Source organism: Rugamonas brunnea, assembly GCF_014042345.1.
Lineage (GTDB): Bacteria > Pseudomonadota > Gammaproteobacteria > Burkholderiales > Burkholderiaceae_D > Rugamonas > Rugamonas brunnea.
This window is the reverse complement of sequence record NZ_JACEZT010000002.1, coordinates 1-56,508: the sequence shown is the minus strand read 5'-3', so window position 1 is coordinate 56,508 and position 56,508 is coordinate 1. Positions and strand designations below refer to the sequence as shown.

The window sequence follows — 56,508 nt, the reverse complement described above, 5'->3', positions numbered from 1 at the left end:
GGCCCTGGGTGGCCTTGCGGATGTGGGCGATGACGTTCTTGGATTTGATCGGGTAGCGTTTGATCAGCTCGGCCACGGGCGAGGCGACGGCAGCCTGGTGGTCGACGAAATGGCGCACGCCGGCGCCCTCGAAAAAGGCGATGCCCCAGCCGTCGTGGTGGGTATCGGTGTGGCCGCCGCGCATGGCGAAGCCGGTGAAGCTGAACACGATGTCCGTCGGGACATTGCAGTTCATTGCGAGAAGTTGGCACATGGTTCGGTGAGGGGAAGGCGGCGTAAAGCCCCAACCATACCATGCGCCGGAGGCGGCGTCGCCGGAATCCGGCGCGCGCCCCCGTCGTCCGTCCGGGACGCGCTTAATGCAACAGGACGGGTTGACTCATGAGCGAATCGTAATTGCCGAGGAATTCATCGATCTCGGCCATGGTGGGTTCCCCGGCGATCAACTGGTTGACGTCGCGCCGGAACGACTGGGCCAGGACGCCGGCGATAAAGATTTCGCGCTTGCCGCCCTTGTCAACAATTTCATAGCCGCCGAAACGCAGGGCTTCCAGATCCCGGTCGGCGCCGAATTCGACCACACTATACTGCTCGCTATTGTAGATGAGGTTCATTTTGCATCCTTCACGCTAAGGGGCGGAACGCTGGCGATCCGCCTTCAGCACCCACTTGGGGCTGGCGGCGGACGTTTTCAAGGGACCTCAGGACGGCCCGGGAGGCAAGCGGCGCTCAGGCCGCGATGTCGGCTTGCAATGCCAGCAAGGAACCATAGGGCGCCTCGGACAGCCAATCGCGCAGCTGGTCGAGGTGGCTGGCCGTTGCCATGCTGATGTAGAGCCGCGCGGGGGCATGGCGCAGCACACGGTTCAATGTTACGCGCAAAACGAGATTCCCGCTGCAATGCAGGCAGCCAGGGGCAATACGCAACAGTTGCAAGGCCGGGGGCGCGGGCTGCCCGGGGGCCGGGTTGGCCGGGTTGGCCAGGTCGGCCAGAGCGGAGTTGCCATCCGACAATCCCTCAAGGATGACGGTGGTGGCCAGCCCCGGCTGCAGGTGGGCGGCGATGGCGGCCTCGCGCGCGCCGGGCGTGGCGCCCGTGACCAGCCAGGTGGCAACGGGGGCACGCGGCGCGGGGCCGCCCGCCTGCCCCTGCGCCGTCATGCGTTTTTCTTGGCCAGCTTGCCCGGTTCCACGCCCAGTTGCTTGAGCTTGCGGTACAGGTGGGTGCGCTCCAGGCCCGTCTTCTCGGCCACGCGCGTCATGCTGCCGCCTTCGCGGCCCAGGTGGTGCTCGAAATACATGCGCTCGAACGCGTCGCGCGCTTCGCGCAGCGGCAGGTCGAACGACAGGTTGAACAGGTGGTTATCGCCGCCGGCCACGGCGGCGCCGGGACGGGCCGCGGCCGCCTGCGGGGCCTGGGCGCCAAAGCCGGCGCCGGCGCTTTCCTCAGCCTGGGCCTGCTGGGCGGGACGGGCCGCCAGCGTCGGCGCGCGCACGGTTTCCTGGGCCCGGGTCAGCCCCTGCTGCACGGCCTTGAGCAGCTTTTGCAGCGCGATCGGCTTTTCCAGGAAGTTCAGGGCGCCGATGCGGGTCGCTTCCACGGCCGTGTCGATGGTGGCATGGCCCGACATCATGATCACGGGCATGGTCAGCAAGCCGTCGCGCTGCCATTCCTTGAGCAGGGTGACGCCATCGGTGTCCGGCATCCAGATATCGAGCAGCACCAGGTCCGGCGCCCCGCCCGCGCGAGCCTCGCGCGCCTGTTGCGCGTTCTCGGCCAGCTGAATTGCATGTCCTTCATCGCTGAGGATTTCCGAGAGCAACTCACGGATCCCCATTTCATCATCCACTACCAGTATGTTTGCCATCTATCCCTGCCCTTCCTCATTTCGCCGCTTTATTCGGCAATGATTTTTGTGGTCATTGCAACGTTAGGTATTTTGCGTCGCCGGCGCTAACTTTAACAGCAAAATCAGCACGGACGCACCACTTCTATCGACATGGTTCTGGATATCGATCCTGCCGCCATGTTCGTCGATAATTTTTTTCACCATCGCCAGGCCCAGACCGGTGCCGCGCGCCTTGGACGTGACGTACGGTTCGAACGCCCTGGCCAGGATCTTGGGCGCGAAACCGGGGCCATTGTCGGTGATGGCCAGCCGCACGGCCGTGCGCGTGCTGCCGTCCGCGCCCTGATAATGAATGGCTTCCGTGACGACGTCAATCCGCGGCGTCACGCCGCCCCCGGGCTGCTCGGCCATGGCGTCCTGGGCGTTCTGCAGCAGGTTGTGGATCACCTGGCGCAGCTGGGTGGCGTCGCCCATCACCAGCGGCAGGCCGGGGGCCAGCTGGGGATGGATGATGTCGTCGCCCTCGCCGCTCACGTACAGGTGCAGGATCTCGTCCACCAGCGCGTTCAGGTCCAGCGGCTCCAGCACGGCCGGCGGGGTTTTGGCGTAGTCGCGGAAGTCGTCCACCATGCGCTTCATGGCCGCCACCTGGTTCACGATGGTGGTCGTGCCCCGGTTCAGCAGCTCCGCCTCGGGCGGGGCCAGCTTGTCCTCCAGTTTCATCTGCAGCCGCTCGGCCGACAGCTGGATCGGCGTGAGCGGGTTCTTGATCTCGTGCGCCAGGCGGCGCGCCACCTCGCCCCAGGCCACCGAGCGCTGGGCCGAGATCACGTCCGAAATATCGTCGAATACGACGATGTAGCCGCTGCCGCTCTCGACCGGCAGGCGCGAGCCGCGCGTGAGCAGCGTCAGTTCGCTGTCCTCGCCGCCGCCGGGACGGCGCGGCACTTCGATCTGGCGCTGCCAGTGCAGGCGGCCGGCGCTGCGGCCGGCGGCCGACTGCGCGTTTTGCGCCGCGAAGGCGTTGACGATGGCGGCGCCGAATTCCTGCAGGCCGTCCACGTCCGTCAGGCGGCGCCCGATCAGGGCCGGGCCCGGCTGCTGCAGGATGCGCTCGGCCGAGTCGTTGCAGCTGACCAGGTGGAATTCGCCGTCGAGCACCACCACCCCGGCCGACATATTGGCCAGCACCGATTCCAGGTGGGCCTTGGCGTTCTGCAGCGCAGCGCGGTTGCGCTCGACGGCGCTGCGCGCCTCCGACAGCTGGCGCGTCATGGTGTTGAACGACTGGGTCAGCGTGCCCAGCTCGTCGGAGGTGGCCACGATGGGGCGCGGCGACAAGTCGCCCTCGGCCACGGCGCGCGTGCCCTCGGCCAAGAGCAGCAGCGGCTGGGCCAGGTCGCTGGCGATCAGGAAGGCGCTGGCGATGGCGCCGAACACGGCCAGCAGCAGGGTCAGCGTCAGCGTTTCGATGTACATCTTGCGCAGGCCGACGCGGGCCACGAAGCGCTCCTTGTACTCGCTGTAGGCGCTGCGGATGGTTTCGCCGTTGCTGGCCAGCTGGGCCGGCGCCAGCTGGATCAGCTGCAGAAAGCGCGGCGCCAGGTGGGTGCCGTTCGGCTGCACATGGTCGGGGATGGCCATCAGCACGCGCAGGCGCAGCTTGCTGCTGGCTTCGGGCAGTTCGCGCGGGGCCGTGATCATGTCGCTGCGCAGCTCGCTGCCGCCCTCGGCCGCGCCGTACGAGGCGTCCGTCTTGGCCTTCTCCATCATCTCGGTGGTAGGCAGGTCGGCGCTCAGATTGCCGCTGTTGTTGGCGCGGGCGCTGACGATCAGGCCGCCCTCGGCGTCGACGATGATGGCGTTCTGCATGCCCGGCTGCAGCTTGACCAGGCGCGCCAGCATGGCCGGCTCGCTGCCGTAGGGGTTGTCGGCCAGTTGCTGCACTGTCTTGCGCGCCGTGCTGTCGAGTTCGGCCAGTACCGTGTCCAGCCCGGCCCGGCCCAGGTTGATGCCCGACTCCAGCGCCTCTTCCACGTGCACGTTGAACCACGATTCGATCGAGTGCGACACGAACTGCACCGAGACGAGGAAGATCACCAGCCCCGGCAACACGCCGATGGCGGCGAACAGCAGCACCAGCCGCGTCATCAGGCGCGAGCCGAACTTGCCGCTCTTGAAGCGCGCGTACAGCCGGAACAGCGACACGGCCACCAGCACCAGCAGCGCAACGGCCATGGCCGCGTTCAGGCCCAGCAGCCAGGAATAATAGCGGTCGAAGAAGCCGGAATTGTCGGAGGCGGTGGCCAGCAGGAACAACAGGATACTGACGATGGCGCCGCCAACGACGAACAGATACCGCAGGGCCTTGGTCACTTACTCCGCCCTGTACTGGAAGGTTTTCTTGTCTGACGCCAGGCGCCATTCACTGTTGTTGAAGGCGTTGACCTGGATCGGCTTGGGCAGGTAGTCGCGGTCCATGCCCATGCGCAGCGTCACGTTGTAGGTCTCGCCCACCTTGAGCGCGCCGCGCGGCGCCACCACCCAGCGGCTGGGCCGGCGGATCAGGAACAGCGCATCCTCCAGCGAGGAGAAGCTCTGCTGCACGCTGCCGATCACGGACACGTGGTACTGGCGCGTGAGCACGTTGTAGGAGATGCGGGCCGTCTGGTGGGCCACGATGGCCTTCTCGTCGAACCAGTACCAGCGCGGCCGCGTGAATTCGATCTCGGTGGTGAAGTACAGCTGCACGCCATGCTGGATGGCGTCTTCCAGGCCGTGGTTGAGATCAAAGGAATAATTGGCGGCCAGCCGGTAGCCCTCGTCGGCGGCCTCGATGTAGGCGCGCTTGATCTCCACCCCCTCGGCCGCCCGCGCCGCCGGGGCCAGCACGCAGGCCACCATCAGCAGCAATTGCCAGGCGATGAGTCGAAGGATGCGTCGTGTCACGAGTGGGCCGGTGCTCAGTAGATCCGTCGGAAAATGGCGGGCAAAACGGTCACGCATTTTTCTGGAACAGCGCGTAAAACAATCCATCGTGATCGTGCTCCGGGCCACCCACCGGCAGCAGCTGACCGGGCGCGTCCAGCCGCGTCGCCCCGTGACGGACGGCGAATGCGGCCGCTTGCGCCTCCGATTCCTGCGGCCACAAGGAGCATGTCACGAACAGCAATTTACCACCCGGTGCAAGCATCTGCCAAAGGTTGTCGAGGATTTTGGCCGAAAGTGTTGCAAGTTGGAGCGTGTCGCCCTTGCGCCGCAGCCAGCGGATATCGGGGTGGCGGCGCACGATGCCGGAGGCCGTGCACGGCACGTCGGCCAGGATGCGGTCGAACGGGCGGCCATCCCACCAGCCGGCCGACTGGGCCTCGGCCGCCTGCAGCGTCGCCTTCAATCCGAGCCGCTCCAGGTTCTCGCCCACGCGCGCCAGGCGCTTGGGGTCGGCGTCCAGCGCCGTCAGCTCGGCGGCGGCCAGTTCCAGGACGTGGCAAGTCTTGCCGCCGGGCGCGGCGCAGGCGTCCAGCACGCGCATGCCGTCGGCCACGTCCAGCAGCGGCGCGGCCAGCTGGGCGCCGGCGTCCTGCACCGACACCACGCCCTCGGCGAAGCCGGGGATCTGGGCCACGGCCACCGGCTTGGCCAGCCGCACGGCGTAGGGGCCGATCTGGCTGGCGGCCATGCCGGCCGCCTCCAGCGTGGCCAGGTACTGGGCCACCGTGGCCTTGCGGGCGTTCACGCGCAAGGTCAGCGGCGGCGCCGTGTCGCCGGCCGCCAGGATGGCCTGCCATTGCTGCGGCCAGGCCGTCTTGACGGCGTCCAGCCACCATTGCGGGTAATTCCACCTGGCCAGCGGCTGCAGCCGGGCCGTGTCCAGCAGGGCCTGGCGCTCGCGCAGGAAGCGGCGCAACACGGCGTTGACCATGCCTTTGGCGCGCGCCGTATCGGGATGGGCGTCGGCCGCCGTCACGGTCTGGTCGACCACGGTGAACGGTTCGTAGGGGGCCACGGCGTCGGGCGCCGTCAGCAGGGCCAGCGCGCAGGCCAGCAGGGCCGCCACCAGCGGCTCGGGCGCCTTGGGCGCCATCAGGCCGATCAGGGTCTCGCTCTGGCCCAGCTGGCGCATGCAGCGGTAGGCGATGTCCTGCATGGCGCCGCGCGCCTGCGGCGGCGCGTCCTGTTTGGCGAACACGGTGGCCAGCGCCTGCGGCAAGGCGGTGCCGGTGCGCACCTGGGCCACCGCGTGGGCCGCGCCCAGCAGGCTGAAGGCCAGCGCGTCGGGCTTGAGCGCGGTCTGGAAACCGGTCTGCAGGGCCGGTTTCAGGGCGCGCGCGTGGCTGGCCCGCAGCTTGGGCGCCGCCGGGGCGGAGGACTTCAGGGTGAGCGTCGGACGCTTGTTCATATGCTAATTCCAGGTGGGTTCCGCGCGCGATCCAGGGCGGGCCGGCAGCCGCGATCGCGCAGTATACAGCAGTGCCCGCAAGATGGGCCATGCGCGCGGCCCTGGCGGCGGGTTTGCACCGATGTTTTTACCGATAGTAGCAGGCCGCGGCTCCGGGCCCCGCTCCGCAGGCCCGGCACCGGCCGGCGCCCCGTCCGCGCGGTGACCCGGCAGCGGCAAACCAGTATAATTACCGCTGTTTGGCCGGTGCCCGTGCGCCGGCCGTTTTCGCTTACGGACGTTTTTTTAGCGCGGCCAAGCCGCCATTTCGCACATGCTCGCCCAACAAAAACAAGACCTCACCGCCCTGTTCCAGGCCGCCCTCGCTCCCCTGCTCGACGGTACCGGCATCGCCGCCAACGTGGTACTGGAGCGCCCGCGCGACCCGTCGCACGGTGACGTCGCCTGCAACGTCGCCATGCAGCTGGCCAAACAGCTCAAGATGAACCCGCGCGAACTGGCCACCAAGGTGGTCGCCGCGCTGCTGGAGAACCCGGCCGGCAAGGGCCTGGTGGAATCGGCCGACATCGCCGGCCCCGGCTTCATCAATCTGCGCGTGACGGCCGCCTCCAAGCAGGCCGTGGTCAAGACCGTGATCGAGCAGGGCGCCAACTATGGCATGAGCGCGGCCGGCACCGGCAAGCATGTGATCATCGAATTCGTCTCGGCCAACCCGACCGGCCCGCTGCACGTGGGCCACGGCCGCCAGGCGGCGCTGGGCGACGCACTGTCGTCGCTGTTCATCTCGCAGGGCTACCAGGTCACCCGCGAGTTCTATTACAACGACGCCGGCGTGCAGATCCAGACCCTGGCCACCTCGGTGCAGGCGCGCGCGCGCGGCTTCAAGCCCGGCGACGCCGAATGGCCGGAATCGGCCTACAACGGCGACTACATCCAGGACATCGCCAACGACTTCCTGGCCAAGAAAACGGTGTCGGCCTCGGACGGCGCGCCCGTCACCGGCTCGGGCGACGTCAACGACATCGAATCGATCCGCGCCTTCGCCGTGACCTACCTGCGCAACGAGCAGGACATCGACCTGCAGGCCTTCGGCGTCAAGTTCGACAACTACTACCTCGAATCGTCGCTCTACAAGGACGGCAAGGTGAACGCCGCCGTGGAATCGCTGGTCAAGTCCGGCAAAACCTATGAGCAGGAAGGCGCGCTGTGGCTGCGCACCACCGAGTACGGCGACGACAAGGACCGCGTGATGCGCAAGTCCGACGGCACCTACACCTACTTCGTGCCGGACGTGGCCTACCACATCGTCAAGTTCCAGCGCGGCTTCACCCAGGCCATCAACGTCCAGGGTTCGGACCACCACGGCACCATCGCGCGCGTGCGCGCCGGCCTGCAGGCGGTCGGCATGGGCATCCCGCAGGGCTACCCCGACTACGTGCTGCACAAGATGGTCACCGTGATGAAGGGCGGCGAGGAAGTGAAGATCTCCAAGCGCGCCGGTTCCTACGTGACCGTGCGCGACCTGATCGAATGGTCGGGCGGCGGCGACATCGGCAAGGGCCGTGACGCCGTTCGCTTCTTCCTGATCTCGCGCAAGGCCGACACCGAGTTCGTGTTCGATGTGGACGTAGCGCTCAAGACCTCGGACGAGAATCCCGTGTATTACGTGCAGTACGCCCACGCGCGCATCTGCCGCATGCTGGAGCAGTGGACCGGCGACGAGGCCGCGTTGGCCGGCGTCGACCTTGCGCCGCTGACGGCGCCATCGGAGGCGGCCCTGCTGGCCACGCTGGCGGCCTACCCCGAGGTGCTGGCGCGCGCCCAGGCCGAACTGGGCCCGCACCAGATCGCGTTCTACCTGCGCGACCTGGCCGCCAACCTGCACAGCTTCTACTTCGCCGAGCGCGTGCTGGTGGACGACGAGGCCCTCAAGCTGGCGCGCCTGGCGCTGATGGTGGCCACCCGCCAGGTGCTGCGCAACGGCCTGGCGCTGATCGGCGTCTCGGCTCCCGACAAAATGTAATTGCGAAGGATATTGCGCACAATGAATCACCGCTCCGGTTTTATCCCGCGTCAGCGCCAGCAAGGCAATTTCCTGATCGGCTTTATCAGCGGCCTGGTGGTCGGCCTGGCGATCGCCGTCGTGGTCGCCCTGATGATCACCAAGGGCGCCACGCCGTTCACCGACAAGGGCAAGACCGGCAAGGCGGCCGAGCCGACGGCCGGCCAGGTGGCCGATCCGAACAAGCCGATGTACGGCAACAAGGACGCGGCCCGCGAGGCGGCCAAGGACTTCGCGCGCGAGCCGAAACCGCCGGCGGCCGATCCGCTGCAACAGGCCGTCGACAAAATCCAGGCCGCCAGCGATGCTGCACCGGCACCGGTGCCCCGTGCGCCAGCTGCCGCACCGGCGCCGGCGCCTGCCGCACCCGCCGTGGTCGACAAGAGCAAACCCGCCCTGCCCGCGGCAGCCACTGCGCCGACGGCCCCCGCCGCTGCCGCCGCCGGCGAAGACAAGTACATCTACTACCTGCAAGCGGGCGCGTTCCGCGAGCTGGCCGACGCCGAGAGCGCGCGCGCCAAGCTGGCCCTGCTCGGCTTTGAAGCCAACGTGTCCGACCGCAGCACCGACACCGGCGTGCTGCACCGCGTGCGCCTGGGCCCTTACACCCAGGTCGAGGCGATGAACCGGGTACGCAGCAAATTGTCCGAAAATGGCGTCGACGTGGCCGTCGTGCGCAATCAAAAATAAACCACAGGAGGTGCAATGCGATTTCTGAAGCTGATTTTGGGTGCGCTGACCTTGAGCGCCTTCGCCGTGACTGCCGCCGCTTCGCCTGCCGATCCCAAGGCCGGTGTGGAGTACCAGGTGCTGACCACGCCGCAGCCGACCGACACCGGCAAGAAGGTGGAAGTGCTGGAGTTCTTCGCCTACTACTGCCCCCATTGCTACGCCTTCGAACCATCGCTGGAAGCATGGATCAAAAAGCAGGGCGACAACATCGTGTTCAAGCGCGTGCACGTGTCGGGCGGTGATGCCGTTTCGCCGCAGCAGAAGCTGTACCTGACGCTGGACGCGATGGGCCTGATGAACGACCAGATGCACAACAAGATCTTCAACGAGATGCATGTGGCGCGCAACCGCCTGAACCGCGACGAGCTGGTGTTCGACTTCGTGGCCAAGCAGGGCATCGACCGCCAGAAGTTCATGGACGCCTACCGTTCGTTCGGCATCGGCGGCCGCATCCGCCACGTCAACGCGCTGATGGAAGCCTACCACGTGGACTCGTGGCCGATGGTGGCCATCGACGGCCGATTCGTCACCTCGCCGTCGCTGGCCGACGCGGGCAGCAAGTCCGCCAATTCGGAAACCCAGCTGCACGCGGAAGCGCTGCAGGTGATGGATGCGCTGGTGGCCAAGGCCAAAGCGGAAAAGAAATAACGATGGCGGCGACCGGCGCACGCGCATTAGCAGCATGACGCCGCAGCGCGTCTTCATTACCGGCGCCTCGAGCGGCATCGGCGCGGCGCTGGCCGCGCGCTACGCCGCCGACGGCGCCACGCTGGGATTGCTGGCGCGCCGCAAGGACGCGCTGGACCAGCTGATCGCCACCCTGCCCCATCCCGAACGCCACCGCGCCTACGCGGCCGACGTGCGCGACCACGCCGCCATCGCCGCCGCCGCGCAAGCATTCCTCGCGCACGCGGGCGGGTGCGACGTGGTGATCGCCAACGCCGGCATCTCAGCCGGCACCCTGACCGAACACGCGGAAGACCTGGCCGCGTTTGAAGCCATCATCGCCACCAACGTGGTGGCCACGGCCGCGACCTTCGCCCCCTTCATCGCCACCATGCGCGCGCAGTCCACGCCGGCGCGGCTGGTGGGCATCGGCAGCGTGGCCGGCATCCGCGGCCTGCCCGGTGCGGAGGCGTACAGCGCCTCCAAGGCGGCCGTGATCAGCTACTGCGAATCGCTGCGGCTGGAACTGAAGCCCTACGGCATCCGCGTGGTGACCATCTGCCCCGGCTACATCGATACGCCGATGACGCGCCACAATCCCTACACGATGCCATTCCTGATGCCGGTGGAACGCTTCGCCGCCGCCGCCGTGCGCACCATCGCGGCCGGCCGCAGCTACGCCGTGATCCCGTGGCAGATGGGCATCGTCGCCAAGCTGCTGCGCCTGCTGCCGAACGCGCTGTACGATCTGGCCTTCAGCAAGGCGCCGCACAAGCCGCGCCAGCCGGCCAAAGTCCTGTAACGCCATGAACCACACCGCATCGTCCCTGCTCTCGTCCCCTGCCATCACGGAGCGCTGCGCCGCCAGCGCCAGCCATGTCGCCATCGAAGTGGTGGCCGAGACGGGTTCCACCAACGCCGACCTGATGGCGCGCCTGGGCCAGTTGCGCGGCCCCGTGCTGCGCATCGCCGAACGCCAGACGGCGGGACGGGGCCGGGCCGGACGCCCGTGGCTGTCCGCGCCCGGCGCCACGCTGACGTTCTCGCTGGCCTGGCAATTCAAGGGCGGCTTGCACACCATGGCAGGCCTGCCGCTGGCCGTGGGCGTGGCGCTGGCCGAGACACTGGGTTCGCTCGGTGTGCCGGTCCAGCTCAAATGGCCCAACGACGTGCTGCGCGACGGGAAAAAACTGGCCGGCATCCTGGTCGAAGCCCAACAGGACGCCAACGGCGGCTACTGGGCCGTGATCGGCGTGGGCCTGAACCTGATCATGCCGGACGAACTGGAAGCGCAAATCGGACGCGACGTGGCGGGCGCCCCGTGGCTGGCGCAAATGGACCGCAACGAACTGATGGCCACCCTGCTCAGCCGCCTGGCCGCCGTGCTGGCCGAATTCGACGACACCGGCTTCGCCCCGTTCTGCGAACGCTGGAACGCGCTGCACGCATGGCAGGGCCAGGACGTGACCATCATGGATGGCGGCCAGGTGCTGCAGCAGGGCCGCGCGGCTGGCGTGGACCACAGCGGCCGCCTGCTGCTGGACACGGCCCAAGGGCGGACCGAAGTGCTGTCGGGCGACGTCTCGCTGCGGCTGGTGCAAGCATGATCCTGCTGATCGACGCCGGCAACACCCGCGTCAAATGGGCGCTGGTCGCCGCCGATGCGCCGCTGGGCGCCTGGCTGGCCACGGGCGCGGTGCTGCACGCGGAGCTGGAACAACTGCCAGCCGCCTGGCTGCGGGCGCTGGCCAACCGCAGCGTCAGCCGCGCGCTGCTGGCCAACGTGGCCGGCGCCGCGCTGCGCGCACGGCTGGAACAGATCCTGCCGGCCGGACTGGCTGAGGTGGCGTGGTTCGCGTCGCTGCCGGAACTGGCCGGGGTACGCAACGGCTACCGCAATCCGGCACAGCTGGGCTGCGACCGTTTCGCCGCCGCCATCGGCGCGCACGCGCTGGCGCCGGGCCGTGACGTGATCGTGGCCACCTGCGGCACGGCCACCACCATCGACGCCGTCACGGCCGACGGCGCCTTCCTGGGCGGGATGATCCTGCCCGGCCTGGGCCTGATGGCCAGCGCACTGGCGCGCAACACGGCGCAGTTGCCGCAGATCGCGCAAGACGGTAAGCTGCCCGCTGGATTTGCCGACAACACGGACGACGCCATCCTCAGCGGCTGCCTGGCGGCCCAGAGCGGCGCCATCGAACATGCGTGCACGCTGCATGGCGCCAGCCTGTGCCTGATCTCGGGCGGCGCCGCGCCGTTCGTGGCGCCCATGCTGAAAGTGCCGTACCGCGTGGTCGACAACATCGTGCTGACCGGCCTGCACGCGGCGTGCGGCGCCGAACCCGTAACCACCCTGGATAGCCCGTGCTGAAATTTATCTTCTGGTCCCTGCTGGCCGTCAACGGTGCGCTGTTCGCGTATGGACAGGGCTACCTGGGCCACTTCAGCGGCAATGAACGCGAGCCGGCGCGACTCAAGAACCAGCTCAACGCCGACAAGCTGGCCGTGATCCCGGCCGAGAAAGCGGCGGCCGCCGCCTCCGCATCCGCCAACGCGTCGGCGTCGGCAGCGGCCAAGGCCGGGCCGCAAGCGCTGGCCTGCGTCGAAGTCGGCAACTTCGTGCTGGCCGAAGCGCGCCGCTTTGAAAAGCTGGTGGAACCGCTGGACCTGGGCGACCGCCAGTCACGCCGCAATTTGCCGGGCACGGAAGCGTCGAGCTACATCGTGTTCATCCCGCCGCAAGGCAGCAAGGAAGCGGCCGACAAGAAAGCGGGCGAACTGCGCGCGCTGGGCGTGACCAATTACTTCGTGATGTCCGATTCGCAAACCATGCGCTGGGCCATTTCGCTGGGTGTGTTCAAGACCGAGGGCGCGGCCCAGAACCAGCTGGCGGCGCTGGTCAAGCAAGGCGTGCACAGCGCCCGCGTCGCACCGCGCATGAGCGGCGGCAAACTGCTGGTCTTCCAGTTCCGCGACATCGATACCGACATCAAGGCCCGCATCGACGACTTGCGGTCCGGCTTCCCGAACACGGAAACGCGCAGCTGCAAATAAAGCGTCCGGTGTTGCCGCCGCCGCTCAGCGCTGAATGACGATTGGTTTCAACGCCAGCGCCACCGGCAAGGCTTGCGCGGCCTGCAATGCGGCCTGGCGGGTGGCGAACGGGCCGCTGAACAGGCGGTGCACGGTGCCGCCCTGCACCACTTCCAGCGATCCCAGGTTGCCGATCAGGCGCGCCAGCCGGCTGCGCACGGCTTCCGCATTTTCAGCGCGGGCGAACGCGCCCAGTTGCAGGTAAAAGCCGCCCTTGTCTGCGCTGTTCGCGCCGCCGGCCGTGGCGCCGGTCTGGCCCGCCCCCTGCACCAGGGTTTCGAATTCCGGCGATCCCGCCGCCGCCGTCGTGCCCGTGGTCGCCGCCGTCACCGGCTTGGGCGACAGCACCAGCGGCGCGGTGGCCGGTTGGCCGGCCGCGCGCGCGGCCAGCATGCGGTCGATCTCGGCCGGCAGGATGCGCTCGATCTGCAGTTCATGGCTGCCCTTGCCCAGCAAGCCCAGTTTCAACGCGGCCGTGTACGACACGTCGATCGCGCGGTTGGAGTGGAACGGTCCCCGGTCATTGATGCGGACGATCACCTGCGCGCCCGTGGCCAGGTTGGTCAGCCGTGCGTAGGACGGGATAGGGAGCGTGGGATGGGCGGCCGTCATCTTGTACATGTCGTACAGCTCACCCGACGAGGTGCGCTGGCCGTGGAACTTCTTGCCATACCAGCTGCCGATCCCCTTCTGCACGTAGGGCTGATCGTCCGTGATCGGCGTGTAGGTCTTGCCGAAGACGACGTAGGGCCGGTTGGAGCGCGGCAGCAGCGGATCGTTGCGCACTTCCGCATCCGGCACCTCGGCCAGGTTGGGCGGCGGATTGTCGCCCGGTCCGTCGTCCTGATAGTAACCGCCACGGCCGGAGCCGGCCGGCGGCAGGGCCGGCACACCCGGCTCGGGGCGGCCCGGCGTCTTGGCCACGCCGCCCGCCGGTTTGGGCACAGTGGCGGACGGCGTGCCTTGCTGCGGCACCGTGCCGCAGGCAGCCAGCGCCAGCATCGCCGCCAGGCCCGCCGCTTTCAAGTAACCGTTTTTGTACATAACCATCTTGCCATCCTTGTTATTTTTACCCGGGCGGCAGACCGCCCGGCCGGCGGCGCATGCGCCGCCAACCGTGCATTATCGCTCAAACAGCAAAGCGACCGCGCCACACTGGTTTTTTAGCGACGCAGACCACGCTGCGCCGCGAAGGAAGGATTCAGGAAGAAATCAGGTCTGTACCAGCTTGCGGTGGCGCTGGATGCTCATCAGGATACCGCCGCCCAGGCCCAGCGTGAGCAGCGCCGTGCCGCCGTAGCTCATGAACGGCAGCGGCACGCCCACCACCGGCAGGATGCCACTGACCATGCCCATGTTGACGAAGGCGTAGGTGAAGTAAATCATGGTGATGGCGCCGGCCAGCAGGCGGGTGAAGAAGTTCGGCGCATTGGCCGCGATCATCAGGCCGCGCCCGATCAGCAGCAGGTAGAGCACCATCAGGATCAGGTTACCGGTCAGCCCGAACTCCTCCGAGAACACGGCGAAGATGAAGTCCGTGGTGCGCTCGGGGATGAACTCCAGGTGGGCCTGGGTGCCATGGGTCCAGCCCTTGCCCGTCAGGCCGCCGGAACCGACGGCGATGGTGGACTGGATGATGTGGAAGCCCTTGCCCAACGGGTCGGAGGTGGGATCGATCAGCGTCATCACGCGCTCGCGCTGGTAGTCGTGCATCACGGACCAGATCACGGGCAGGCTGGCCGCGCCCATCACGAACAGGGCCACCAGCGCCTTCCACGACAGGCCCGCCAGGAAGATCACGCAAAAGCCGGCCGCCACCACCAGCAGCGCCGTGCCCAGGTCGGGCTGCTTGGCGATCAGGCCCACGGGGATGGCCAGCAGGATGGCCGCGATCAGGTAGGAATGCCAGCGCAGCTGCCCGGCGCGCTGCTGGAAGAACCAGGCCAGCATCAGCGGCATGGCGATCTTCATGAATTCGGACGGCTGGATATCGACGCCCACGTGCAGCCAGCGCCGCGCGCCCAGCTTGACGGTGCCGAACAGCGCCACCGCCAGCAGCAGCGCCACCGCCACCACGTAGGCGGGAACGGCGATGCGCATCATCATCTGCGGCGTGATATTGGCCACCATCCACATCACGAGGAAGGCCATGAAGATGTTGCGCAGCTGGTCCTCGACCTTGCCGGGGATGCCGATGCTGGCCGAGTACAGCGTCACCAGCCCGGTGCACAGCAGCATCAGGATGATGATGGCCAGCGGGCCGTCGAACACGGTGAAATAGGGGCGCATGCGGCGCCACAGCGAGCGCCTTTCGTTGATCGGCATGATGGCTTCCTTATTCGGTATTGCCGGGCGTTTCGGCGCCGGGCTTGGGTTCGCCGCTCACGCCCTGCTCGGCCTTGATGTCTTCCACGGAACGCAGCTCGGCGTCCTCCTTGGGCACCTTGGTGGTCTCCTTCTCCTGCGGGCGCTTGCCCAGCAGGTAGAAGTCGAGCGCCTTGCGCACGATGGGCGCGGCCACGCCGGCGCCGAAGCCGCCGTTCTCCACCACCACGGCGATGGCGATGCGCGGCTTGTCGGCCGGGGCGAAGGCCGTGTACAACGCGTTGTCGCGCAGGCGCTCGGCGATCAGGTTGGCGTTGTACTTCTCGTTCTTCTTGATGGCGATCAGCTGCGCCGTGCCGGTCTTGCCGCCCGAGGTGTAGCCGGCGCCCGCGAAGGCCTTGGCCGCCGTGCCGCCCAGCGTCACACCCACCATGGCGTTCTTGATGATGTCGATGTTTTCCTGCTTGAGCGGGATGCGGTAGCTCTCCTTGGGCACGGTCAGCTTGCGCGCGCGCGTCACGCCGTCCTCGATGATCTTGACCAGGTGCGGCTTCATCACCACGCCGTTGTTGGCGAGGTTGGCGATCGCGTGGGCCATCTGCAGCGGCGTGTAGCTGTTAAAGCCGTTGCCGATTGAAACCGAGATGGTGTCGCCGCCCACCCACTTCTGCGCGGCCGGATTTTTCTTGAAGCGAGCCCGCTTCCATTCCTTCGATGGCAGGATGCCGGCCTTCTCGTGTTCCAGGTCGATGCCGGTCAACTCGCCGAAGCCGAACGGCTTCATGAAGTCGTGGATGGCGTCGATGCCCATGTCGTTGCCGAGCATGTAGTAGTAGGTGTCGCACGATTCGACGATGGACTTGTACATGTCCACCGTGCCGTGGCCGCCCGGTTTATCGTCGCGGAACTTGTGGCCGCCCAGCGTAAACGAACCGGGGTCGAAGATGGTCTGGCCCGGCGTGCGCTTGCCCAGCTCCAGCGCGGCCAGCGCCATGAAGGGCTTAAAGGTGGACCCGGGCGGATAGGTGCCCGACAGCGGACGGTTCACCATCGGCTTGTCGAGCGAGGTATTGAGGTCAGACCAGCTTTGCGAATCGATGCCGTCGACGAACAGGTTGGGGTCGTAGCCGGGGCGCGACACGTAGGCCAGGATGTCGCCCGTCTCCGGCTCGATCGCCACCAGCGCGCCGCGCCATTCGCCGAACGCTTCCTCGATCACCTTCTGCAGTTCGATGTCGATCGACAGGATCAGGTTGTTGCCGGGCGCGGCCGGGGTGCGCGACAGCGTGCGGATGGCGCGCCCGCCGGCCGACACTTCCACTTCCTCGTAGCCGGTGGTGCCGTGCAACTGGCGCTCGTAGCTCTTTTCCAGGCCTTCCTTGCCGATATGGTCGGTGCCGTTGTAGTTGGCCGCGTCGTCCGTGTCCTCGATGGCCTTGGCCTCGGCCTGGTTGATGCGGCCGATGTAGCCGATCACGTGCGAGGCCAGCTCGCCGAGCGGATACTGGCGGAACAAACGGGCCTGGATTTCCACGCCGGGGAAGCGGAAACGCTGGGCCGAAAAGCGCGCCACTTCCTCGTCCGTCAGGCGGGAACGCAGCGGCACGCTCTCGAAGTTCTTCGATTCCTCCAGCAGCTTCTTGAAGCGCTTGCGGTCCTTGGCCTCGATCTGGACCAGCTTGGCCAGTTCGTCGATGGTCTCATCGAGCGTCATGCGCAGCTTGGACGGCGTCACCTCCAGCGTGTAGGCCGAGTAGTTGCGGGCCAGGACCACGCCGTTGCGGTCCAGGATCAGGCCGCGGTTCGGCTCGATCGGCACCACGGCGATGCGGTTCTCCTCGGCTTGCGCGGCGTAGTCGCTGTGCTTGACCACCTGCAGCCAGATGAAGCGCGCCAGCAGCAGGCCAAAGCAGACGAACACCAGCAAGCCCAGTGCCGTCAGGCGCAGGCGGAACAGGTGTAGTTCGCGTTCCGTGTTCTTCAGTTCAGTCATGCGGGTAAATCAGGTGCGTCAAGTGGGGAATCAGATCGGCCGCGTGTGATCGCGGTCGACGGCGCGCCGCTGGGGCGCCAGCAGCAGCCATGTGGCCAGCGGCCACAGGGCGACGGCCACCGCGCTTTCCAGGAAATAGAACCAGCCGGGGAATTTACCGGACACCATGAAGCGTATGCCCAGTTGCACCGACTGCGCCATCAGCAGCAGCGGGAACACGTGCATGGCCTGCGTCATCAGCGGGAACCACAGCACGCGCCGGTGAAGCATGATGGCGAAATAGGACAGCAGCGTGTAGGCCAGCGCATTCTCGCCCAGCAGCGTGGAATCGTGCACATCCATCAGCAGGCCGAGGAAGAAGGCGGTGCCGATGCCCACCTTGCGCGGCTGATGCACACCCCAGAACACCAGCACCAGCGCCACGAAGTCGGGCGTGCCGATGAAATTCCCCCAGGGCAGAAGGTTGAGCAGGAAGGCGCAGAACAGGCTGAACGCGATGAACAGCGGGCTGACGGGCAGCAGGATATAGTGGGGACGGCTCACTGCGCGGCCTCCTTCGGTTTGGGCTGGGCTGGCGCGGCGGCCGGCGTGGCGGCGGGTGCTGCGGCCTTGGTCGCGGCCGGCGCGGCGGGCTTGGTCGCGGCCGGCACGGCGGCACCAGGGATGGTCGCTGGTGCGGCGCCCGCCGGGGTGGCGCCCGGCGTTGCCCCCACGATCGCGCCCGTCTCCTTGACGGGCCCCATCTTGCCCACGTGTTTCTTCGGCTGACGCACTTCCTCCTCCGGTGGCCGGGGCGGCATGTCCGGTGGCGTCATCAGGATCAGCAACTGGGTATGGTTGGAAATGCCGGCCAGCGGCTGGCAGACGACGCCGCCGAACGAACCGCCGGCGCTGTTTTCCACCTGCGTCACGCGGGCCACGGCCAGGCCGGCCGGGTACACACCGTCGAGGCCGGATGTGACCACCACATCGTTGACCTGGATATCGGCGTTGGGCGCAGTGAAGCGCAGTTCCAGCATGCCGGACTTGCCGCGGCCATAGGCCACGCTGCGCAAGCCGGTGCGCAGCAGTTCAACGGGGATCGCTTGTTCCTTGTCGGTCAGCAGCGTGACCTCGGCGGTGAACGGGAACACGCGCGTGACCTGGCCAACCACACCCATGTTGTCGATCACGGGCAGGCCGAGCGAGACGCCTTGCTGGGTGCCCCGGTCCAGCACGATCTTGCGGCTATTGGGGTCGCGCGCATCGTACAGCACCTCGGCCAGCATGGACTTGACGGGCAGGCGCTGGCGCGCATCCATCAACTTGCGCAACTGGGTGTTCTCGGCGGACTGGAACTGGGCCTGCTGCAAGGCCTGGGCGCTGGCGATCTGCTGGCGTTTGAGTTCGCGCACCTGCTTTTCCAGCGACGACAAGGTGGAGAAATAATCGCCCACGCCGTAGATGGCGTCGCGCGGCAGCAAGGCCGCCATTTGCAGCGGATACAGCACGGTGCCGGCCACCTGGCGCACCGTGGCCAGGGTATGCATGCGCGAATCGACCAGCAGCAGCGCGATCGAAATGCACGCGAACACCGTCATCTTGACGCGGGCCGGGGCGCCTTGTTTGAATAGTGGCGGAGGACTGTATTCCATGACTTCCAATTATCCGGCGCTCGCGCGCCAACCAACTAACGGCCTATGCTCTTTCATCAGCCCGGCGCCACCGGCGGCGCCGGGCCGGGGTCATCATTCGTAGGAGAAGATCGAGCCCAGTTGGTCCATCCGCTCCAGCGCCATGCCGGAACCGCGCACCACGCAGGTGAGCGGATCTTCGGCCACCAGCACGGGCAGGCCCGTCTCTTCCATCAGCAGGCGGTCCAGGTCGCGCAGCAGCGCGCCGCCGCCGGTCAGCATCATGCCTTTTTCGGCGATGTCGGCGCCCAGTTCCGGCGGGGTCTGTTCCAGCGCGTTCTTGACGGCCGAGACGATGTTGTTGAGCGGGTCGGTCAGCGCTTCCAGGATCTCGTTGGACGAGATGGTGAACGAACGCGGGATGCCTTCAGACAGGTTGCGGCCCTTGACTTCCATTTCCTTCACTTCCGAGCCGGGGAAGGCCGAACCGATGGCCTTCTTGATGGCTTCAGCCGTCTGTTCGCCGATCAGCATGCCGTAGTTGCGGCGGATGTAGTTGACGATGGCTTCATCGAACTTGTCGCCGCCCACGCGCACGGAACCCTTGTACACCATGCCGCCCAGCGAGATGATGCCCACTTCCGTGGTGCCGCCGCCGATGTCGACCACCATCGAGCCGGTGGCGTCGGACACGGGCAGGCCGGCGCCGATGGCCGCTGCCATCGGTTCCTCGATCAGGTACACCTGCGAGGCGCCGGCGCCCAGCGCCGATTCGCGGATCGCGCGGCGTTCCACCTGGGTCGAGCCGCACGGCACGCAGATGATGATGCGCGGCGATGGCCGGAAGAACTTGGAGTCGTGCACCATGCGGATGAACTGCTTGAGCATCTGTTCGGTGACGGTGAAGTCGGCGATCACGCCATCCTTCATCGGGCGGATCGCCTCGATGTTGCCCGGCACTTTACCCAGCATCTGCTTGGCTTCCTTACCGACAGCCTGGATGGTTTTCTTGCCGTTCGGGCCACCTTCCTGGCGGATGGCGACGACCGATGGTTCGTCCAGGACGATGCCCTGGCCGCGTACATAAATCAGGGTGTTGGCCGTGCCCAAGTCAATGGCCAGATCGGTGGAAATATACCTGCGTAAAAAACCAAACATGAGTATCCTGTGGCGCCTCTACAGTGCGCATAAGCCGTTATAGGGAGTATCGGCGCGCCCGCCCGGGGGGCGCTGCGCGATCAGTTCCGACGCGGCGGCAGCTTCATTCGGCGCCGGCAACGCATCAACCCGCCATTCTACCTTATAATTTGAATGCGATTTGCCGAAAATCCAGTCAAAAGTGTATCCCTTCAGGCCACGAATTAAGCGGCTTTCATGAACTTTTGGCGGCTGATTGCCGTAAATTCCAGATTTTTATCAATAATACAATTAAACGCGCGGCCCGGCCGCGCCTATCGCCATGTCCCTGACCCTATCTGACGTAAAACGCATCGCCCACCTGGCCCAGCTCGAAATGAGCGAAACGCAGTCCGCCACGGCGCTGGGCCAACTGAACGGCATCTTCGCGCTGGCCGAACAGATGCAGGCGGTCGACACCGACGGCGTCGCCCCGCTCAGCCATCCGCTGGCGGCCCACATGCACAATATCGCGCTGCGCCTGCGCGAAGACGTGGCCACCGAACCGAATCGCCGCGACGCCTACCAGGCGGTCGCCCCCAAAACCGAGGACGGCCTCTACCTGGTGCCGAAAGTGATCGAATAAGCGCGCCCCGCCCCACTGCGCACCGAACGCCCGAACCACCGCCGCACCGTCATTCCCGCGCAGGCGGGAATCCATACCAGGCATGGGTCCCCGCCGACGCGCGGACGACGTGCCCTGAATTGACTGAAACGCCATGCACACCAAAACCATTAAAGAGCTGTCCGCCCTGCTGCAAAGCAAAGCGATTTCCGCCACCGACCTGGCCAAGCACTTCCTCGACCGCATCGAAGCGAGCGACCTGAACGCCTTCCTGCACGTGGACCGCGCCCTCACGCTGGCGCAGGCGGCCGAAGCGGATGCCCGCATCGCGGCCGGCACGGCCACGCCGCTGACGGGCGTGCCTATCGCCCACAAGGATATCTTCGTCACCCAGGGCTGGCGCTCGACGGCCGGTTCGAAAATGCTGGCCAATTACGTCAGCCCGTTCAACGCCACCGTGGTGGAAAAACTCAACGCGGCCGGCATGGTCACGCTGGGCAAGCTCAATTGCGACGAATTCGCCATGGGCTCGGCCAATGAGAACTCGGCCTTCGGCGCCGTGAAGAACCCGTGGGACAAGACGGCCGTACCGGGCGGCTCCTCGGGCGGTTCGGCCGCCGCCGTGGCCGCGCGCCTGGCGCCCGGCGTGACCGGCACCGACACGGGCGGCTCGATCCGCCAGCCAGCTTCGTTCTGCGGCATCACCGGTATCAAGCCCACCTACGGCCGCGTGTCGCGCTTCGGCATGATCGCGTTCGCGTCCTCGCTCGACCAGGGCGGCCCGATGGCGCAGACGGCCGAGGATTGCGCGCTACTGCTGTCGGCCATGGCCGGCTTCGACGAGCGCGACTCGACCAGCCTGACGCCGGAACAGGGCGGCGTGGCGGAAGACTTCACGCGCGCGCTGAACCAGCCGCTGACGGGCCTGCGCATCGGCGTGCCCAAGGAATACTTCGGCGAAGGCCTGGCGGCCGACGTCGAGCAGGCCGTGCGCGCCGCGCTGGAACAGTTCGTGAAGCTGGGCGCCACGCTGGTCGACATCTCGCTGCCCAACACGGCGCTGTCGATCCCGGCCTACTACATGATCGCGCCGGCCGAAGCCTCGTCCAACCTGTCGCGCTTTGACGGCGTGCGCTACGGCCACCGCGCCGCCGAGTACAAGGACCTGCAGGACATGTACAAGAAGACCCGCGCCGAAGGCTTCGGCGCCGAGGTCAAGCGCCGCATCATGGTCGGCACCTACGTGCTGTGCCACGGCTACTACGACGCCTACTACCTGAAGGCACAGAAAATCCGCCGCCTGATCGCGCAGGATTTCGAAGCCGTGCTCAATGGCCCCAACGCTGTCTGCGACGTGATCATGGGCCCCGTGGCCCCCACCGTGGCCTGGGACCTGGGCGACAAGTCGGACGATCCGGTGGCCGCCTACCTGGCCGACATCTTCACGCTGTCGACCAGCCTGGCCGGCCTGCCCGGCATGTCCATCCCCTGCGGTTTCGGCCAGGGCGAGAAGAACAGCAAGCGCCCCGTGGGCCTGCAGATCATCGGCAATTACTTCGGCGAGGCCAAGCTGCTGAACGTGGCGCACCAGTTCCAGCAAGCCACCGACTGGCACCTGCGCGCGCCGGCCGGCATCTAAGCCCCCTACAACGAATACATCAGCGAGAACACCAATATGGAATGGGAAGTCGTCATCGGTCTTGAGAACCACGTGCAGCTCACGACCGAATCTAAAATTTTCAGCGGTTCGCCGATCAAGTTCGGCGCCGAACCGAACACCCAGGCCAGCGCCGTCGACCTGGCGCTGCCGGGCGTGCTGCCGGTGATGAACAAGCAGGCCGTGGACCGCGCGATCCGCTTCGGCCTGGCCGTCGGCGCCAAGGTGGCGCCGCAGTCCGTGTTCGCCCGCAAGAACTACTTCTACCCCGACCTGCCCAAGGGCTACCAGATCAGCCAGTTCGAGGACCCCGTGGTGCAAGGCGGCTCGCTCACCTTCGGCTACGAGAAGGATGGCGAATTCGTCACCAAGACCGTCAACCTGACGCGCGCCCACCTGGAGGAAGACGCCGGCAAGTCGCTGCACGAGGACTACCACGGCATGAGCGGCATTGACCTGAACCGCGCCGGCACGCCGCTGCTGGAGATCGTGTCCGAGCCGGAAATCCGCAGCGCCGCCGAAGCGGTGGCCTACGCCAAGGCCCTGCACTCGCTGGTGATGTGGCTCGGCGTGTGCGACGGTAACATGCAAGAAGGCTCGTTCCGCTGCGACGTGAACGTGTCCGTGCGTCCGAAAGGCCAGAAGGAATTCGGCACCCGCTGCGAAATCAAGAACCTGAACTCGTTCCGCTTCATCGAGGAAGCCGTGCACGTGGAAGTGCGCCGCCAGATCGAGCTGATCGAAGACGGCGGCAAGGTGCAGCAGGCCACCCGCCTGTACGACCCGGACCGCAAGGAAACGCGCGAAATGCGCAGCAAGGAAGACGCGCAGGATTACCGCTACTTCCCCGACCCCGACCTGCCGCCACTGATGATTTCGCAGCAGTGGATCGATGAGGTGAAGGCCACCATGCCCGAACTGCCGGGCGCCATGCGCGCGCGCTTCGTGAGCGAATACGCGCTGCCCGACTATGACGCGCTGGTGCTGACCCAATCCAAAGCCATGGCCACCTACTTCGTGGCCGTGGTGGACAAGGCCGGCAAGGAAAACGCCAAGGCTGCCGCCAACTGGCTGATGGGCGACGTGTCGTCCACCCTGAACCGCGAGAACGTGGACATCGCCGACGCGCCGGTATCGGCAGCGCAGCTGGCCGCGATGCTGAAGCGGATCGCCGACGGCACCATCTCCAACAAGGCCGCGAAGGAAGTCTTCGCCGGCATGTGGGAAGCCAAGTCCGCCGACGAAAACCTGGTCGACACGGTGATCGAAGCCAAGGGTCTGAAGCAGATTTCGGACACGGGCGCGCTGGAAGCGATCGTCAACGACGTGCTGGCGGCGAACGCCAAGTCGGTCGAGCAGTACCGCGCCGGCAAGGAAGCGGCCATCAACGCGCTGATCGGCCAGGCCATGAAAGCGTCGCGCGGCAAGGCCAACCCGGCTCAATTGACGGAGCTGCTGAAGGCCAAGCTGGCTGGCTAAACAAGCAAGGCATCACGACATGGCCGGGGAGCGATCCCCGGCCATTTTTTTTGCGGGAACGATGCGAAAAATAGGGTGCCGGTCCGGCCTTACACGGACGGCTTACGCGCCAGCACGGCCAGCGCTTGTTCGGACCACTCAATCCAGAAGGTTTCCATCTTGATGCCGGCAATCAGCACCAGGTGCTGCAATTGCTGCTCGCGGCTTTGTCCATTCGGTGGAAAATCGCGCGCTTCGATCTGCTGGTACAGCGCCAGCTGCTGGCGATGCATGTCCAGCCGGCGGGCGATGTCCTGATCCAGCCCGGTGGGGCCGATCACGGCTTCCGCACGCAGGCGCAGCATCAGTTCATTGCGCATCGGCTTAGGGTCCTGGCTTTCCGCCGTCCAGCGCCGCAGTTCTTCGCGCCCGGACGGCAGCACGCGGTAGGCGCGCTTGCGCCCGCGCCCCGATTCCGGCTCCAGCGACTCCACCCATCCCGCCTGCTCCAGCCGCCCCAGTTCACGGTAGATCTGCTGGTGCGTGGCGTGCCAGAAAAAGCCGATGGATTTGTCGAAACGGCGCGCCAATTCCACGCCGGAGCAAGGGCGCTCCAGCAAGGCCGTGATCAAGGCATGGGGTAAAGACATGGTGTTCGCAGGCGGGGCCCGATGTGGCAAAGACGACATTATCCCATGCCACCCGTCATCGTTGCAGACGGCCTAGCCTTTGAACGCGGGGATCAGGTGGCCGATGCGCTTGCCCATCTCCGCACCCAGCGCCTGCAGGCCGCTCAACGGGCGCACCATCACCTCGAATTCGACGATCTTGCCGTCCTCGTCGAAGCGGATGAAATCGGCGCCCTTGAGCTGCTTGTCGCCCACGCGGGCGCTGAACTCCAGCACCACGCTCAGGCCGTCGCCAGTGGCGAACTGGCGGTGGTAGACAAAGTCCTCGAACACATTGATCACCGTGCCCAGCACCAGCACCACGGCTTGCGCCGACTGGTAGGGCGTGAACGCCAGCGGCGACCGGAACACGGCGTCCGGGTGGACGATGGATGGTAGCGCCGCCAGGTCGCGCCGGTGCAGCATGTCGTGCCAGGTGGCCAGCGACGCCGCCACGGAAGGGTGCAAGGATGCGAGTTGCTCTGTCATGCCGTTCTCCGCCAGTTCAGGGTTGGGCCGGTTGGCCGGGGTTGAATCAAGATCGTGGATCAAGATCGGGGATCAGATCGTGGCCGCCAGACGCACGCCCTGGTCGATGGCGCGCTTGGCGTCCAGTTCCGCCGCCACGTCCGCGCCGCCGATCAGGTGCGCGGCGCAGCCGGCCGCCTGCAACTCGTCGTACAGCTCGCGCAGCGGATTCTGGCCGGCGCACAGGATCACGTTATCGACCGGCAGGACCTTATCCTCGCCGTCCACCGTCACGTGCAGGCCTTCATCGTCGATCTTGCGGTAGCTGACGCCGGAGGCCATGGCCACGCGGCGCGCCTTCAACCCGGTGCGGTGGATCCAGCCGGTGGTCTTGCCCAGGTTGGCGCCCACCTTGCTCTCCTTGCGCTGCAACAGGTAGACCCGGCGCGGCGATGCTTCCACTTCGGCCGCGCGCAGGCCGCCGGCCTCGCGGTAGGCCGTGTCGATGCCCCACTCGGCGTAGAACTTCTCCGGATGCAGGGTGGCGCTCTCGCCGCTGTGGGTCAGGAACTCGGCCACGTCGAAGCCGATGCCGCCGGCGCCGATGATGGCCACGGATTTACCCACGGGCTTACGCTCGCGTAGCACGTCCAGGTAACCCATCACCTTGGGATGGTCCACGCCCTCGATGTCCGGCAGGCGCGGCGTGACGCCGGTGGCCACCACGATCTCGTCGTAGCCGCCCTCTTTCAGCTGCGCCGCCGTGGCGCGCGTGTTCAGCTTGACCTGCACGCCGCGCAGTTCGATCTGCTTGCCGAAGTAGCGCAGCATCTCGTAGAACTCTTCCTTGCCCGGCACCTGCTTGGCCACGTTCAGCTGGCCGCCGATTTCGCCGGCCGCTTCGTACAGTTCCACCGCGTGGCCACGCTCGGCGGCCGCCACGGCGAAGCTCAGGCCCGCGGGGCCGGCGCCCACCACGGCCACGCGCTTGCGCTTGGCCATGGGCTGGAACACCAGTTCCGTCTCGTGGCAGGCGCGCGGGTTGACCAGGCAAGAGGTGATCTTGCCGCTGAAGGTGTGGTCCAGGCAGGCCTGGTTGCAGCCGATGCAGGTGTTGATCTCGTCGGCGCGGCCTTGCTCGGCCTTGACGACGAATTCCGGATCGGCCAGCAGCGGGCGGGCCATCGACACCATGTCGCTATAGCCGTCGGCCAGCACCTGCTCGGCCACTTCCGGCGTGTTGATACGGTTGGTGGCGATCAGCGGGATCTTCACGTGGCCGCGCAGTTGTTTGGTGACCCAGGCGAAGGCCGCGCGCGGCACCTTGGTGGCGATGGTGGGAATGCGCGCCTCGTGCCAGCCGATGCCGGTGTTGATGATGGTGGCGCCGGCCGCTTCCACCGCCTTGGCCAGTGCGATCACTTCGTCCAGCGTGGAGCCGTCTTCCACCAGGTCCAGCATGGACAGGCGGTAGATGATGATGAAGTTGGGGCCCACTTTTTCACGCGTGCGGCGCACGATCTCGACCGGGAAGCGCATGCGCTTCTCGTAGCTGCCGCCCCACTCGTCGTCGCGCATATTGGTGCGGGCCGCGATGAATTCGTTGATCAGATAACCTTCCGAACCCATGATCTCGACGCCGTCGTAGCCGGCCGACTGGGCCAGGCCGGCGCAGCGCACGAAGTCTTCGATGGTCTGCTCGACTTCGTCGGTGGTCAGCTCGTGCGGCTCAAACGCGTTGATCGGCGCCTGCAGCGCGCTGGGCGCCACCAGGCCGGGCTGGTAAGAATAGCGACCGAAGTGCAGGATCTGCATGGCGATCTTGCCGCCGGCCGCGTGCACGGCCGTGGTGACCTGGCGGTGGTGCTCAGCGTCGGCCTCGGTGGTCATCATGGAACCGCCGCGCACGGGGCGGCCGGCCTCGTTGGGCGAAATGCCGCCCGTGACCATCAGGCCCACGCCGCCGCGCGCGCGTTCGGCATAGAACGCCGCCATGCGGGCGAAACCATTGGGCGCTTCTTCCAGGCCCACGTGCATGGAGCCCATCAGCACGCGGTTGCGCAGCGTGGTGAAGCCCAGGTCCAGTGGGGTCAACAGGTGTGGGTATGCGGTCATGCGGGTCTCCGTTTATGCAATCAGTTGCACGATTGTAGGCCGCTTCATTTGTTTACGCAACCAGTTGCATAAATGCTTGTATGAATCCTCTAAACCGCGGATCGCGCCCGCGCGCCGGACCTGCCCAGGCCCAGCGGCCCGAGCCCGGCGGGTCGGACCCGGTAGGTCAGACCCGCAGCCACCCGTCAGGCCGGCAAGCCGTGCGCGCCCATCCATTGCAGGATGGCGGCGAAGATTTGCTCGCGATTGAGTTCGTTGAAGTTCTCGTGGTAATTCTGCGGATAGCGGTGCAGCTCCACCAGTTCCGGCTTGATCGAGCGCAGCATGGCCTCGCCTGCGTCGGCGTCGGCCAGCCGGTCGTCGCCGGCGATCGCGGCGAACAGCGGATAGCGCCAGGCCGGCATGTGTGCCGCCAGCCCGGCCTGCGCCTGGTTCAGCGCATGGCCGAAACGCACCGTCACCTCGGTCGCGCGCACGTTGTCGCGCTCGTCGGCGTGGTGGCGGGCCGTGATGGTGGCGTCGTGGGTCAGCACGTCGGTCAGCGAATCGAGCGGCACTTTCATGCGCGGCAGCAGCGCGGCCAGCACGCCCGACAGCGCCAGCAGCACCGGCGCCACCTTGATCGCGTTGACGTAGTACGGCGAGGACAGGATGAAGCCGTTGACGGCCGGGTCGGCCGGCAAGCGGTGCAGCGCCAGGTGGGTGGCGATCAGCCCCCCCATCGAGTGGCCCATGATGAAGATCGGCAAGCCGGGGTACTGGCGCTTGACCCAGGCCAGCAGCAGTTCGCTTTCATCCAGGAAGACGTGGAAGCCGGGAATGTCGACCCGGCGCGCCATCTCGTGGCCCACCATGTCGTAGCTGACGGTGGCGATGCCGTGGGCGCGGAAGTACAGGGCTGGCGTCACATAGTCGCCCGCATGGGCCATGCCGCCGTGCAGCGCCATGATGACGGCGCGCGGCGCGGCCGGCTCCCAGATGTGGATCTGGCGTTCAGTCTGGCCGCCAACTGGCAGGCGGGCCAGTCTGTCTTCGGAAAATCGCATTGCTACACTCCAGTTATGCTTTTGGCAAAACCGTTAGCTTAACGCAATTTCCCGGGCGCGGGGAGCGCCTGGCCGTCACTGCGTGGCGATACTGAGTGAAATACCCATGTCAACCAACAGCCGCAAGTCCGCCAGCTCGAAATCGAGGCTGGGCACGACGGTTTCGCCATCCGTGTGACTGATGGCGATGCGCAGCTCGGCCGCCACGTCGGAACGCTCGAAGTGGATGCCGCGTGCCGAGCATTCGGCCAGGTAGGAACGGATCTGGCGCAGCAGCACGTCCGGGTCCTGGTGGGTCGCCACGCCCAGGTAGAAGCCGGAATCGATGCGTACGCGGCCATCGGGACGGGGATCGCCCTTGGTCCAGGTATGGTCGGGCTCGGTCGGCAGGCCGTCGCGGATGTCCGCCAGGCCTTCAGCGTCGCCATGCACTTTCAAAGTCGCGATGTTCATCATTCAGCCTTTATTTTCCCGGCCAGGGCCGATCAGCAATACGCTTGGAGACTACGATTGAATGTTACGCCAAAGCAATTTCAAAGTCCACGCAGCGACGCTGCGCGGCATCAAGCGGCGGCAGCCACCCCGTAGCGGGCCCGGTAGGCGGCCACGGCGTCCTTGTACTGCTGCAGCTGGGGATCGGCGCCGGCGCCGTTCAGGTAGCTGAACAGGTCGTCGAGGTTGCCGATCGAGATGACGGGAATGTTATACGTCTGGCTCACTTCCTGCACGGCCGAATTGGCCGACAGTGCGCCATCCTTGCCCGAGCGTTCCATGCGGTCCAGCGCGATCAGCACGGCGCACGGTTCGGCGCCGGCGGCGCGGATCATGTCCACCGATTCGCGCACCGAGGTGCCGGCCGAGATCACGTCGTCGATGATGACGACCTTGCCGTGCAGCTTGGCGCCGACAATGGTGCCCCCTTCGCCGTGGTCCTTGGCTTCCTTGCGGTTGAAGGCGAACGAGGTGTTGCGGCCCTTGCCAGCCAGCGCCACGGCCGTGGCCGAGGCCAGCGTGATGCCCTTGTAGGCGGGACCGAACAGCATGTCGAACTCGACACCCGAGTCGAGCAGGGTCTGGGCGTAGAACTGGGCCAGCTGGGCCAGCGTCGCGCCGTCGTGGAACAGGCCGGCGTTGAAGAAGTACGGCGACTGGCGCCCCGCCTTGGTGGTGAACTCACCGAAGCGCAGCACGCCGGTGGCGACGGAAAACGCGATAAATTCTTGTCGCAAGTTGCTCGTATCGTTGCTCATATAGCCTCATTTTGTAAAAGTGCCTGTATTTTAATCCGCGCGCCCGGTCAGGACAATCAAAGCCGCCCGCCGCCAGCGCGGACGAGGCCGCGCAAAACACGCTACACTGGCGGCTTTTCCATCGGGCACCGCCCGCGACGCCACGCAACGTATCCCATGCCAAAAATAATCTCCGCCAATCTGAACGGTATCCGTTCCGCCGCCTCCAAGGGCTTTTTCACCTGGATGGCCGCGCAGGATGCCGATTTCGTCTGCGTCCAGGAACTCAAGGCGCAGCAAGCCGACATGACGCCTGAATTCCTCAACCCGGGCGGCTACCATGGCCACTTCCACTACGCCGAGAAAAAGGGCTATTCCGGCACCGGCGTCTATAGCAAGATGCAACCGGACCGCGTGCTGATCGGCTTCGGCAGCCCGGAATTCGACGCCGAAGGCCGCTACGTGCGTTGCGATTTCGGCCAGTTGACCATCATTTCCGTCTACTGCCCATCTGGTTCGTCCGGCCCCGAACGCCAGGAAGCGAAATTCCGCTTCATGGACCTGTTCCTGCCGCACCTGGAGGCGCTGCGCGCCGAAGGCCGTGAAGTGGTGATCTGCGGCGACTGGAATATCGCCCACCACGAGATCGACCTGAAGAACTGGAAGGGCAACAAGAAGAATTCCGGTTTCCTGCCCGAGGAACGGGCCTGGATGACCCGCATCTTCGATGAGGTGGGCTACGTGGACGTGCACCGTGGCCTCGACAAGCGCGAGGAACAGTACACGTGGTGGAGCAACCGTGGCCAGGCCTGGGCCAAGAACGTGGGGTGGCGCATCGACTATCACGTAGCCACGCCCGGCATCGCGGCGCAAGCGCGCACGGTGGCCATCTACAAGGATGAGCGCTTCTCCGACCACGCCCCGCTGACCATCGAATACACGGCCTGAGCGGCCGCCCTCCCCAGTGCCGATGGCGCGCCCCAACGGTGTGCGCCGGCGGTGCGTGCGCTTACAGCGTGCGCCGGCTGAAAAACTGGCGCCGCTCGCCCGTGAACGGGTCGTCGAACGCGATGGCGCGCGCCAGCAGTTTTAACGGCTGCGATACGTCATCCTGCTTGCACGGCAGCGCCACCGGGTAGAACGCATCGTTCACGATGGGAACGCCCAGCGACGCCATATGCACGCGCAGCTGATGCTTGCGGCCCGTGTGCGGCCGCAAGCGGTACAGCGTGGCGTCGGCCCGGTGTTCGATCACGTCGATCACCGTTTCTGAGTTGGGCTCGCCCTCCTCCTCCTTCATCACGAAGAATTTCTCGCCATCGACCATGCGGCTGCGGTAGGTGAACGGGAAGTCGTAGCCGGCCAGCGGCGCGGCCAGCGCCTCATATTCCTTGGCGATGGCGCGCTTCTGGAACAGCGACTGGTAGGCGCCGCGCGTGACCTGACGGCACGAGAAGATCACCACGCCGGCCGTTTCGCGGTCGAGCCGATGGATGGGCGTGAGCTCCTCCATGCCCAGCTTCTTCTTCAGGCGCACCAGCAGCGACTCATGCAGGAAGCGCCCGGTCGGGATCATGGGCACGAAGTGAGGCTTGTCCACCACCAGCAGGTCGTCGTCCTGGTACAGGATCTCCTCGTGGAACGGAATCGGCGTTTCCACATCGAGCTCGCGGTAGTAGAAGATACGGATGCCGCGCCGGTAAGGGCTGTGCGGCAGCAGCGGCGTGCCGCTGGCGTCCACCACCCCGCCCTTCTCCATGCGCGTGCGCCAGTCCTCTTTCGTCACGGCCGGAAAGCGCTCGGCCATGAAGGTCAGCATGTCCGGCCAGTCGCCGCCCTGCAGCCACAAATAGCTGGGCATGACGCCGTCGCGCATGGGCAGCGGCGGCTTGCCATGCTTGTGTGCGTTGGCCGCCATGTCAGCGCCGGCTGATGGCCATCGAGTGGTACGGCGGCAGCGCGTTCGGGTCCAGTCCGCGTGCGCGCGCGAACACGGGCAGCACCAGCGGCATGTTGCGGTTCATGTCATCGATGCGGGAATTGCCGCTCGGGTGGGTGGACAGGAATTCCAGTGGCTGGCCCTGATTGAGCTGGCCCATCTTGGTCCACAAGGCCACGCCCGCGCGCGGGTCGAAGCCGGCGCGCGCCGCCAGGTCCAGGCCCACGTCGTCGGCCTCGCTCTCGTCCTCGCGCGAGAATTTGAGCACGGCCAGTTGGGTGACGGCATTGGCGCCGGCGTCCGTCAGGCGCTGGTCCACGCCCAGCCAGGCCGACAGGCCAATGCTGGCCACGCGGCCGAACAGGTTGGCTGTGGTGGCCTTGCCGGCCTGCTCGCGGCCATGCTCGCGCAGCGCATGGCCGATCTCGTGGCCCATCACGATCGCCACTTCATCGTCCGTCAGATTGAGCTTGGTGAGGATGCCGCTGTAGAAAGCGATGCGCCCGCCCGGCATGCAGAACGCGTTCACGGTGGCCGAATTGAGCAGGTTCACTTCCCACTTCCAGTTGGCCGCCTCCGGATTCCAGCGCGTGGTGAACGGGATCAGGCGGCGCGCGATGGCGCGCAGGCGGATCACCTGCGGGTGGTTATCCGGCATCAGCGCCTGCTTCTGCTGCGCCTGGCCCAGCAATTGCTGGTACTGCTGGCGCGACTGCTGGTCCACCTGCTGCTGGTCTTCGAAATTGCGGAACTTCGACATCGGCTTGACGGGGATGCCGTCCGAATAATTTTGCGTCGATGCCAACGGCGCGGCGGCCAGTCCGGCCACCAGCGCCAGCGCCAGTGCGCTACGTTTGAGGGTGTTCATGTGGTGCATTCCATGGTGCGATTTTCGGCAGCATCATCATGGCAGGAAATGCGAGGACAAAGCACACGATAAAGAACGTGAACCAGCCCGTTTCGGCCACGATGAAGCCGACCGAGGAATTGATAAAGGTGCGCGGCACAGCGGCGAGGCTGGAAAACAGCGCGTATTGGGTAGCAGTGTAACGCGGATCGGTGGAACGCGAGATAAACGCCACCAGCGCGGCCGCGCCCAGCCCGGTGCTGGCGAACGCTTCAAAGCCGTACACGGCGCTCAGCAGCACCGGGTTGGCGCCCACCTGCGCCAGCCACGCGAAGCCCAGGATGGCCAGCGCCTGCAGCACGCCGAACACCCACAGCGCGCGGTTGATGCCCAACTTGACCATCCACACCCCGCCCACCACGCCGCCAGCCAGGCTGGCCCACCAGCCGGTGGCGTTGGCCGCCAGCCCGATCTGCTTGGTGCTGAAACCGATATCGAGGAAGAACTTGGTCGACAAGGCGGTGGCCATGCTGTCGCCCAGTTTATACAGCAGCACGAAGGCGATGATCATGAAGGCCTTGCTCCAGCCGTCGCGCCGCACGAATTCGCGGAACGGCAGCACGATGGCCTGCTGCAGATTGCGCGGCGGTTCGCCGTACACGGCCGGCTCCCTGACCAGCAGTGTGCAGGCCAGTCCGGGCAGCATGAAGGCGGCCACGATCCAGAACACGGTCTGCCACGGCATGCTGTCGGCCAGCACCAGCCCCAATGCGCTGGGCACCAGGCTGGCCGCCTTGTAGGCGTTGACGATGACGGCTGCGCCCAGGCCCTGTTCGGCGTCGCTGAGCGACTCGCGCCGGAAGGCGTCGATCACCACGTCCTGGCTGGCCGACAGGAAGGCCACGCCGGCCACGAACACGGCGATCAGGCCCAGCTGGGTTTTCGGGTCCAGCATGCCCATGGCCCCCATGGTCACAAACAGCAGCAACTGGGTCAGCGCCATCCAGCCGCGGCGCCGGCCCAGCGGGCCGAGGCTGTAGCGGTCCATGAACGGCGCCCACAGGAACTTGAAGGTGTACGGCGACGTGACCAGCGCGAACAGGCCCAGCGCCTTGACGTCCAGGCCCGAGGTGGCCAGCCAGGCCTGCATCAGGTAGATCAGCGTGTACAGCGGCAGGCCGGAGCTGAAGCCCAGGAACAAAATGGCCACGGTGCGGCCATTGAGGTAGGTGCGCCAACTGGTCGCGGGTGCGGCCGGCTGGGGCGCCACGGGCTCCGGCGCCGCCATCAGGTCAGGGCCTTCTTACGCAGCCGGAACACGGCCAGGTCACCGCGCAGGTTGGGCAGCACGGAGACCTGCTCGCCGGCCGCCAGGGCCACGCATTCGAGCACTTCCAGCCCGCACTCCTCGGCCAGTTCGCGGAAGTCATTGATGGTGGCGCAGCGCACGTTGGGCGTGTCGTACCACTGGTAGGGCAGCGACTTGGAGACCGGCATGCGGCCGTTGAGCAGCGCCACCCGGTGCGGCCAGTAGGCGAAGTTGGGGAAGGAGACGATGGCTTCGCGCCCCACCCGCACAATGTCGCGCAGCAGCGGTTCGACGTGCTTCATCATCTGCAGCGAGGACAGGCACAGCACGGTGTCGAAAGAATTGTCGGCGAACAGGCCCAGGCCTTTTTCCATGTCCTGCTGGATCACGCACACGCCGCGCCGGGTGCTGTCGAGCACTTTGTCGTCTGCGATCTCGATGCCGTAGCCGCTGCACTGGCGGTCGGTCTGCAGGTAGTCGAGCATGACGCCGTCGCCGCAGCCCACGTCCAGCACGTGCGACTGCTTGGGCACCCAGTGGGCGATGAAGGCGAGGTCGGGACGGGCGCTGCTTAACTGTTCAAAATTCATGCGTACTCCTTGTTGCTGCTGGCGGGCGCCGCCTGCGCGGGCGCGCCCAGCTCTTTCCACACCTGCTCGTAGTAGGCACGCACCAGGTTCATGTAGCGCGGGTCTTCCAGCAGGAAGGCGTCGTGGCCGTGCGGCGCGTCGATCTCGGCGTAGGTGACGGGACGGCGGTTGCGCACCAGCGCCTGCACGATCTCCTGGCTGCGCGCGGGCGAGAAACGCCAGTCGGTGGTGAAGGACGCCAGCAGGAACTTGGCCTTGGTGCCGGCCAAGGTCTTGGCCAGGTCGCCGCCGTGGGCACGGGCCGGGTCAAAGTAGTCGAGCGCCTTGGTGATCAACAAATAGGTGTTGGCGTCGAAGTATTCGCTGAACTTGTCGCCCTGGTAGCGCAGGTAGGACTCGATCTCGAAATCGACGCCGAAGCCGAATTTGTAGTTGCCGTCGCCGTTCTTGGAGACGTCGCGCAGCTTGCGGCCGAACTTCTCGGCCATGTCGTCGTCCGACAGGTAGGTGATGTGGCCGACCATGCGCGCCACGCGCAGGCCGTTGCGCGGCACCACACCGTGCTCGTAGAAGTCGCCGCCATGGTAGTCCGGGTCGGACAGGATGGCCTGGCGCGCCACGTCGTTGAAGGCGATGTTCTGGGCCGACAGCTTGGGCGTGGAGGCGATCACCACGCAGTTGCGCAGCCGGTCCGGGTACATGATGCTCCAGGCCAGCGCCTGCATACCGCCCAGCGAGCCGCCCATGACGGCGGCGAATTGCTGGATGCCCAGCCGGTCGGCCAGCAGCGCCTGCGAGGCCACCCAGTCTTCCACCGTCACCACGGGGAAAGCGGCGCCATAGGGCTTGCCGGTGGCCGGATTGGTGTGCATGGGGCCCGTGGAGCCGAAGCAGGAGCCGAGGTTGTTGACGCCGATGACGAAGAACTTGTCGGTGTCGAGCGGCTTGCCCGGTCCCACCATGTTGTCCCACCAGCCGGTGCTTTTCGGCTTGCCCTCGTATTCGCCGGCCACGTGGTGCGAAGCGTTCAGGGCGTGGCAGACCAGCACCGCGTTCGACTTGTCGTCGTTCAGGGTGCCGTAGGTTTCGTACATCAGCGTGTAGTCTTGCAGCGTGGCGCCGCTTTGCAGCGCCAGCGGCTGCGGGAAATGCATGGTTTGCGGCGACACGTATCCAATGGATGGCATGTGTTTTTTGGGTTGTCTAGGGGGCGGCCCCACGGGCCAGATAATCAATGCGGAACCGCGAGGGTGGGTTCCGCAGGCTTGCCAGCAATGCAGATTGTACCGCGATGATGGTTACATCAGCTGCAATTGCTGGACCGCGTCGGCGATGGCATCCGGTTCCATCGAACGCATGATCTTGCGCGTCTGGGACGCCAGCCGCGCCAGGTCGCTGTTCAGGATCTCCTGCTTGACCGACAACAGCTGCGCCGGGTGCATGGAGAATTCGCGCAAGCCCATGCCCAGCAGCAGGCGGGTGAGCTTGACGTCGCCCGCCATCTCGCCGCACACGGCCACGTCGATGCCGGCCTTGTTGCCGGCCGCGATGGTCATGGCGATCAACTGCAGCACCGCCGGATGCAGGGGATTGTAAAGGTGCGCCACCTCATAATCAACCCGGTCGATGGCCAGCGTGTACTGGATCAGGTCATTGGTGCCGATCGACAGGAAGTCCATGCGCTTGACGAACATGGGTAGCGCCAGCGCGGCGGCCGGGATCTCGATCATGGCGCCCACTTCGACCGTTTCGTCGAACTTGACGCCCTCCTCGCGCAACTCGGCCTTAGCCTGGGCGATCATGGCCAGCGACTGGTCGATCTCGAACGCGTGCGCCAGCATGGGGATCAGGATGCGCACCTTGCCGAACGCAGAGGCGCGCAGGATGGCGCGCAACTGGGACAGGAACAGCTGCGGTTCAGCGAGACAGTAGCGGATGGCGCGCAGGCCCAGGGCCGGGTTCAGGGCCGTGTGCTCGGTCTGGTCGAGCGGCTTGTCGGCGCCGATGTCGAGCGTGCGGATGGTGACGGGGCGGCCCTTCATGGCCACTACGGCCCGCTTGTACTGCTCGAACTGCTCGTCCTCGGACGGAATGCGGCTGTTGCGGCCCATGAACAGGAATTCGGAGCGGAACAGGCCCACGCCGTTGGCGCCGGCGTCCATAGCGGCCGCGCAGTCGTCGGGCAGCTCGATGTTGGCCAGCAGCGTGATCGGGGTGCCATCCTTGGTGACGGCCGGGGTCTTCTTCAGCTTGTTGAGCTTCTTGCGGGCCCGTTGCAGCGCGTTCTGGCGCTCGCGGTACTGCTCCAGCACCAGCGCGCTGGGGTTGACGATGACCACCCCGGCGTCGCCGTCGATGATGATCCAGTCGTCCTGCTCCACCAGCGTGGACGCCTGCGACATGCCGACGGCGGCCGGGATGTCGAGGCTGCGCGCCACGATGGCCGTGTGCGAGTTCTGGCCGCCGACGTCGGTGACGAAGCCGATGAAGGAACGGTCGCGGAATTGCAGCATGTCGGCCGGCGAGATGTCGTGCGCGACGACGATCATCTGGGCCTGGTATTCGCCGTCGCCGACGGCGGCCAGCGGCTGGGCGCTGCCCATCAGCACCTTGAGCACGCGCTCGGCCACTTGCTGGATGTCGGCCTTGCGCTCGCGCAGGTAGGGGTCCTCGATCTCGTCGAACTGGGCCGACAACTCGTCAATCTGGGTCAGCAGCGCCCACTCGGCGTTGTAATGGCGGGTGCGGATGATGTCGAGCGGCGCCTCCGAGATCATGGGGTCCGACAGGATCAGCGCATGCACGTCGATGAACGCGCCCAGCTCCGTGGGCGCATCCTTGGGCAGGTCCAGCCACAGGGTCTGCAGTTCCTTGTGCACGGCCACCAGCGCCTGCTGCAGGCGCTGCACCTCGGCCTCCAGGTGCTCCTCGGCCACCAGGTAATGCTTGACTTCGAGCGCGGCCGCCGCCAGCAGGTGGGCCCGGCCGATCGCGATACCGCGCGATACGGGAATGCCATGTAGCGTGAAAGATGCCATGGGTGAACCTGTCGGGATACGTGGACGGCCGGGTTCCGCGGGCATTACTCGCCTTCGCCGAACTTGTCGTTGACCAGCGCGGTCAGCGCCGTGATGCATTCCTGCTCATCGGCGCCATCGGCCTCCAGCGTGACCTTGGCGCCCTTGCCGGCGGCCAGCATCATCACGCCCATGATGGATTTGGCGTTGATGCGGCGGGCATTGCGGGTCAGCCAGACGTCGCTTTGATATTTTGCTGCCAGTTGGGTGAATTTGGCGGAAGCACGCGCATGCAAACCAAGCTTGTTGATAATCTCAAGTTCTTGTTGAATCATATTTTTCTGTTCTCAATCAGGAATGCGCACTGCAAACAAGGCCGCCTTTAGCGACGACGGCGGCCACTCAAAACCCGGAGCGACTAGTTCGGACCCAGCCGTATCCGGTTGTCGACCCGCACGGCGCCGCTCTGCGCGCCGGCCAGGGCCATTTCCACCACCACGTCCAGCGTGTCGCGCCGGTAGGTGATGGCCCGCAGCAGCATCGGCAGGCTGATACCCGCGATCACCTCCACCCGTCCGGCGTCGGCCAGCTTATTGCAGCAGTTGGCCGGGGTACCGCCCTTGATGTCGGTGATCACCAGCACGCCGTCGCCCTCGTCGAGCCGGGCGATGGCGGCCGCCGCCAGTCCCTGCACTTCGGCCAGGTCCTGGTCCGCCACCACGTCGATCGCTTCCAGCCGTTCCGTCGGGCCGCGAAAAACGTGGGCGCAGGCAGCGATGAACGCCTGCCCCAGCGGCGCGTGAGTCATAAGCAGTATGCCTACCATAAGTTTAAACCGCCAGTGAGCGGCGCCGCTTTACAACGCGCGCCGCATAATTTTTTTTCAAGTCGTGACTTCATGCCTGGGTTGCGCCCTGCTCCACCGCGTCAATGAACATGGCCGCCACGTTGAAGCCGGTCTGCTGCGTGATCTCCTGGAAGCAGGTGGGACTGGTGACGTTCACTTCGGTCAGGTAGTCGCCGATCACGTCCAATCCTACCAGCAACAGGCCGCGGCTGGCCAATACGGGCCCCAGCGTCTCGGCGATTTCGCGGTCGCGCTCGCTCAGCGGACGGGCCACGCCCGTGCCGCCGGCAGCCAGGTTGCCGCGCACTTCGCCCGCCTGCGGGATGCGCGCCAGCGCGTAGGGCACCGGCTTGCCGTTGATGACGAGGATCCGCTTGTCGCCGTTGACGATCTCGGGGATGTAGCGCTGCGCCATGATGGTGCGGCGGCCATTGTCGGTCAGCGTCTCGATGATGGAGCCGAGGTTCATGCCGTCGGCCTGGACCCGGAACACGCCGGCGCCGCCCATGCCGTCCAGCGGCTTGAGGATCACGTCGCCGTGGTGGGCCTGGAAGGCGCGCAGCCGCGCCTCGCTGGACGTGACCAGGGTGGGCGCCGTGAATTGGCTGAACTGGGCGATGGCCAGCTTTTCATTGTGGTTGCGGATCGCGTCGGGCCGGTTGAACACGCGCGCGCCCTGGCGCTCGGCCAGCTCCAGCAGGTAGGTGCCGTAGATGTACTCCATGTCGAACGGCGGGTCCTTGCGCTGGATGACGGCGTCGAACTCGGTCAGGGCGGCCTCGTGGTGCGGCTCCAGCCGGTACCAGTCGTGGGCGTCGCCGGTGAGGATGACGCGGGCCGCGTTGGCGTACACGATGCCGCCGTCGAGTGCCATGTCCTTCTGCTCGAACGCGTAGACGGCGTGGCCGCGCGCGGCCGCCTCCACCATCATGGCGTAGGTCGAATCCTTGTAGGTCTTAAAGCTGGCCAGGGGATCGGCGAGGAATGCGATTTTCATGGAGGTTTCCATTCTGGGTAATGCCTGATTTTAGCCGACAAGCGGGCGCGGCCGTGCGCGGCCGCTCCACGCTCCCGTCAATACACTTCCGGATTGGGGTCGGTGCGCTCCATCTCCAGCGAAGCGGCCAGCAGCGCCAGGCGCGCCACCACGCCATACACGTAGAAGCGGTTGGGCGCGGCCGTGCCGGGCTTGGCCTTCAGGTCGGGCACGGCGTGCTGCTGGGCGAACGCCAGCGGCACGTATTCCGAGCCGGGCGCGTTCAGGTTCTGGTCCACGCCCTTTTCGCCATGGACACGGTAGAAGCCGCCCACCACGTAGCGGTCTATCATGTAGACCACCGGTTCGGCCACGGCGTCCTTGATGCTCTCGAAGGTGGGCACGCCTTCCTGGATGATGATGTCGGTGACGGCCTTGCCATCCTTGACGATGGACAGCCGTTCGCGCTGCTGCGGCGTGAGCTGCTTGATCTCGGCCGAGTCCTTGATGGTCAGGATGCCGGTGCCGTAGGTGCCCGCGTCGGGCTTGACGATCACGAACGGCTTCTGCTCCTTCATGCCGTATTCCTTGTACTTCTTCTTGATCTTGGCCAGCAGCGTATCAATGTTGGCGATCAGGCAATCCTCACCCTCGCCGGTCTGGAAATTCACCTGGCCGCACTTGGCGTGGAAGGGGTTGAGCATCCACGGGTCCACGCCGATCAGCTTGCCGAATTTCTTGGCCACCTCGTCGTAGGCGTCGAAGTGGTTGCTCTTGCGGCGCAGGGCCCAGCCCGCGTGCAGCGGCGGCAGCAGGCTTTGCTCATGGATGTTCTGCAGGATGTCCGGGATGCCGGCCGACAGGTCGTTATTGAGCAGGATGGTGCACGGGTCGAAATCCTTCAGGCCCAGGCGGCGGCCGTTGGGCGAACGCACCAGCGGCTCCACCACCAGCATATTGCCATCGGGCAGGGCCAGCGGGGTCGGCTGGGTGACCTCGGGCGACAGCGAGCCGAGCCGCACGTGCAGGCCGGTCTGGCGGAAGATCTGCATCAGGCGCGCCACGTTCTGCCAGTAGTGGGGGCTGCGCGCCTTCACCTCGGGGATCAGCAGCAGGTTGCGGGCATCCGGGCAATATTTGTCGATGGCGGCCATGGCGGCCTGCACGGACAGCGGCAGCATCTCGGTGGCCAGGTTATTGAAGCCGCCGGGGAACAGGTTGGTGTCGACGGGGGCCAGCTTGTAGCCGGCGTTGCGCAAATCGACCGAGCAGTAGAACGGCGGCGTATGTTCCTGCCATTCGAGACGGAACCAGCGCTCGATGGCGGGCGTGGCGGCCAGGATTTTTTCTTCGAGATCTAGCAGCGGTCCGGTCAGGGCCGTAACGAGATGGGGAACCATGATCACTTCCTTAATTGATGCGGGAGGACGACCCTCCAGGCACACTGAACCGCCTATATTACCGTGCAAATATACCAAATCGGGGCAATATTGCCTTTTTAAACCCCCAATAACGAAAAAAGGGCGCCCCTTGCGGAGCGCCCCGGTGTAGCCCGCCAGCGGCGGGCCGTATGCGATGCGACGGATCAGTTGTGGTAAGCCGATTCGCCGTGGCTGGTGATGTCCAGGCCTTCGCGTTCCTCTTCTTCCGGCACGCGCAGACCGATGACGATGTCGACTAGCTTGTAAGCAACGAACGAGACCAGGCCCGACCACAGGATGGTGGTGCCGACGGCCGTGGCCTGGGTAGTCACCTGGCCGACGATGGAATACGCATCGGTCGACATCTTGTTGGTGACGTAGTCAAAGATGCCCTGGCCGCCCAGCGATGGTGCAGCGAACACGCCGGTCAGCAGCGCACCCATGATGCCGCCCACGCCGTGCACGCCGAACACGTCCAGCGAGTCGTCGGCGCCGAGCATGCGCTTCAGGCCGTTCACGCCCCACAGGCAGACCACACCGGCCAGCAGGCCCATGATCAGCGCGCCCATCGGACCGACATAACCGCAGGCCGGGGTGATGGCCACCAGACCGGCCACGGCGCCGGATGCAGCGCCCAGCATGGAAGGCTTGCCCTTGTGGATCCACTCACCGAACAGCCAGGACATGGCGGCAGCGGCCGTGGCCAGCAGGGTGTTGACGAAGGCCAGCGCGGCCACGTCGCCCGATTCCAGCGCGGAACCGGCATTGAAACCGAACCAGCCCACCCACAGCAGCGAAGCGCCGATCATGGTCATGGTCAGCGAGTGCGGGGCCATCGATTCGCGGCCATAGCCAACGCGCTTGCCGATCATGAAGGCGCCGACCAGGCCGGCCACGGCGGCGTTGATGTGCACCACGGTACCGCCGGCGAAGTCCAGCGCGCCCTTCTGCCACAGCCAGCCAGCCTTGGCCGTTTCGGTGGCCAGGGTAGCGGCGTCCTTGATCGCGTCCGGACCGGTCCAGAACCAGACCATGTGGGCGATCGGCAGGTAGGCGAACACGAACCACAGCACGACGAACACCAGCACGGCCTTGAACTTGGCGCGCTCGGCGAAGGCGCCGATGATCAGGCCGCAGGTGATGGCGGCGAAGGTGCCCTGGAAGGCGACGTACACGAATTCATTGAGCACCACGCCCTTGCTGAAGGTGGCGGCGGTCGAGAACGTAGCTTTGACCGGATCCCAGATACCGTTCAGGAACAGGCGGTCGAATTTGCCGAAGAAGGCGTTGCCTTCCGTGAAGGCCAGCGAATAGCCGAACACGCACCACAGCACAATGATCAGCGAGAAGATCGTGAACACTTGCAGCAGGATGGACAGCATGTTCTTGGTGCGCACCAGGCCGCCGTAGAACAGGGCCAGGCCGGGGATGCTCATCATGATCACGAGCAAGGTGGAGGTCATCATCCAGGCCGTGTCGCCCTTGTTGGGCGTCGGCGCTGGTGCTGCGGCAGCGGCGGCGGCCGGAGCAGCTGCTGCTGCGGCGGCGGGTGCCGCTTCCGGCGCCGGGGCGGCGGCCGGGGCGCTGGCAGCGGGTGCCGATGCGGCAGGGGCGCTGGCGGCAGGCGCCGACGCGGCGGCCGAAGCTTGCGTCTCGTCAGCGGCCACGGCCGGCAGTGCGGCGCCCAGGGCGAACAGCACGGTGAATCCGGCCAGCCACGTTGTTATCGTTTTTTTCATCAATCTTCCCCTTAGAGAGCGTCGTTACCGGTTTCGCCGGTACGGATACGGATCACCTGTTCCAGGTTGTACACAAAAATCTTGCCGTCGCCGATCTTGCCGGTGCGGGCAGCGTTTTCGATGGCCTCGATGGCCTGGTCGACGACAGCGTCATCGACAGCCGCTTCGATCTTGGTCTTGGGCAGGAAATCGACCACGTATTCGGCGCCACGGTAGAGTTCCGTGTGGCCTTTCTGACGGCCGAAGCCTTTCACTTCCGTGACGGTGATGCCTTGCACGTTAATCGCCGACAAGGCCTCGCGGACCTCGTCCAGCTTGAACGGCTTGATGATGGCGGTAATCAGTTTCATGACAGCCTCGCTTAGAAGGTTTTCGTGATGGTCAGGACGGCGCCCGTCTTGGCCAGGTTCTTGCCGTTGGGAGCGATGTACGCTTCCGTGTCGGCGTAGATGGCGGCCAGCGAGACGGAGGCGAAACCGAAGTCCTTGGTGACGCCCACCTTGTAGTCGGTGTAGCTGAGCGCGCCGTTGTTCTTCACGTTCTGGTGGCCCACGTGCAGGTTCAGGTTGTAGCCGTCGTACACGTCATAGTTGAAGGCCGCGTCCAGGTAGCCGCTGCGCTTGCTGTCGGCCGTGCCGAACAGGTTAGTGGTCGATTGCGAGTACTTGAGCGAGAACGGGCCGGCGCTGAGCTGGCCGTACAGTTCGAAGGTGTTGGCGTTGGTCGGCAGGCCGTTCGACGGGTAATAGTAGTACAGGCCGCCCACGTCGTAGGCAATGTCCTTGGTCACTTCGCCGCGCTTGCCACCGTAGATATCCCACTCGACGTCGCCGCTGCCGCCGGCGTCCTTGGTCCATTTGATGGTCGACAGCCAGGTGCCGGCATAGAGACCGGTCGGGTTGTTCGTGTAATCCGCACCGCCCTGCAGCGCAGGATTGAGGCGCGATTGCGAAATGCCGCGGTAGCGGTAATCACTGGCCAAGCCGACGTTGTAGCTGATTTCGTTGTCTGGCTTTGCCTCAGGTTTCGCATCTTCCGCGCGAGCCACGCTGGCGCCCAGGGAAGCGAATGCTACAGTCAACGCGGCGGCAAGAGTAAGCTTCTTGGTAAGGCATTTCATCATGATTTCCTTTAGGTTGAACTTGGATAGCGGTTGCGGTTTACAATTCAGGCTGAAAAACAAACGTTCCCCCTGTCTTTAGCAGAATGCGTGCCAGCTTGCGTTGAATCAAATTACGCTATGAAAGAGGCAAGCCGGTGCCGCTTGCTGGGGCGGCGGACGATGTCCGCGTGCGGGCCGGAACAACTATCACAGAATTCGCACCATCTTAAAGCCGGGGTGCACCGCAATGGTGCGATGCATCGCCGACAACATCAAGGACTATCATGGACATGAATACTTTTTTTAATGACTTGCAAAACAAGATCAACCAGGCGATCGAGAACTCGCCGGCCAAAGACATCGAAAAGAACGTCAAATCGATGATGACCCAGGGCTTCGCCCGGCTGGACCTGGTCACCCGCGAGGAATTCGACATCCAGGCCCAGGTGCTGGCCAAGACCCGCGCCAAACTCGAGGCGCTGGAGGCCCGCGTTGCCGAACTGGAAGCCCGCCTGACGGCCGAAAAGTAATCCCCACCGGGCCAGGCATTCGCCCTGGCCCAACCGCTGCCTGGCCGCGCCACGGCGCAGCACGCGACATCCACCTCCCTTGGGCCAGCTCAATACCGCGCCCCCGTAACGTCCTACGATTTCAGCAGCCTGTCCGCCCCGCCAAGGATACCGATGAGCTTAGCTGTGCTGAAAAGCCGTGCGCTGGCCGGGATGGAGGCGCCGGAAGTGAATGTGGAAGTGCACCTGGCCAACGGCTTGCCTTCCTTTACCATCGTCGGCCTGCCGGAAACGGAGGTCAAGGAAGCGCGCGACCGGGTGCGCGCCGCGATCCAGAACAGCGGTTTCGAGATGCCGGCCTACCGCATCACGGTCAACCTGGCGCCGGCTGACCTGCCCAAGGAATCGGGTCGCTTCGATTTGCCGATCGCGCTGGGCATCCTGGCCGCGTCGCGCCAGATGCCGGCTAATCGCCTCCATCTGTATGAATATGCGGGCGAGTTATCGCTGTCGGGCGAATTGCGGCCGATCCGGGGCGCCCTGGCCATGTCCTATGCCATGCTGCGTGGCGGCAAGCAATGCGCGTTCATCCTGCCCCAGGCCAACGCCGACGAAGCGGCACTGGCAGGCGGCACCGTCATCCACCCCGCGCAATCGCTGCTGCAGGTGTGCGCCCACTTTGCCTCGGCGGACGCCACGGCCACATTGCCTCGCCACATGGCGCAGATCACCGCGTCCCGGCGTGATTACCCCGATTTTGTCGACGTCAAGGGGCAAGGCGTGCCCAAGCGGGTTTTGGAGATCGCGGCAGCCGGATGCCATAGCGTGCTGTTGGTGGGGCCGCCAGGCGCCGGCAAGACCATGCTGGCCAACCGTTTTCCCGGGCTATTGCCCAGCATGACGGACGCCGAAGCGCTGGAAGCGGCGACGGTGCAGTCGATCACAGGTGAATTCCGTACCGAGCAGTGGAAACAGCGGCCATTCCGGGCGCCCCACCACACGTCATCCGGCATCGCGCTGGTGGGCGGTTGTAAAAGTTTCAATTAGATAAGAACATCTCAATTGGGCGTCAACAAAACTCAATTGCTTGAGAATATTGATCCCCTCGCCATTTGAACGGCTCCACGTCCCCCATGCCTCTATTGCCACTTTGACATTTTTACGATTGCAATCCCCTAAAAAACGCTTTAGCGATCTATCACAGAACGCTATCGCGTTTCGTATGAAGTTGCTTCTGCGAATTGCTACAAACTGCAGTGGGTTTATTAGATAATGACATACAAATTTTTATTTTTTTTCTGCGCTAACTCGACAAGAAGTCAAAAAGTCGCCATTGCATCGTTTCACCAATGATGGGCAACGGCAGAGTGCTGAACAGACGCTGTCAATTGGAAGACACTAGCAAAAGATGTTGCCTGGCAACAAATTCTAAGGGTAAGGTATGAGGCTTAAGTCACTGCAATTGCAAAATTTTCGAGGATACGCAAACCACGAGTTTTCTTTGCATCCTCAGTTCAATTTGATTGTCGGTGAGAACGGCGCAGGCAAGACCTCCTTCCTAGAAGCTGCGTCTGTCGCAATTGGATCATGGTTCTTGGGAATTCGCGGCTATGACTCGCGAAATATACGAGCTCGCGACATTCGGATCGAACGCGACTTTCTTGAGCAAAGGTATCGTGAACTACCTCAGTACCCGGTTAGAGTCGGGGCAACTGGCACGTTCCCTATTATGGAAGCGAAGCGCAACGACGGCACTGGCCAAGTAGAAATTTCAGCCGGTGCAAAAGAAGTCAGTCTTGCATGGTCGCGATCGCTCGAAGGCGAAAACGGCCGAACCACTCAACAGGATGCTCGACCAATCAAGAAATTGGCGGAAACCTTAGCTTCGACAGTCTACAAACGACAGCCCCGAATCCTTCCGCTAATCCGTTATTTCGGTGCTGGGCGACTGTGGGAATCTGTCCGCGACTCGGAAAAGAACAGAGCAAAACACAAGAATCTTCAGCCACAGGACTTGGCAGATGCAGACGAGCTTGATAGAGCATTTGCAGAGCATGAAGAACTGAAAAAGCCATTTTATGGCTACAAGTTCAGCGTGGACAAGCGTTGCAGTGCTGACGATATTATTCGATGGATCGAATATGAGCGTCGCAATGAACTGGACGACGAGCAAGCCTCCGTTTCGCTAAAGCTGGTTTATCAGGCGATCCTCTCAATGTTGCCGGGGGCGAAAGCCGTGCGGTATCAAATGAAGCAAAAGACTCTGCTTATCGAGTTAGAGAGCGGTCGCCTTCTTGCATATCAAGAACTGAGCGATGGTTATCGAAATGTCCTTGCGATCGCTGCGGATCTTGCCATTAAAGCTGTGATGCTCAACCCTCAGCTTGCCGAGCGCGCATTAGAACTAACTCATGGTGTCGTCTTAATTGATGAGCTTGACCTACATCTGCACCCGAAATGGCAGCAGACCATTATCGAGTCGTTCCGAAAAACGTTTCCGAATCTGCAGTTCCTCTGCACGACGCATTCACCATTCCTGATTCAGTCACTACGTTCAGGAGAAGAGCTCATCGTCTTGGACGGACAGCCGGTCGCAGACGTCGCGAATCTAAACATTGACGACATAGCGGCAGGACTAATGCAGGTTCCACATCCTCAAGTAAGCTCACGGTATACAGAGATGAAAACCGTCGCTCGCCATTACCTTGAAGAGCTAGAGACCGCACCAATGGATGCAGCTGACAAATTAGAAGCATTTAAGGAAAAACTGGCGAGTTCTATTGGTCCTTATGCGGACAATCCGGCTTACCAGGCATTGCTTGAAATGCAGCGCGTAGCAAAGATCGGAGAGTAATGCATGCGACCAGTGCGCCGTGGTGCGTCTCCACAAGCTGGAGAATTCGATCCTTATGCAGATGCGCAGCATCATTTAATTTCAAGACTGGGCCACTACTGCAGCTATTGCGAGCGGCCGATTCTCACCGGGCTCGCCGTCGAACACATTCAGGCCAAGGGTCTACCTGCATATGCGCTCCTTATCGGCACGTGGACAAACTACCTTCTAGGCTGCGTTAATTGCAATTCGACGAAAGGAGATAAGGACGTCGTACTTTCGGCATACTTGCTTCCTGATAGAGATAACACCGCCTATGCTTTCACCTATACCATCGATGGGAAAATTATCCCGTCCGCAGCTGCGATCGCTCTGGGACTGGATAACATCGCTTTCGAAACTCTTGCTTTAACAGGTCTTAACAAAAAGATCAGTGAAGTATTCGATGAAAATGGAAAGGCTGTCGCAATTGACCGGGTCGCGCAAAGAATGGAAGCGTGGGGCACCGCTCAGATGGCCAAATCTCTCCTGGCCACTCAACCTCGAAGCAATGAACTGAAGCTGTGCATCACGGAGCTAGCCAAGGCAAAAGGTTTTTTCAGTATCTGGATGACCGTCTTCGATGGTAATCCTGATATGAGAAATCGCTTCATTGATGCATTTCCTGGCACACGAGCTAGTGGTTGCTATGATCCGGTATCAACCCTACCCGTTTCACCCAGCCCAAATCCTGATGCGCTTGCGAACGGGGCAAAGCTATAGGTGCCAATTCACTAGAGAGTGCTCCAAGCTTGAGTTCACAAAAGATGTTAGACCCCAGATAGTTTCCGGTGTGAAATCAGAAACACCAGGAGACTGACTTACAAAATGAGGATACGCTAATATCTTTATCCTCAAATCAATAGCGAAATGGAGCGCGTGCATGGATGGTGAAAATCAATCGGAAAAACCGCCAGAGTGGATGCCGCATGAGTCACCGGCCTACGACGAAATTTTGAGAACAAGTTGCGCGACCGAGATGCAACGTCTAGCGGCCGCCAGTTCCGAGGAGCGCCTAAGATTTATTAGCGATCCTAGGGAAGTTCATAGTCGCATGTATGCGGGGTTAGCCCCTGAAGGTTATCCTGAATATGCAGGTACTTATCGTGGGACATTAGGAACGACACTCGAGGGGCGTCGCAGTAGGGCTTATCGTGAAGACGGGCGGCTCCAGGACTTTAGCGAGCCTGATAGAGTCGCTCGTTGGATGGGGGAAGTAGCAAAACAGGCGACGAAAATCTTCGATCTGCCCTCGGGAACGAATTCCCATATCGTTATTTCAGAAATCGTTCGGCTGTTTTACGTCTTCGGGCTGACTCATCCTTTTCTCGACGGCAATGGACATATACAGCGCCTAATCTTTGCTGCTTGCGTCATGGAGCGCACACCGCTTCAGCTACTCGAAACGTGGACAATACACCCGCGTCCCTATGACATTGAGATCAAATTAGCATTCGAGAAGCCTACTCCGGATGCGCGACACATTGCACTCTTTAAAGTCTTGGCAGCATATATCTCTGCTTGACTTTAAGAACGGCTATTGCACGGCTTCGGAGAGAGCGAACTGCAAACAATCCCGAGTCAAGTATCAAACCGAGTCTGAGCGACTACGATTCATTTGAATCGGGATCGGTTACAGGTGACGTGAAATCTCGGCGGCCGACAGCGAACCTTGTTAAAGGGAATTCATAGACGTATATTGGTTTCCAGTCAATAATTTGAATGGCGTATCGCTCCAGTAGAAAACGTGCCTCACTATGAACTACTCTATCTTCGATCAAGCTAAGCAATGATATTGAGAATGCCAATAGTACGTCGTCCTTGAACTTGTAGAACTCGAGAACTCCGTCACCTTCCAATTCGTTTTTAACGATTAAAAGCCCTGTTTCCAAGAAAACTGTCACATGTGGCCAATAGTGACCAATTGGCTTTCCCTCCGACATTTTAAGCAATTTTTCAGGTGTAAGGCTACGCCCGCCGCACATAAACATCGCCGCAGTGCCAATCTGATGTTTTACAAGTAAAGAGCCATGATACGCCACACCATGCTCGATTGACGCAAGCCGCATATCCATGGTCTCAATTACGTCAGTAAGCGTTGGTGCTTTCTGCGGCACTAGCATATCAATTGCCGCTGTTTTCTCTAAAACATCCAGAAAATTCTCGTAACTCCAGTTGCTCTTGCATTCAATAATTCCTCTTACGGACTCTGAAAAGAAAAAAGAATGGTCCAACAGAGGGAGGGACGGGAAATTGCTCGAATCCCAAATTACGATGTCGGCCTCCTTGCTTCTGTTCATAATGTCATAGACCATGCCCCGGCCCACCGAGTATCGGCGTGGCAAAAGATCTGCTAAGTAAGCACGATAGACCTGCTCGCGGTGCCCGCCAATCAACCCTGAATGATTGCAGACGGGGAGCTCGGCCAAAGCCATTAGTTCTTTGCGTTTTGCATGGAAGTAGCCTTCCACAGCTTTCATTGTTTCGGTCTTTTTATACATCTTCTTTTTCTTCCGCATATTGGCGCAGGCGATCTCCTGCTTGTCATATTGATAGCGCAACCTTGGGTTAAGTTGTATGATGGAAACTTAAAATCTGTTTGTACTAAACATATCCTGATTTTGAGCTTTTGGGGGACGCATGTCACAAGAGGTAATGTCGCTGAAATTGGAGGACTTAGTGCTCTGGACCGAGAATCCTCGCGATCCAATCAGGGCCGATGCCAAGGATCAAGATATTGTCGATCGAGCAATCCTTGACAGTCATCGTAAATGGGGACTGCCGAAGCTCGCAAAGGACATGGGGAAGCATTACGACTTCAGTGAATTGCCCACTGTCGTGTTTCAATCAGGACGCCCAGTCGTGTACGACGGCAACCGTCGAGTAGTCATCGGAAAAATCAAGAAGGGCTTGGTCAATGTTGACGGCATAGACGTTCCCGGGCTGCCGGACTTCCCTGATGAAATCCCCTGCAACGTGTGCTCCAAGACAATTGCACTCGAAAACGTACTTCGAAAACACGCGGACAGCGGCTCGTGGCTGCCTTTGGAGCGGGATATATTCCTGCATAAGCACATGAAACGCGACAAGTCTCCGTTCCTAGTTTTAGAGGAGCGAACAGGCATCATCAGTGCAAATCCAAAACTGAACCAACGCTTTGTGAAGGAAGAAGTCTTTCGCGATGATGTGCTAGCAGAACTCGGACTTCGAATCGATGGCGACTCGTTCCATTCGAGACATACGAGCGAGGAGACCGCCGCAATCCTTGCGGATATCGCGCAAAAGGTGGGCAGTAAGGCTATCAGCACGCGTAATAATCGCGGTGACGTAGTTGGCGTGCTTGACGACAGCACCAAAGCAATACTAGTAGCAAATGAATCGAAGAGATTCAAAGACGTCAAAGACGGTCAAGAGGCATTGGCCTCGGCGATGAGCCTGAGACAGACCAGACGCACGCGCCCAAAAGAAACACCGATTTTCGGCGGCACACTCTATTTGGAAAGCGGCGATGTCAACAATTTTTACCGTGACTTGGCTGACCTGTACGAATTCTATGTAAAAAATAAGGCCAAGTTTTCGCAGTCGTTTCCAAGCGTTATCCGGATGGCGCTACGGCTGCTCGTCGAGACCGCAGCGGATGAGGTTGATGAGGACCTAGCCAATTACGTGAAATCTAGGTTCCAGAGTGCTAAGGCTATGCTGAACAAAGACCAAAAGACGACTTTGGCTGCCCAAAGCGTCACTGAGACGAACATTGTTCCGTTGCTTCAAATGGGTGCACACAACTACACGGCCGCATCGAACATTCACCAATCAATGGCTATGTCGTTTGTCATCGGTGGAATCCTGACAGACTCCCACGGTAAGGCCCCGTCAAAATGACCTAAGCCATATACTTGCAGCCTACACACAAAATCATTGGAATAAATATTCTTGAGGGAACATGATGGAAACTAAGGAAGTGCGCGTGACAAATATCTATATGGACCGAGAAAATCCGAGGCATGAGCCGATGGATGGCGATCCGGAAATGATCGCGTACTTGCTTCAACACGAAGGCGTACGCGCGCTCGCAAAAGATATCGCCACAAAGGGTAGCTTGAGCCCACTCGACATGATGGCCCTAGTACCCCATCCGAAAATCAAAGGTTCATTTATTCCCGCAGAGGGTAATCGCCGTGTGTGCGCCTTAAAACTGCTCGAAGATCCTGAACGCGCGCCCACGGAAACCGATAAGAAATACTTCCGCAGCCTGCGCGATATGATGCCGAAGCCAATCAAGTTGGTCGAAGCTCGCGTCTTCAAGAGCAAGGCAGATGCACGTCCGTGGATCTCGATCCGTCACGAGGGTGAACAAGGCGGCGTTGGCACGAAGAAGTGGAACGCAGAACAAAAAGCACGCTTCAATATGGAAGGTAGCGAGCGCGCAAACCCTAACGCGCAAGCCGCCCAGCTTCTTGAATACGCTGTTGAGGGCGGCCTAATCACTGACGATGAAAAAGCAAATATCGCCGTCACCACCCTCACACGTTATCTGACCAATCCCGTCTTCCGCGACACAGTCGGATTGCAGAACAGCCGCGATTTGAATATCACTGTCCCACAAGACGAGTTTGATCGGGCCGTCACTCGCTTCCTCCGAGATGCTGGCGATAAGGATTCGGGGGTAGTAAGTTCTCGTTCGTCTGCGGAGGAGCGGAAAGCGTACGCCGATAAGCTGCGGAAGGACGGCGACGCGCCAACTACGCGCGGATTACCGGCCACACCCGCTGCAGCCGCGAATGTCGGCAATAAAGCTACGTCATCCTCAAAGCCTCAGCGGAACAATCGCGGAAGAGAGCACGACAAGACCGTCATCCCCGCCTCATTTAAAGCACACATCAGCAAAGACTTAGTGCTGAAGAAAATCTACGATGAGCTACGCACGCTCGATGCCAACGACTTTGCTTTCAGTGCAGCTTATCTACTTCGAGCGTTGATTGAACAGACTTGCGTTCTGTACCTGAAACAGGAAAGCAAGGGCAAGGCATTGCCAAAAGATCTGCACCTGAAAGTTGACGCTGTGGAGAAGCTACTGGAGGCTGAGGGTGTCGACGATCGCATTCGAAAGAACCTGCGCGTCATGGTAAGCAAGATCGACTCAGCGGGCTCTCCTGATACGCTGGGGCACTTCGTCCATGGGGGGGCTATCCCCTCAAAGCACGATGTCTTCCGCACGTGGGACAACATCTCCGCAGCGTTTGCACACATCTACATGAAGCTCAAATAATGCTCGACTTTGCGGGAGGGGGGGGTATGGCCAAGAGAGCCTTTTTTCGGTAGCATAGCGCCATGCCTACAACAGATACCCCCCTTCGCTACCCAGGCGGCAAGAGCCAGCTGATCCCATTCGTGATCGAGCTGATGCGAACCAATGATTTGTTCTATGGTGAATACGCTGAGCCCTTCGCAGGCGGAGCTGGAATCGCCATCAAGCTGCTGCTGGACGATTATGTGTCGCGCATTCACTTGAACGACTTCGATCCGGCTATCTATGCATTATGGCATAGCATCGTCCACCAAACTGACGAGCTGTGTGAGCTCATTTACAGCACAGACGTTACCATCGATGAATGGCATCGCCAGCGCGAAACTTACTTCTCTGCGAAGCGAATGTCCAAGCTTAAGAAAGGCTTTGCAACGCTCTTCTTAAATCGCACTAACAGGTCTGGCATCATCAAAGCTGGAGTAATCGGTGGGCTTGAACAGAAGAGCGAATACTCGCTCGACTGCCGATTCAAGAAGTTGGATTTGACGCGCAAGATTCAGAGAATAGGCGCTCGACGTGAGCAGATCTCGTTGACCAACCTCGATGCAGCGGAATTCATTACGCAGGTTGTTCCAACGACAGGCAAGGATACGCTGGTTAATCTCGATCCGCCATATTTTGCGAAAGGCCAGGATCTCTATACCAACTTCTACAATCCTGAAGATCACGCACAGCTTGCGAACGCAGTTGCGAAGATCAAACGCCGCTGGATGGTCACATACGACGACACGCCGGAAATCCGCCAGCTCTACGCAAAATACCCGACCTTCACAACCAAGCTAAACTACTCAGCACAAGTCAAACGCATGGGTACAGAGCTACTTGTTCTTGATCCTAAACTGCACGCACCAGCATCGATATGGGCGTTGCAAATTCCCGAGTCCGAATTAAAGCTTGCCAGTTAATCCGAGAAACTAACCTAGCCAGCCTGCCAACCCGGCCGCATCCTGAAAAAATAAGCTCCCTGCGTTCTGCGGCAGGCGTTAATCTGGAGCGTCAATCGATCCACGCTTGGGCTTTACATTTATCATCCATACCAAATTGCAAAAGACATTTCGTCCCTGAGCAGTCATTTGATGGCGTACCGACTCAGGTTGATGACCGGTTGCCGATAAGCATATACAGGATTACGCGGTGGGAAATAAAAATTTACAGCAGGCGATCGAAGACAAATGCCTAAAGGCGTTAAAAAATACCGCACCGCTCTCGCTACCGAAACTTCAACAGTTGTCGCCCACCGAAGCGATGTTTGTTCTGGCAGTTGATGGTATGACAGGTAGTCCGATGGCTGCGCTGAATGAAGAAAGCCTGACTGCAAACTTTGCTGGACGGCTGGCCGCGCAATATACATGGGCAGTGGAGTGCATCGGCAACAAGGGCGGCCAAGCTGCCTTATGGGGGGAGTACAGCAAAAATGGCCAAGGTTACGACTCAGAATCAAAGCGCGGAGCGGACTTCGCCTTAGTGGTCCCCATCAGTAAAAAGGAAGTGAGAGTCGCGATATTTCAGGCGAAGAAGGCACGCGGCGAGCAGGCCAATATTGGACAGAGTGGTAGCCCGACTGCCCCGGAGGCGCAATGGGAAAAACTGCTCGATACTGCGGGGACCATTGCCCACGCCGCCGGTATTCCTGAAGAAGAATCGCTAAAGTGGACCCACTACGTATTTTGGCGCGAGACCGGTAAATTTCCTAAGTCGATTTCGCTCGCTCATCTCAAGGCGATCCTAGGTGATGACGAATCGAAAAAGGTTGACACGTCCGCCGATACGTTCGGCAGCTTCGCCGATCTGCTCTTGGCCGCTAAGGCCAAGGGAGACATCAAGCAAGGTAAATTCGCTGTTGTTGCCGGTTGGCTTCAACTAGGGGCCAAAGAGGCGAAAGATTTTTTGCCAAAATTGAACGCGCTGACCGATGTAATCTTTGCCGATGAAGAAGGACAAGGCGGAGCGTTTGAAGCATTTCTCGCCATCGCCAATCAGCAGCATAGTCTTACGGAAATTGAACCGGTAGATCGGCTTTCGGTCGCGGAGCATGAGGCAGGAACGGATGCTCCCGCACATCACAAAAAAAAGAAAATGTGACTCACGTCGACGCCATTAAACTTGCAGCCCATGTTCAAGGGCTTTGACGTTAATGTGTAGTAGTTTGGACTTGATCTGGCAGTTCGTGTCTGATGGCTGAGTGCCAGGGCTAAAGGTTGCGCAATGAGTTTGACTAGGACCGCAGCTCCCACGTGACAGGAATCGTCAAGGAACCTGCGTTTGTGTGCGCACCTTTCTCTGTATCCCCTTTAAACTGGCGGAGTGACGAGACGTGCAGACTATCTGATGGCCGAAAAAATCTCTCTTGCCTTGTTAACGCGAGCCGCGTTCGGGGCTGAGGCAGGTATGCGCACGGCGTTGAGGATGAAGATACCGGCAGGCCCGGTCATACAGATATTTGACAGATGCTCGGCCGATACCCGGGTCGACATTGCTGGCGCTGCTGGCAGCATTGATCGACGTATACGTGCTCGGCCCTTCAACAAGGCCAACTAAGGGCGGCGTTGGCCCTCCGTTCTACTGCATTCTGTTCTGAGACGCAGGGTTTCAGTCACAAGCCACTCTTCGCTATGGCCGCATAGCCGCTTCTTCGCCGCTTGCAATACTACTTGCTCATGCTCGATTAGAAAATGCGTTGCAAATACTTCTCCGTGCGTAAGGCTAAGGGTACTCATTAGTGCTTCAATCGCGGCCCTCTGGTAACGAATGGCTGCGTCCAATTGGATGAACTGGGTTGTTTGCATAGTTGGAAATGCTGTTCAATTGCATCGAAGTCTGACCCGGAATTTGCATTGAATTCCGACCCTCTATTTAATCACGTTTGGTCTGGTTGGCGCCTTGGCTTCCTCCTCCTTCCCGACGGTTCGGTCGAGCTATTTTTGAATCGATAGCTGTCATTGCCTGTTTCGACAATATGACAATGATGGGTAAGTCTATCAAGAAGTGCAGTCGTCATTTTTGCATCTCCAAATACAGAACCCCATTCAGCGAAACCAAGGTTTGTCGTGATGATTAGGCTGGTACGTTCGTAGAGCTTACTGATGAGGTGGAATAGTAGCGCCCCACCACTTTGGCTGAACGGCAAATAGCCGACTTCGTCTAGGACAACCAAGTCTGTATGCAGAAGCCGCATTGCCAAGTGACCTGCCCTTCCTTGCTGCTTTTCTGCTTCAAGAAGATTTGCCAGTTCCACTGTCGAGAAGAATCGAACCCTGCTGTTATGTTCCTCGATGGCCCGGGTTCCAAGTGCCGTGGCCAAATGAGTCTTTCCAGTACCAGGACCACCAACGAAAACAATGTTGTGACCTGATTCAAGAAAGTCACACGTATGCAGCTGCCTGATGAGCGGCTCGCTGACGGGGCTGCAGGTGAAATCAAATCCAGCCAAGTCCTTATAAACGGGGAATTTCGCCGCTTTCATTTGATACGCCAACGAGCGAACATCGCGCTCCGCCGCCTCCGCTTTGAGTAACCCCGTCACAATCGGCAGGGCCGCCTGAAAAGCTGGAGAGTTTTGCTCAGCCAACTCTTCCATGGCCTGTAGCATGCCTCGGAGTCTGAGTCCTTTGAGCATTTGTGTCATTGCATCACGCTGCATGGTTTTTCCTTCGATTTCTAAGTTGGTCGTACCTGCTGAAGTCCGCTATTGGCTCTACATCAAGGGTTAAGGCCTGTGGGGCGTCGATAAGGGGAGCTGGTCCGGCGTCGAGCAGTCGGCTTAGTGTGTTGAGAATGATCTGCTTAGATGGCGTACCGGCTTCAATGGCTTGCTCCACCGCAGTGAGAACGTGGCGTTCTTCATGCAGAAGTACAAGCGCCAGAATATCGACCATTTCTCGATCTCCCCCTTCCCGCCGAAGTAAGATGCTTTGAAGCTTACGGAACGGCCCGGGCATTTCTGCAAAAGGAGCTCCGTTTCGTAGCGCGCCAGGCTTGCGTTGCACCACAGCCAGGTAATGACGCCAGTTGTAAATCGTATGGCCAGGGCCGTGGTCACGAGTAATGTCTCGCAGATGTTCTGCAATGATCTTGCCATCTGCGACGATCTGGAGCTTGCTGGCATACACCCTTAGGCTGACAGGGCGATTCGCATAGGCCGCCGGTACGCTGTACCGATTTCGCTCGAACGTGATGAGACAAGTGGGCGAAACCCTTTTTGTTTGTTCGACAAATCCGTCAAAGGGCCTCCCGTTGGGCATGAGGTGAAGCCGTTCAGCATCCCAGACTTCCCAGATTGTCATTTCGGTTTCGGGATGCTGCAGCACCTTCCAAAAGCGCACACATTCAGCCGTCAGCCATTGGTTGAGCGCATCCAGGGACTCATGCTCCGGGACCCTTTGCCAAATCCTATGACGGCTATCTCGCACGTTCTTCTCGATCTGTCCTTTTTCCCACCCGGAGGCTGGGTTGCAGAACTCAGCGTCAAAGAGATAGTGACTGACCATCGCGGCGAATCGGGCGTTGACGTCTCGCTCCTTGCCCAGCTTGACTTTGTCGACTGCTGTCTTCATGTTGTCGTATATACCCCGCCGTGGCACTCCACCAAAAGCTAAGAATGCGTGCTCGTGTGCGTCGAAAAGCATTTCATGCGTCTGAAGAAGATAGGCCCGAAGGAAAAAGGCACGGCTGTGACTCAGTTTGAACTGAGCAATTTGCAGCTTTGTCCTCTCGCCGGCAATGACAGCCCAGTCTTCGCTCCAGTCGAACTGAAAGGCCTCACCTGGAGCAAATTTCAGCGGGACAAATGTTCGTTTGCTCGCAGAATTGACCCACTCCGATTGACCCACCTTCCACTGCCTGGCAAACGCTGCCACACGGTCGTATGACCCCTCATAGCCCAGCTCCTTAAGTTCCAAGTGGAGCTGCTTCAAA

The 56,508-nt window shown here is 62.6% G+C and carries 54 protein-coding genes and 1 pseudogene (1 of these 55 only partly in view); 20 read left to right on the top strand and 35 right to left on the bottom strand.

Going from position 1 to position 56,508, the window contains the following annotated elements:
* The 7 genes from H3H37_RS04025 to rsmB form a co-directional block, all read right to left on the bottom strand.
* A protein-coding gene (locus H3H37_RS04025) for a class II glutamine amidotransferase (protein WP_182160368.1) crosses the window boundary here: on the bottom strand, positions 1-253 show its 5' portion. Its footprint begins 536 nt before the window's first position; the window shows 253 of its 789 coding nt (coding positions 1-253); its start codon is at positions 251-253; its stop codon lies off the left edge, out of view.
* A gap of 103 nt (positions 254-356) precedes the next feature.
* A complete protein-coding gene (locus H3H37_RS04020) occupies positions 357-614 on the bottom strand; it encodes a BTH_I0359 family protein (RefSeq protein ID WP_182160367.1) in 258 nt (85 codons plus the stop codon).
* 115 nt (positions 615-729) lie between these two features.
* The gene (locus H3H37_RS04015; RefSeq protein ID WP_182160366.1) at positions 730-1,161 is read right to left on the bottom strand and encodes a GTPase; all 432 of its coding nucleotides are present in this window, start codon (positions 1,159-1,161) and stop codon (positions 730-732) included.
* A complete protein-coding gene (locus tag H3H37_RS04010) occupies positions 1,158-1,868 on the bottom strand; it encodes a response regulator (RefSeq protein ID WP_182160365.1) in 711 nt (236 codons plus the stop codon). Before H3H37_RS04010 ends, H3H37_RS04015 begins: the two co-directional genes overlap by 4 nt.
* A gap of 63 nt (positions 1,869-1,931) precedes the next feature.
* On the bottom strand, positions 1,932-4,226 hold the full coding sequence (locus H3H37_RS04005; RefSeq protein WP_182160364.1) for a sensor histidine kinase: 2,295 nt from the start codon (positions 4,224-4,226) through the stop codon (positions 1,932-1,934).
* Complete coding sequence (locus H3H37_RS04000; protein ID WP_182160363.1) at positions 4,227-4,856, bottom strand: DUF4390 domain-containing protein; 630 nt, start codon at positions 4,854-4,856, stop codon at positions 4,227-4,229.
* Entirely contained in the window at positions 4,849-6,249 is a 1,401-nt protein-coding gene (gene rsmB / locus H3H37_RS03995; RefSeq protein ID WP_182160362.1) for a 16S rRNA (cytosine(967)-C(5))-methyltransferase RsmB, read from the bottom strand. Before rsmB ends, H3H37_RS04000 begins: the two co-directional genes overlap by 8 nt.
* 313 nt (positions 6,250-6,562) lie before the next feature.
* Between rsmB and argS the strand changes: the two genes are divergently transcribed.
* From argS to H3H37_RS03960, 7 genes are read left to right on the top strand one after another with little or no spacing between them, the layout of a single operon-like run.
* Entirely contained in the window at positions 6,563-8,272 is a 1,710-nt protein-coding gene (gene argS / locus H3H37_RS03990) for an arginine--tRNA ligase (protein WP_182160361.1), read from the top strand.
* Between the two features lie 21 nt (positions 8,273-8,293).
* Positions 8,294-9,001 (top strand): SPOR domain-containing protein, encoded by a 708-nt coding sequence (locus H3H37_RS03985; protein ID WP_182160360.1) that lies wholly within the window; start codon positions 8,294-8,296, stop codon positions 8,999-9,001.
* 15 nt (positions 9,002-9,016) lie between these two features.
* Positions 9,017-9,691: a thiol:disulfide interchange protein DsbA/DsbL gene (locus H3H37_RS03980; RefSeq protein ID WP_182160359.1), complete on the top strand. Its 675-nt coding sequence runs from the start codon at positions 9,017-9,019 to the stop codon at positions 9,689-9,691.
* A 34-nt stretch (positions 9,692-9,725) separates the two neighbouring features.
* On the top strand, positions 9,726-10,511 hold the full coding sequence (locus tag H3H37_RS03975) for an SDR family oxidoreductase (protein WP_182160358.1): 786 nt from the start codon (positions 9,726-9,728) through the stop codon (positions 10,509-10,511).
* Between the two features lie 4 nt (positions 10,512-10,515).
* A complete protein-coding gene (locus H3H37_RS03970; RefSeq protein WP_182160357.1) occupies positions 10,516-11,316 on the top strand; it encodes a biotin--[acetyl-CoA-carboxylase] ligase in 801 nt (266 codons plus the stop codon).
* Positions 11,313-12,083, top strand: coding sequence for a type III pantothenate kinase (locus tag H3H37_RS03965; protein ID WP_182160356.1), 771 nt, complete (start codon positions 11,313-11,315; stop codon positions 12,081-12,083). Before H3H37_RS03970 ends, H3H37_RS03965 begins: the two co-directional genes overlap by 4 nt.
* On the top strand, positions 12,077-12,766 hold the full coding sequence (locus H3H37_RS03960) for an SPOR domain-containing protein (RefSeq protein WP_182160355.1): 690 nt from the start codon (positions 12,077-12,079) through the stop codon (positions 12,764-12,766). Before H3H37_RS03965 ends, H3H37_RS03960 begins: the two co-directional genes overlap by 7 nt.
* A 24-nt stretch (positions 12,767-12,790) precedes the next feature.
* Here H3H37_RS03960 and H3H37_RS03955 read toward each other — a convergent pair whose 3' ends face one another.
* The 6 genes from H3H37_RS03955 to H3H37_RS03930 all read right to left on the bottom strand — a co-directional run bounded on the left by H3H37_RS03955 (position 12,791) and on the right by H3H37_RS03930 (position 19,894).
* Complete coding sequence (locus tag H3H37_RS03955; protein ID WP_182160354.1) at positions 12,791-13,855, bottom strand: septal ring lytic transglycosylase RlpA family protein; 1,065 nt, start codon at positions 13,853-13,855, stop codon at positions 12,791-12,793.
* Between the two features lie 162 nt (positions 13,856-14,017).
* On the bottom strand, positions 14,018-15,130 hold the full coding sequence (gene rodA, locus H3H37_RS03950; protein ID WP_182160353.1) for a rod shape-determining protein RodA: 1,113 nt from the start codon (positions 15,128-15,130) through the stop codon (positions 14,018-14,020).
* Positions 15,131-15,140: 10 nt separating this feature from the next.
* Positions 15,141-17,123: a penicillin-binding protein 2 gene (mrdA, locus tag H3H37_RS03945; protein ID WP_182160352.1), complete on the bottom strand. Its 1,983-nt coding sequence runs from the start codon at positions 17,121-17,123 to the stop codon at positions 15,141-15,143.
* A gap of 30 nt (positions 17,124-17,153) precedes the next feature.
* Positions 17,154-17,666, bottom strand: coding sequence for a rod shape-determining protein MreD (mreD, locus tag H3H37_RS03940; protein WP_182160351.1), 513 nt, complete (start codon positions 17,664-17,666; stop codon positions 17,154-17,156).
* On the bottom strand, positions 17,663-18,757 hold the full coding sequence (gene mreC / locus H3H37_RS03935) for a rod shape-determining protein MreC (protein WP_182160350.1): 1,095 nt from the start codon (positions 18,755-18,757) through the stop codon (positions 17,663-17,665). The genes mreD and mreC overlap by 4 nt, the downstream gene beginning before the upstream one ends.
* Positions 18,758-18,850: 93 nt before the next feature.
* Positions 18,851-19,894, bottom strand: a complete 1,044-nt coding sequence (locus H3H37_RS03930; protein WP_008445008.1) for a rod shape-determining protein — start codon at positions 19,892-19,894, stop codon at positions 18,851-18,853.
* 301 nt (positions 19,895-20,195) lie between these two features.
* Here H3H37_RS03930 and gatC point away from each other — a divergent pair, with 301 nt between their 5' ends.
* From gatC to gatB, 3 genes are all read left to right on the top strand, one after another.
* Positions 20,196-20,498: an Asp-tRNA(Asn)/Glu-tRNA(Gln) amidotransferase subunit GatC gene (gene gatC, locus H3H37_RS03925; protein WP_182160349.1), complete on the top strand. Its 303-nt coding sequence runs from the start codon at positions 20,196-20,198 to the stop codon at positions 20,496-20,498.
* Between the two features lie 133 nt (positions 20,499-20,631).
* Positions 20,632-22,116, top strand: coding sequence for an Asp-tRNA(Asn)/Glu-tRNA(Gln) amidotransferase subunit GatA (gene gatA, locus H3H37_RS03920; protein ID WP_182160348.1), 1,485 nt, complete (start codon positions 20,632-20,634; stop codon positions 22,114-22,116).
* An 18-nt stretch (positions 22,117-22,134) separates the two neighbouring features.
* Positions 22,135-23,613, top strand: a complete 1,479-nt coding sequence (gatB, locus tag H3H37_RS03915) for an Asp-tRNA(Asn)/Glu-tRNA(Gln) amidotransferase subunit GatB (protein WP_311197398.1) — start codon at positions 22,135-22,137, stop codon at positions 23,611-23,613.
* 89 nt (positions 23,614-23,702) lie between these two features.
* Here the strand turns inward: gatB and H3H37_RS03910 are convergent, their stop codons facing one another.
* The 6 genes from H3H37_RS03910 to pyrE all read right to left on the bottom strand — a co-directional run bounded on the left by H3H37_RS03910 (position 23,703) and on the right by pyrE (position 29,139).
* Positions 23,703-24,242 carry a PadR family transcriptional regulator gene (locus H3H37_RS03910; protein WP_182160346.1) on the bottom strand — a complete coding sequence of 180 codons (540 nt, stop codon included), beginning with the start codon at positions 24,240-24,242 and terminating at the stop codon, positions 23,703-23,705.
* 72 nt (positions 24,243-24,314) lie between these two features.
* Positions 24,315-24,749 carry a nuclear transport factor 2 family protein gene (locus H3H37_RS03905; RefSeq protein WP_182160345.1) on the bottom strand — a complete coding sequence of 145 codons (435 nt, stop codon included), beginning with the start codon at positions 24,747-24,749 and terminating at the stop codon, positions 24,315-24,317.
* 72 nt (positions 24,750-24,821) lie between these two features.
* Complete coding sequence (locus H3H37_RS03900) at positions 24,822-26,843, bottom strand: NADPH-dependent 2,4-dienoyl-CoA reductase (protein WP_182160344.1); 2,022 nt, start codon at positions 26,841-26,843, stop codon at positions 24,822-24,824.
* A gap of 185 nt (positions 26,844-27,028) precedes the next feature.
* Positions 27,029-27,889, bottom strand: coding sequence for an alpha/beta fold hydrolase (locus H3H37_RS03895; RefSeq protein WP_182160343.1), 861 nt, complete (start codon positions 27,887-27,889; stop codon positions 27,029-27,031).
* Positions 27,890-27,964: 75 nt separating this feature from the next.
* Positions 27,965-28,345: a DUF4279 domain-containing protein gene (locus H3H37_RS03890; protein ID WP_229218649.1), complete on the bottom strand. Its 381-nt coding sequence runs from the start codon at positions 28,343-28,345 to the stop codon at positions 27,965-27,967.
* A 107-nt stretch (positions 28,346-28,452) separates the two neighbouring features.
* Positions 28,453-29,139: an orotate phosphoribosyltransferase gene (gene pyrE, locus H3H37_RS03885; RefSeq protein WP_182160342.1), complete on the bottom strand. Its 687-nt coding sequence runs from the start codon at positions 29,137-29,139 to the stop codon at positions 28,453-28,455.
* Positions 29,140-29,295: 156 nt separating this feature from the next.
* On the opposite strand from pyrE, the gene H3H37_RS03880 reads away from it, so the two are divergent.
* Positions 29,296-30,066 (top strand): exodeoxyribonuclease III, encoded by a 771-nt coding sequence (locus tag H3H37_RS03880; RefSeq protein WP_182160341.1) that lies wholly within the window; start codon positions 29,296-29,298, stop codon positions 30,064-30,066.
* Positions 30,067-30,127: 61 nt separating this feature from the next.
* Here the strand turns inward: H3H37_RS03880 and H3H37_RS03875 are convergent, their stop codons facing one another.
* From H3H37_RS03875 to H3H37_RS03815, 13 genes are all read right to left on the bottom strand, one after another.
* Positions 30,128-31,036 (bottom strand): pseudouridine synthase, encoded by a 909-nt coding sequence (locus H3H37_RS03875; protein ID WP_182160340.1) that lies wholly within the window; start codon positions 31,034-31,036, stop codon positions 30,128-30,130.
* 1 nt (position 31,037) lies between these two features.
* A complete protein-coding gene (locus H3H37_RS03870) occupies positions 31,038-31,925 on the bottom strand; it encodes a M48 family metallopeptidase (RefSeq protein ID WP_182160339.1) in 888 nt (295 codons plus the stop codon).
* Positions 31,906-33,192: an AmpG family muropeptide MFS transporter gene (locus tag H3H37_RS03865; protein ID WP_182160338.1), complete on the bottom strand. Its 1,287-nt coding sequence runs from the start codon at positions 33,190-33,192 to the stop codon at positions 31,906-31,908. Before H3H37_RS03865 ends, H3H37_RS03870 begins: the two co-directional genes overlap by 20 nt.
* Entirely contained in the window at positions 33,192-33,803 is a 612-nt protein-coding gene (gene metW, locus H3H37_RS03860; protein ID WP_182160337.1) for a methionine biosynthesis protein MetW, read from the bottom strand. The genes H3H37_RS03865 and metW overlap by 1 nt, the downstream gene beginning before the upstream one ends.
* A complete protein-coding gene (gene metX / locus H3H37_RS03855; RefSeq protein ID WP_375539983.1) occupies positions 33,800-35,032 on the bottom strand; it encodes a homoserine O-succinyltransferase MetX in 1,233 nt (410 codons plus the stop codon). Before metX ends, metW begins: the two co-directional genes overlap by 4 nt.
* Positions 35,033-35,101: 69 nt before the next feature.
* Positions 35,102-36,841, bottom strand: coding sequence for a phosphoenolpyruvate--protein phosphotransferase (gene ptsP / locus H3H37_RS03850; RefSeq protein ID WP_182160335.1), 1,740 nt, complete (start codon positions 36,839-36,841; stop codon positions 35,102-35,104).
* A gap of 44 nt (positions 36,842-36,885) precedes the next feature.
* The gene (locus H3H37_RS03845) at positions 36,886-37,155 is read right to left on the bottom strand and encodes an HPr family phosphocarrier protein (protein ID WP_182160334.1); all 270 of its coding nucleotides are present in this window, start codon (positions 37,153-37,155) and stop codon (positions 36,886-36,888) included.
* An 83-nt stretch (positions 37,156-37,238) separates the two neighbouring features.
* A complete protein-coding gene (locus H3H37_RS03840; protein WP_182160333.1) occupies positions 37,239-37,646 on the bottom strand; it encodes a PTS sugar transporter subunit IIA in 408 nt (135 codons plus the stop codon).
* A gap of 70 nt (positions 37,647-37,716) precedes the next feature.
* Positions 37,717-38,664, bottom strand: coding sequence for a glutathione synthase (gshB, locus tag H3H37_RS03835; RefSeq protein WP_182160332.1), 948 nt, complete (start codon positions 38,662-38,664; stop codon positions 37,717-37,719).
* Positions 38,665-38,741: 77 nt separating this feature from the next.
* Complete coding sequence (gene gshA, locus H3H37_RS03830) at positions 38,742-40,043, bottom strand: glutamate--cysteine ligase (RefSeq protein WP_182160331.1); 1,302 nt, start codon at positions 40,041-40,043, stop codon at positions 38,742-38,744.
* 185 nt (positions 40,044-40,228) lie between these two features.
* A complete protein-coding gene (locus tag H3H37_RS03825; RefSeq protein ID WP_182160330.1) occupies positions 40,229-41,803 on the bottom strand; it encodes an ammonium transporter in 1,575 nt (524 codons plus the stop codon).
* Positions 41,804-41,814: 11 nt separating this feature from the next.
* Entirely contained in the window at positions 41,815-42,153 is a 339-nt protein-coding gene (locus H3H37_RS03820; protein ID WP_182160329.1) for a P-II family nitrogen regulator, read from the bottom strand.
* A gap of 11 nt (positions 42,154-42,164) precedes the next feature.
* Positions 42,165-42,923: a TorF family putative porin gene (locus H3H37_RS03815; RefSeq protein WP_182160662.1), complete on the bottom strand. Its 759-nt coding sequence runs from the start codon at positions 42,921-42,923 to the stop codon at positions 42,165-42,167.
* 266 nt (positions 42,924-43,189) lie between these two features.
* Here H3H37_RS03815 and H3H37_RS03810 point away from each other — a divergent pair, with 266 nt between their 5' ends.
* From H3H37_RS03810 to H3H37_RS03790, 5 genes and pseudogenes are all read left to right on the top strand, one after another.
* Positions 43,190-43,435 carry an accessory factor UbiK family protein gene (locus tag H3H37_RS03810; protein ID WP_182160328.1) on the top strand — a complete coding sequence of 82 codons (246 nt, stop codon included), beginning with the start codon at positions 43,190-43,192 and terminating at the stop codon, positions 43,433-43,435.
* Between the two features lie 153 nt (positions 43,436-43,588).
* Positions 43,589-44,443, top strand: a pseudogene (locus H3H37_RS03805) (YifB family Mg chelatase-like AAA ATPase); the annotation flags it as partial.
* 412 nt (positions 44,444-44,855) lie between these two features.
* Positions 44,856-46,268, top strand: a complete 1,413-nt coding sequence (locus H3H37_RS03800; protein ID WP_182160326.1) for an AAA family ATPase — start codon at positions 44,856-44,858, stop codon at positions 46,266-46,268.
* Between the two features lie 3 nt (positions 46,269-46,271).
* Positions 46,272-47,009, top strand: a complete 738-nt coding sequence (locus H3H37_RS03795; protein WP_182160325.1) for an HNH endonuclease family protein — start codon at positions 46,272-46,274, stop codon at positions 47,007-47,009.
* Between the two features lie 160 nt (positions 47,010-47,169).
* On the top strand, positions 47,170-47,811 hold the full coding sequence (locus H3H37_RS03790) for a Fic family protein (protein WP_182160324.1): 642 nt from the start codon (positions 47,170-47,172) through the stop codon (positions 47,809-47,811).
* A gap of 82 nt (positions 47,812-47,893) precedes the next feature.
* Here the strand turns inward: H3H37_RS03790 and H3H37_RS03785 are convergent, their stop codons facing one another.
* Entirely contained in the window at positions 47,894-48,787 is an 894-nt protein-coding gene (locus H3H37_RS03785) for a DUF6602 domain-containing protein (protein ID WP_182160323.1), read from the bottom strand.
* A 154-nt stretch (positions 48,788-48,941) separates the two neighbouring features.
* Here H3H37_RS03785 and H3H37_RS03780 point away from each other — a divergent pair, with 154 nt between their 5' ends.
* The 4 genes from H3H37_RS03780 to H3H37_RS03765 all read left to right on the top strand — a co-directional run bounded on the left by H3H37_RS03780 (position 48,942) and on the right by H3H37_RS03765 (position 53,676).
* Complete coding sequence (locus H3H37_RS03780) at positions 48,942-50,168, top strand: hypothetical protein (RefSeq protein WP_220456330.1); 1,227 nt, start codon at positions 48,942-48,944, stop codon at positions 50,166-50,168.
* Positions 50,169-50,229: 61 nt separating this feature from the next.
* Entirely contained in the window at positions 50,230-51,555 is a 1,326-nt protein-coding gene (locus tag H3H37_RS03775; protein ID WP_182160321.1) for a hypothetical protein, read from the top strand.
* A gap of 62 nt (positions 51,556-51,617) precedes the next feature.
* Positions 51,618-52,499 carry a DNA adenine methylase gene (locus tag H3H37_RS03770; RefSeq protein ID WP_182160320.1) on the top strand — a complete coding sequence of 294 codons (882 nt, stop codon included), beginning with the start codon at positions 51,618-51,620 and terminating at the stop codon, positions 52,497-52,499.
* Positions 52,500-52,728: 229 nt separating this feature from the next.
* Positions 52,729-53,676 (top strand): hypothetical protein, encoded by a 948-nt coding sequence (locus tag H3H37_RS03765; protein ID WP_182160319.1) that lies wholly within the window; start codon positions 52,729-52,731, stop codon positions 53,674-53,676.
* Positions 53,677-54,451: 775 nt separating this feature from the next.
* Here H3H37_RS03765 and istB read toward each other — a convergent pair.
* Both istB and istA read right to left on the bottom strand, forming a co-directional pair.
* A complete protein-coding gene (gene istB / locus H3H37_RS03760) occupies positions 54,452-55,234 on the bottom strand; it encodes an IS21-like element helper ATPase IstB (RefSeq protein WP_182160318.1) in 783 nt (260 codons plus the stop codon).
* The coding region (gene istA / locus H3H37_RS03755) for an IS21 family transposase (protein ID WP_182160317.1) at positions 55,224-56,508 on the bottom strand (1,285 nt) is incomplete at its 5' end. The genes istB and istA, both read right to left, overlap by 11 nt.

What these genes read in the sequence shown, in the direction of transcription:
- H3H37_RS04020 (WP_182160367.1), bottom strand. Translation starts at nt 614, where the DNA reads ATGAACCTCATCTACAATAGCGAGCAGTATAGTGTGGTCGAATTCGGC.
- H3H37_RS04015 (WP_182160366.1), bottom strand. Translation starts at nt 1,161, where the DNA reads ATGACGGCGCAGGGGCAGGCGGGCGGCCCCGCGCCGCGTGCCCCCGTT.
- H3H37_RS04010 (WP_182160365.1), bottom strand. Translation starts at nt 1,868, where the DNA reads ATGGCAAACATACTGGTAGTGGATGATGAAATGGGGATCCGTGAGTTG.
- H3H37_RS04000 (WP_182160363.1), bottom strand. Translation starts at nt 4,856, where the DNA reads ATGCGTGACCGTTTTGCCCGCCATTTTCCGACGGATCTACTGAGCACC.
- rsmB (WP_182160362.1), bottom strand. Translation starts at nt 6,249, where the DNA reads ATGAACAAGCGTCCGACGCTCACCCTGAAGTCCTCCGCCCCGGCGGCG.
- argS (WP_182160361.1), top strand. Translation starts at nt 6,563, where the DNA reads ATGCTCGCCCAACAAAAACAAGACCTCACCGCCCTGTTCCAGGCCGCC.
- H3H37_RS03985 (WP_182160360.1), top strand. Translation starts at nt 8,294, where the DNA reads ATGAATCACCGCTCCGGTTTTATCCCGCGTCAGCGCCAGCAAGGCAAT.
- H3H37_RS03980 (WP_182160359.1), top strand. Translation starts at nt 9,017, where the DNA reads ATGCGATTTCTGAAGCTGATTTTGGGTGCGCTGACCTTGAGCGCCTTC.
- H3H37_RS03975 (WP_182160358.1), top strand. Translation starts at nt 9,726, where the DNA reads ATGACGCCGCAGCGCGTCTTCATTACCGGCGCCTCGAGCGGCATCGGC.
- H3H37_RS03970 (WP_182160357.1), top strand. Translation starts at nt 10,516, where the DNA reads ATGAACCACACCGCATCGTCCCTGCTCTCGTCCCCTGCCATCACGGAG.
- H3H37_RS03965 (WP_182160356.1), top strand. Translation starts at nt 11,313, where the DNA reads ATGATCCTGCTGATCGACGCCGGCAACACCCGCGTCAAATGGGCGCTG.
- H3H37_RS03955 (WP_182160354.1), bottom strand. Translation starts at nt 13,855, where the DNA reads ATGGTTATGTACAAAAACGGTTACTTGAAAGCGGCGGGCCTGGCGGCG.
- rodA (WP_182160353.1), bottom strand. Translation starts at nt 15,130, where the DNA reads ATGCCGATCAACGAAAGGCGCTCGCTGTGGCGCCGCATGCGCCCCTAT.
- mrdA (WP_182160352.1), bottom strand. Translation starts at nt 17,123, where the DNA reads ATGACTGAACTGAAGAACACGGAACGCGAACTACACCTGTTCCGCCTG.
- mreC (WP_182160350.1), bottom strand. Translation starts at nt 18,757, where the DNA reads ATGGAATACAGTCCTCCGCCACTATTCAAACAAGGCGCCCCGGCCCGC.
- H3H37_RS03930 (WP_008445008.1), bottom strand. Translation starts at nt 19,894, where the DNA reads ATGTTTGGTTTTTTACGCAGGTATATTTCCACCGATCTGGCCATTGAC.
- gatC (WP_182160349.1), top strand. Translation starts at nt 20,196, where the DNA reads ATGTCCCTGACCCTATCTGACGTAAAACGCATCGCCCACCTGGCCCAG.
- gatA (WP_182160348.1), top strand. Translation starts at nt 20,632, where the DNA reads ATGCACACCAAAACCATTAAAGAGCTGTCCGCCCTGCTGCAAAGCAAA.
- H3H37_RS03910 (WP_182160346.1), bottom strand. Translation starts at nt 24,242, where the DNA reads ATGTCTTTACCCCATGCCTTGATCACGGCCTTGCTGGAGCGCCCTTGC.
- H3H37_RS03905 (WP_182160345.1), bottom strand. Translation starts at nt 24,749, where the DNA reads ATGACAGAGCAACTCGCATCCTTGCACCCTTCCGTGGCGGCGTCGCTG.
- H3H37_RS03900 (WP_182160344.1), bottom strand. Translation starts at nt 26,843, where the DNA reads ATGACCGCATACCCACACCTGTTGACCCCACTGGACCTGGGCTTCACC.
- H3H37_RS03895 (WP_182160343.1), bottom strand. Translation starts at nt 27,889, where the DNA reads ATGCGATTTTCCGAAGACAGACTGGCCCGCCTGCCAGTTGGCGGCCAG.
- H3H37_RS03890 (WP_229218649.1), bottom strand. Translation starts at nt 28,345, where the DNA reads ATGATGAACATCGCGACTTTGAAAGTGCATGGCGACGCTGAAGGCCTG.
- pyrE (WP_182160342.1), bottom strand. Translation starts at nt 29,139, where the DNA reads ATGAGCAACGATACGAGCAACTTGCGACAAGAATTTATCGCGTTTTCC.
- H3H37_RS03880 (WP_182160341.1), top strand. Translation starts at nt 29,296, where the DNA reads ATGCCAAAAATAATCTCCGCCAATCTGAACGGTATCCGTTCCGCCGCC.
- H3H37_RS03875 (WP_182160340.1), bottom strand. Translation starts at nt 31,036, where the DNA reads ATGGCGGCCAACGCACACAAGCATGGCAAGCCGCCGCTGCCCATGCGC.
- H3H37_RS03870 (WP_182160339.1), bottom strand. Translation starts at nt 31,925, where the DNA reads ATGAACACCCTCAAACGTAGCGCACTGGCGCTGGCGCTGGTGGCCGGA.
- H3H37_RS03865 (WP_182160338.1), bottom strand. Translation starts at nt 33,192, where the DNA reads ATGGCGGCGCCGGAGCCCGTGGCGCCCCAGCCGGCCGCACCCGCGACC.
- metW (WP_182160337.1), bottom strand. Translation starts at nt 33,803, where the DNA reads ATGAATTTTGAACAGTTAAGCAGCGCCCGTCCCGACCTCGCCTTCATC.
- ptsP (WP_182160335.1), bottom strand. Translation starts at nt 36,841, where the DNA reads ATGGCATCTTTCACGCTACATGGCATTCCCGTATCGCGCGGTATCGCG.
- H3H37_RS03845 (WP_182160334.1), bottom strand. Translation starts at nt 37,155, where the DNA reads ATGATTCAACAAGAACTTGAGATTATCAACAAGCTTGGTTTGCATGCG.
- H3H37_RS03840 (WP_182160333.1), bottom strand. Translation starts at nt 37,646, where the DNA reads ATGGTAGGCATACTGCTTATGACTCACGCGCCGCTGGGGCAGGCGTTC.
- gshB (WP_182160332.1), bottom strand. Translation starts at nt 38,664, where the DNA reads ATGAAAATCGCATTCCTCGCCGATCCCCTGGCCAGCTTTAAGACCTAC.
- gshA (WP_182160331.1), bottom strand. Translation starts at nt 40,043, where the DNA reads ATGGTTCCCCATCTCGTTACGGCCCTGACCGGACCGCTGCTAGATCTC.
- H3H37_RS03825 (WP_182160330.1), bottom strand. Translation starts at nt 41,803, where the DNA reads ATGAAAAAAACGATAACAACGTGGCTGGCCGGATTCACCGTGCTGTTC.
- H3H37_RS03820 (WP_182160329.1), bottom strand. Translation starts at nt 42,153, where the DNA reads ATGAAACTGATTACCGCCATCATCAAGCCGTTCAAGCTGGACGAGGTC.
- H3H37_RS03815 (WP_182160662.1), bottom strand. Translation starts at nt 42,923, where the DNA reads ATGAAATGCCTTACCAAGAAGCTTACTCTTGCCGCCGCGTTGACTGTA.
- H3H37_RS03810 (WP_182160328.1), top strand. Translation starts at nt 43,190, where the DNA reads ATGGACATGAATACTTTTTTTAATGACTTGCAAAACAAGATCAACCAG.
- H3H37_RS03800 (WP_182160326.1), top strand. Translation starts at nt 44,856, where the DNA reads ATGAGGCTTAAGTCACTGCAATTGCAAAATTTTCGAGGATACGCAAAC.
- H3H37_RS03795 (WP_182160325.1), top strand. Translation starts at nt 46,272, where the DNA reads ATGCGACCAGTGCGCCGTGGTGCGTCTCCACAAGCTGGAGAATTCGAT.
- H3H37_RS03790 (WP_182160324.1), top strand. Translation starts at nt 47,170, where the DNA reads ATGGATGGTGAAAATCAATCGGAAAAACCGCCAGAGTGGATGCCGCAT.
- H3H37_RS03785 (WP_182160323.1), bottom strand. Translation starts at nt 48,787, where the DNA reads ATGTATAAAAAGACCGAAACAATGAAAGCTGTGGAAGGCTACTTCCAT.
- H3H37_RS03780 (WP_220456330.1), top strand. Translation starts at nt 48,942, where the DNA reads ATGTCGCTGAAATTGGAGGACTTAGTGCTCTGGACCGAGAATCCTCGC.
- H3H37_RS03775 (WP_182160321.1), top strand. Translation starts at nt 50,230, where the DNA reads ATGATGGAAACTAAGGAAGTGCGCGTGACAAATATCTATATGGACCGA.
- H3H37_RS03770 (WP_182160320.1), top strand. Translation starts at nt 51,618, where the DNA reads ATGCCTACAACAGATACCCCCCTTCGCTACCCAGGCGGCAAGAGCCAG.
- istB (WP_182160318.1), bottom strand. Translation starts at nt 55,234, where the DNA reads ATGCAGCGTGATGCAATGACACAAATGCTCAAAGGACTCAGACTCCGA.